This is a genomic window from Neobacillus sp. GCM10027624 (assembly GCF_042675345.1).
In the GTDB taxonomy this organism is placed as follows: Bacteria; Bacillota; Bacilli; order Bacillales; family Cytobacillaceae; genus Neobacillus; species Neobacillus cucumis_D.
On sequence record NZ_JBHTHD010000003.1, the window covers coordinates 288358 to 346028 of the forward strand.

The 57671-nt window shown below is 39.4% G+C and carries 55 protein-coding genes (2 of these 55 only partly in view); 54 read left to right on the forward strand and 1 reads right to left on the reverse strand.

The window, feature by feature from the left end; genetic code table 11:
* From rsmB to spoVM, 8 genes are all read left to right on the forward strand, one after another.
* On the forward strand, positions 1 to 1098 hold the 3' portion of the coding sequence (gene rsmB, locus ACFQZ9_RS06390) for a 16S rRNA (cytosine(967)-C(5))-methyltransferase RsmB (protein WP_498942790.1). It extends 252 nt beyond the left edge of the window; only the last 1098 of its 1350 coding nucleotides appear in the window; the start codon falls outside the window, past its left edge; the stop codon is at positions 1096 to 1098.
* Between the two features lie 3 nt (positions 1099 to 1101).
* Positions 1102 to 2193: a 23S rRNA (adenine(2503)-C(2))-methyltransferase RlmN gene (rlmN, locus tag ACFQZ9_RS06395; protein ID WP_498942791.1), complete on the forward strand. Its 1092-nt coding sequence runs from the start codon at positions 1102 to 1104 to the stop codon at positions 2191 to 2193.
* 6 nt (positions 2194 to 2199) lie between these two features.
* A complete protein-coding gene (locus ACFQZ9_RS06400; protein WP_498942792.1) occupies positions 2200 to 2949 on the forward strand; it encodes a protein phosphatase 2C domain-containing protein in 750 nt (249 codons plus the stop codon).
* A gap of 6 nt (positions 2950 to 2955) precedes the next feature.
* Positions 2956 to 4929 carry a Stk1 family PASTA domain-containing Ser/Thr kinase gene (gene pknB / locus ACFQZ9_RS06405; RefSeq protein WP_498942793.1) on the forward strand — a complete coding sequence of 658 codons (1974 nt, stop codon included), beginning with the start codon at positions 2956 to 2958 and terminating at the stop codon, positions 4927 to 4929.
* A gap of 76 nt (positions 4930 to 5005) precedes the next feature.
* Positions 5006 to 5887, forward strand: coding sequence for a ribosome small subunit-dependent GTPase A (gene rsgA / locus ACFQZ9_RS06410; RefSeq protein ID WP_498942794.1), 882 nt, complete (start codon positions 5006 to 5008; stop codon positions 5885 to 5887).
* Between the two features lie 2 nt (positions 5888 to 5889).
* Positions 5890 to 6534 (forward strand): ribulose-phosphate 3-epimerase, encoded by a 645-nt coding sequence (rpe, locus tag ACFQZ9_RS06415; RefSeq protein WP_198311185.1) that lies wholly within the window; start codon positions 5890 to 5892, stop codon positions 6532 to 6534.
* 56 nt (positions 6535 to 6590) lie between these two features.
* On the forward strand, positions 6591 to 7238 hold the full coding sequence (locus tag ACFQZ9_RS06420; protein ID WP_198311186.1) for a thiamine diphosphokinase: 648 nt from the start codon (positions 6591 to 6593) through the stop codon (positions 7236 to 7238).
* Positions 7239 to 7321: 83 nt separating this feature from the next.
* Positions 7322 to 7405, forward strand: a complete 84-nt coding sequence (gene spoVM / locus ACFQZ9_RS06425; RefSeq protein WP_035424179.1) for a stage V sporulation protein SpoVM — start codon at positions 7322 to 7324, stop codon at positions 7403 to 7405.
* Between the two features lie 110 nt (positions 7406 to 7515).
* Here spoVM and rpmB read toward each other — a convergent pair whose 3' ends face one another.
* The gene (gene rpmB, locus ACFQZ9_RS06430; protein WP_007087786.1) at positions 7516 to 7704 is read right to left on the reverse strand and encodes a 50S ribosomal protein L28; all 189 of its coding nucleotides are present in this window, start codon (positions 7702 to 7704) and stop codon (positions 7516 to 7518) included.
* Positions 7705 to 7993: 289 nt separating this feature from the next.
* Between rpmB and ACFQZ9_RS06435 the strand changes: the two genes are divergently transcribed.
* The 46 genes from ACFQZ9_RS06435 to infB form a co-directional block, all read left to right on the forward strand.
* Entirely contained in the window at positions 7994 to 8356 is a 363-nt protein-coding gene (locus ACFQZ9_RS06435; protein WP_198311187.1) for an Asp23/Gls24 family envelope stress response protein, read from the forward strand.
* Positions 8357 to 8391: 35 nt separating this feature from the next.
* Positions 8392 to 10074: a DAK2 domain-containing protein gene (locus ACFQZ9_RS06440; protein ID WP_498942795.1), complete on the forward strand. Its 1683-nt coding sequence runs from the start codon at positions 8392 to 8394 to the stop codon at positions 10072 to 10074.
* Between the two features lie 126 nt (positions 10075 to 10200).
* Complete coding sequence (sdaAB, locus tag ACFQZ9_RS06445; RefSeq protein ID WP_133332470.1) at positions 10201 to 10863, forward strand: L-serine ammonia-lyase, iron-sulfur-dependent subunit beta; 663 nt, start codon at positions 10201 to 10203, stop codon at positions 10861 to 10863.
* Between the two features lie 80 nt (positions 10864 to 10943).
* On the forward strand, positions 10944 to 11828 hold the full coding sequence (sdaAA, locus tag ACFQZ9_RS06450) for a serine dehydratase alpha family protein (RefSeq protein ID WP_498942796.1): 885 nt from the start codon (positions 10944 to 10946) through the stop codon (positions 11826 to 11828).
* A complete protein-coding gene (recG, locus tag ACFQZ9_RS06455) occupies positions 11825 to 13873 on the forward strand; it encodes an ATP-dependent DNA helicase RecG (RefSeq protein WP_498942797.1) in 2049 nt (682 codons plus the stop codon). The genes sdaAA and recG overlap by 4 nt, the downstream gene beginning before the upstream one ends.
* Positions 13874 to 14002: 129 nt before the next feature.
* A complete protein-coding gene (fapR, locus tag ACFQZ9_RS06460; protein ID WP_498942798.1) occupies positions 14003 to 14569 on the forward strand; it encodes a transcription factor FapR in 567 nt (188 codons plus the stop codon).
* Positions 14570 to 14583: 14 nt separating this feature from the next.
* A complete protein-coding gene (plsX, locus tag ACFQZ9_RS06465) occupies positions 14584 to 15588 on the forward strand; it encodes a phosphate acyltransferase PlsX (protein WP_498942799.1) in 1005 nt (334 codons plus the stop codon).
* Between the two features lie 14 nt (positions 15589 to 15602).
* A complete protein-coding gene (gene fabD / locus ACFQZ9_RS06470) occupies positions 15603 to 16550 on the forward strand; it encodes an ACP S-malonyltransferase (RefSeq protein ID WP_498942800.1) in 948 nt (315 codons plus the stop codon).
* A complete protein-coding gene (gene fabG / locus ACFQZ9_RS06475) occupies positions 16547 to 17290 on the forward strand; it encodes a 3-oxoacyl-[acyl-carrier-protein] reductase (protein WP_498942801.1) in 744 nt (247 codons plus the stop codon). The genes fabD and fabG overlap by 4 nt, the downstream gene beginning before the upstream one ends.
* A gap of 69 nt (positions 17291 to 17359) precedes the next feature.
* Positions 17360 to 17593 (forward strand): acyl carrier protein, encoded by a 234-nt coding sequence (locus ACFQZ9_RS06480; protein ID WP_118922655.1) that lies wholly within the window; start codon positions 17360 to 17362, stop codon positions 17591 to 17593.
* Positions 17594 to 17751: 158 nt separating this feature from the next.
* Positions 17752 to 18495 (forward strand): ribonuclease III family protein, encoded by a 744-nt coding sequence (gene rnc, locus ACFQZ9_RS06485; RefSeq protein WP_498942802.1) that lies wholly within the window; start codon positions 17752 to 17754, stop codon positions 18493 to 18495.
* 34 nt (positions 18496 to 18529) lie between these two features.
* Positions 18530 to 22096: a chromosome segregation protein SMC gene (smc, locus tag ACFQZ9_RS06490; RefSeq protein ID WP_498942803.1), complete on the forward strand. Its 3567-nt coding sequence runs from the start codon at positions 18530 to 18532 to the stop codon at positions 22094 to 22096.
* Positions 22097 to 22113: 17 nt separating this feature from the next.
* On the forward strand, positions 22114 to 23103 hold the full coding sequence (ftsY, locus tag ACFQZ9_RS06495) for a signal recognition particle-docking protein FtsY (protein WP_198311196.1): 990 nt from the start codon (positions 22114 to 22116) through the stop codon (positions 23101 to 23103).
* A 207-nt stretch (positions 23104 to 23310) separates the two neighbouring features.
* Complete coding sequence (locus ACFQZ9_RS06500; protein WP_198311197.1) at positions 23311 to 23643, forward strand: putative DNA-binding protein; 333 nt, start codon at positions 23311 to 23313, stop codon at positions 23641 to 23643.
* A 12-nt stretch (positions 23644 to 23655) separates the two neighbouring features.
* A complete protein-coding gene (gene ffh, locus ACFQZ9_RS06505; RefSeq protein WP_198311198.1) occupies positions 23656 to 25008 on the forward strand; it encodes a signal recognition particle protein in 1353 nt (450 codons plus the stop codon).
* Positions 25009 to 25096: 88 nt separating this feature from the next.
* Positions 25097 to 25369, forward strand: a complete 273-nt coding sequence (rpsP, locus tag ACFQZ9_RS06510) for a 30S ribosomal protein S16 (RefSeq protein WP_198311199.1) — start codon at positions 25097 to 25099, stop codon at positions 25367 to 25369.
* A 10-nt stretch (positions 25370 to 25379) separates the two neighbouring features.
* A complete protein-coding gene (locus ACFQZ9_RS06515; RefSeq protein WP_198311200.1) occupies positions 25380 to 25610 on the forward strand; it encodes a KH domain-containing protein in 231 nt (76 codons plus the stop codon).
* Between the two features lie 93 nt (positions 25611 to 25703).
* Positions 25704 to 26090, forward strand: coding sequence for a YlqD family protein (locus ACFQZ9_RS06520; RefSeq protein ID WP_498942804.1), 387 nt, complete (start codon positions 25704 to 25706; stop codon positions 26088 to 26090).
* 14 nt (positions 26091 to 26104) lie between these two features.
* Positions 26105 to 26623 carry a ribosome maturation factor RimM gene (rimM, locus tag ACFQZ9_RS06525; protein WP_198311202.1) on the forward strand — a complete coding sequence of 173 codons (519 nt, stop codon included), beginning with the start codon at positions 26105 to 26107 and terminating at the stop codon, positions 26621 to 26623.
* Complete coding sequence (gene trmD, locus ACFQZ9_RS06530; protein ID WP_232490103.1) at positions 26620 to 27363, forward strand: tRNA (guanosine(37)-N1)-methyltransferase TrmD; 744 nt, start codon at positions 26620 to 26622, stop codon at positions 27361 to 27363. Before rimM ends, trmD begins: the two co-directional genes overlap by 4 nt.
* 143 nt (positions 27364 to 27506) lie before the next feature.
* Positions 27507 to 27851, forward strand: a complete 345-nt coding sequence (gene rplS / locus ACFQZ9_RS06535; protein WP_026574863.1) for a 50S ribosomal protein L19 — start codon at positions 27507 to 27509, stop codon at positions 27849 to 27851.
* A gap of 180 nt (positions 27852 to 28031) precedes the next feature.
* On the forward strand, positions 28032 to 28592 hold the full coding sequence (gene lepB / locus ACFQZ9_RS06540) for a signal peptidase I (RefSeq protein ID WP_198311203.1): 561 nt from the start codon (positions 28032 to 28034) through the stop codon (positions 28590 to 28592).
* A gap of 23 nt (positions 28593 to 28615) precedes the next feature.
* Complete coding sequence (gene ylqF / locus ACFQZ9_RS06545) at positions 28616 to 29488, forward strand: YlqF/YawG family GTPase (RefSeq protein ID WP_498942805.1); 873 nt, start codon at positions 28616 to 28618, stop codon at positions 29486 to 29488.
* A gap of 53 nt (positions 29489 to 29541) precedes the next feature.
* Positions 29542 to 30318 carry a ribonuclease HII gene (gene rnhB, locus ACFQZ9_RS06550; protein ID WP_198311352.1) on the forward strand — a complete coding sequence of 259 codons (777 nt, stop codon included), beginning with the start codon at positions 29542 to 29544 and terminating at the stop codon, positions 30316 to 30318.
* Between the two features lie 253 nt (positions 30319 to 30571).
* Complete coding sequence (sucC, locus tag ACFQZ9_RS06555; RefSeq protein ID WP_198311205.1) at positions 30572 to 31732, forward strand: ADP-forming succinate--CoA ligase subunit beta; 1161 nt, start codon at positions 30572 to 30574, stop codon at positions 31730 to 31732.
* Positions 31733 to 31755: 23 nt separating this feature from the next.
* Entirely contained in the window at positions 31756 to 32658 is a 903-nt protein-coding gene (sucD, locus tag ACFQZ9_RS06560; protein ID WP_026574868.1) for a succinate--CoA ligase subunit alpha, read from the forward strand.
* Between the two features lie 86 nt (positions 32659 to 32744).
* Positions 32745 to 33635 (forward strand): DNA-processing protein DprA, encoded by an 891-nt coding sequence (gene dprA / locus ACFQZ9_RS06565; RefSeq protein WP_498942806.1) that lies wholly within the window; start codon positions 32745 to 32747, stop codon positions 33633 to 33635.
* Positions 33636 to 34097: 462 nt separating this feature from the next.
* The gene (gene topA / locus ACFQZ9_RS06570) at positions 34098 to 36176 is read left to right on the forward strand and encodes a type I DNA topoisomerase (protein WP_498942807.1); all 2079 of its coding nucleotides are present in this window, start codon (positions 34098 to 34100) and stop codon (positions 36174 to 36176) included.
* 168 nt (positions 36177 to 36344) lie between these two features.
* Positions 36345 to 37652 (forward strand): methylenetetrahydrofolate--tRNA-(uracil(54)-C(5))-methyltransferase (FADH(2)-oxidizing) TrmFO, encoded by a 1308-nt coding sequence (gene trmFO / locus ACFQZ9_RS06575; RefSeq protein ID WP_498942808.1) that lies wholly within the window; start codon positions 36345 to 36347, stop codon positions 37650 to 37652.
* Between the two features lie 260 nt (positions 37653 to 37912).
* Entirely contained in the window at positions 37913 to 38455 is a 543-nt protein-coding gene (gene hslV, locus ACFQZ9_RS06580) for an ATP-dependent protease subunit HslV (protein ID WP_198311209.1), read from the forward strand.
* 20 nt (positions 38456 to 38475) lie between these two features.
* The gene (hslU, locus tag ACFQZ9_RS06585) at positions 38476 to 39882 is read left to right on the forward strand and encodes an ATP-dependent protease ATPase subunit HslU (RefSeq protein ID WP_198311210.1); all 1407 of its coding nucleotides are present in this window, start codon (positions 38476 to 38478) and stop codon (positions 39880 to 39882) included.
* Positions 39883 to 39997: 115 nt separating this feature from the next.
* A complete protein-coding gene (gene codY, locus ACFQZ9_RS06590; protein WP_198311211.1) occupies positions 39998 to 40777 on the forward strand; it encodes a GTP-sensing pleiotropic transcriptional regulator CodY in 780 nt (259 codons plus the stop codon).
* Positions 40778 to 40995: 218 nt separating this feature from the next.
* Positions 40996 to 41700 (forward strand): 30S ribosomal protein S2, encoded by a 705-nt coding sequence (rpsB, locus tag ACFQZ9_RS06595; RefSeq protein WP_133332448.1) that lies wholly within the window; start codon positions 40996 to 40998, stop codon positions 41698 to 41700.
* A gap of 187 nt (positions 41701 to 41887) precedes the next feature.
* The gene (gene tsf / locus ACFQZ9_RS06600) at positions 41888 to 42772 is read left to right on the forward strand and encodes a translation elongation factor Ts (protein ID WP_498942809.1); all 885 of its coding nucleotides are present in this window, start codon (positions 41888 to 41890) and stop codon (positions 42770 to 42772) included.
* An 86-nt stretch (positions 42773 to 42858) separates the two neighbouring features.
* Positions 42859 to 43584, forward strand: a complete 726-nt coding sequence (gene pyrH, locus ACFQZ9_RS06605; RefSeq protein ID WP_198311213.1) for a UMP kinase — start codon at positions 42859 to 42861, stop codon at positions 43582 to 43584.
* Entirely contained in the window at positions 43584 to 44141 is a 558-nt protein-coding gene (gene frr, locus ACFQZ9_RS06610) for a ribosome-recycling factor (RefSeq protein WP_498942810.1), read from the forward strand. Before pyrH ends, frr begins: the two co-directional genes overlap by 1 nt.
* Before the next feature lie 272 nt (positions 44142 to 44413).
* Positions 44414 to 45190, forward strand: coding sequence for an undecaprenyl diphosphate synthase family protein (gene uppS, locus ACFQZ9_RS06615; protein WP_498942811.1), 777 nt, complete (start codon positions 44414 to 44416; stop codon positions 45188 to 45190).
* Between the two features lie 24 nt (positions 45191 to 45214).
* The gene (locus tag ACFQZ9_RS06620) at positions 45215 to 46012 is read left to right on the forward strand and encodes a phosphatidate cytidylyltransferase (protein ID WP_198311216.1); all 798 of its coding nucleotides are present in this window, start codon (positions 45215 to 45217) and stop codon (positions 46010 to 46012) included.
* 29 nt (positions 46013 to 46041) lie between these two features.
* Entirely contained in the window at positions 46042 to 47184 is a 1143-nt protein-coding gene (gene dxr / locus ACFQZ9_RS06625) for a 1-deoxy-D-xylulose-5-phosphate reductoisomerase (RefSeq protein WP_498942812.1), read from the forward strand.
* A gap of 89 nt (positions 47185 to 47273) precedes the next feature.
* On the forward strand, positions 47274 to 48533 hold the full coding sequence (gene rseP / locus ACFQZ9_RS06630; protein WP_498942813.1) for a M50 family metallopeptidase: 1260 nt from the start codon (positions 47274 to 47276) through the stop codon (positions 48531 to 48533).
* Between the two features lie 156 nt (positions 48534 to 48689).
* Positions 48690 to 53015: a PolC-type DNA polymerase III gene (locus tag ACFQZ9_RS06635; RefSeq protein ID WP_498942814.1), complete on the forward strand. Its 4326-nt coding sequence runs from the start codon at positions 48690 to 48692 to the stop codon at positions 53013 to 53015.
* A gap of 173 nt (positions 53016 to 53188) precedes the next feature.
* Positions 53189 to 53659, forward strand: coding sequence for a ribosome maturation factor RimP (rimP, locus tag ACFQZ9_RS06640; RefSeq protein WP_498942815.1), 471 nt, complete (start codon positions 53189 to 53191; stop codon positions 53657 to 53659).
* Positions 53660 to 53697: 38 nt separating this feature from the next.
* The gene (gene nusA / locus ACFQZ9_RS06645; protein ID WP_498942816.1) at positions 53698 to 54822 is read left to right on the forward strand and encodes a transcription termination/antitermination protein NusA; all 1125 of its coding nucleotides are present in this window, start codon (positions 53698 to 53700) and stop codon (positions 54820 to 54822) included.
* 19 nt (positions 54823 to 54841) lie between these two features.
* Positions 54842 to 55126: an RNase P modulator RnpM gene (gene rnpM, locus ACFQZ9_RS06650; protein ID WP_026574886.1), complete on the forward strand. Its 285-nt coding sequence runs from the start codon at positions 54842 to 54844 to the stop codon at positions 55124 to 55126.
* Positions 55123 to 55425, forward strand: a complete 303-nt coding sequence (locus ACFQZ9_RS06655) for a YlxQ family RNA-binding protein (RefSeq protein ID WP_026574887.1) — start codon at positions 55123 to 55125, stop codon at positions 55423 to 55425. The genes rnpM and ACFQZ9_RS06655 overlap by 4 nt, the downstream gene beginning before the upstream one ends.
* A gap of 19 nt (positions 55426 to 55444) precedes the next feature.
* Positions 55445 to 57671: the 5' portion of a translation initiation factor IF-2 gene (gene infB / locus ACFQZ9_RS06660; RefSeq protein ID WP_498942817.1), read on the forward strand. The gene runs 47 nt beyond the window's last position; 2227 of the gene's 2274 nt are visible here — the first part of the coding sequence; it begins with the start codon at positions 55445 to 55447; its stop codon lies beyond the right edge, outside the window.

The following is a 57671-nucleotide window of genomic DNA, read 5'->3' on the forward strand; positions in this document are numbered from 1 at the left end:
TTAACGCTATACCAAATGGTTTATCTTGATAAAATTCCGGATCGGGCAGCGATTCATGAAGCTGTTGAAATTGCTAAAAGGCGCGGCCACAAAGGGATCGCCGGTTTGGTAAATGGTGTACTTCGCAGCATCCAACGCGAAGGACTTCCAGCCCTCGACGAGATTAATGATCCAATAGAGCGGCTTTCTATCGAGACAAGTCATCCTGAATGGCTTGTTTCAAGATGGGTGGACCAATTTGGCTATGAAAAAACAAGAGAAATGTGTGAAATGAACATCTTGGCTCCATTACAAACTGCAAGAGTTAACCTGACAAAAACCACCGTTAGAGAATGTATCGAGGAACTTGATGAGGAAGGATTCCTAATTGAAAGGAGTCCGATTATTCCGGAAGCGATTCACTCATTGAAGGGAAACTTAGCCTCATCAAAAGCCTTTAAGACGGGGAAGCTTACGATTCAAGATGAAAGCTCAATGCTTGCTGCCTATGCGTTAGGTGCTAAAGAAAATGAGAAAATTTTAGATGCCTGTGCAGCCCCAGGTGGGAAAAGTACACACATCGCTGAAAAAATGCAAAGTACAGGCGTTATATATTCGATTGATTTGCATGAACATAAGGTGAAATTAATTCAAGACAATGCTAAGCGTTTACGTTTGGGTAATATTAAAACAATAGTAATGGATTCAAGGGGTGTTGGAGAAGAATATCCTGCAGAATCATTTGATCGGGTTTTACTGGATGCACCATGCTCAGGTCTAGGTGTAATCAGAAGAAAACCTGATATGAAATATACGAAAAAAGAAGAAGATATCCTACATTTAAGTAAGATTCAACAAACATTATTAAATGCTGTTTCACCTTTAGTGAAAAAGGGTGGAATCCTTGTCTATAGTACCTGTACCGTTGATAAAGAGGAAAATGAGAAGACATTAAAAACGTTTTTACAGGATCATCCCGATTTTGCGGGAGATATGACCTTTAAAGACCGTATGCCCGAAGCTATTCAACCTTTGATTACTGGTTTCGATGTACAAATTTTCCCTCAGGATTTCGGATCGGATGGCTTTTATATTGCAGTTTTAAGAAAGAAGGGGTAACAGTTGGAACAACTAAAAACAACAGAGACTCAAACAACATTGGACAACAAAAAACCATCTATTTATTCTTTGCAGCTCCATGAATTAAAGGAATGGTTGTCAGAAAATGGAGAAAAACCATTTCGGGCAGAGCAAATCTTTGATTGGTTATATAAAAAACGAATTACCTCCTTTGACGAGATGAGTAATTTATCTAAAGACCTGCGGGATAAACTCGAACTTCATTTTGTAGTCACCACATTAAAAACCGTTATTCAACAAACGTCATCGGATGGCACGATTAAATTTTTATTTGAATTGCATGATGGCTATTCCATCGAAACAGTGCTCATGCGGCATGACTACGGGAACTCAGTTTGTGTTACCACACAGGTAGGATGCCGAATCGGCTGCACCTTTTGTGCATCGACGCTTGGCGGGTTAAAAAGACATCTAGAAGCAGGAGAAATCGTTGCGCAGGTTGTCAATGTGCAGCAGGCACTTGATGAAACAGATGAAAGAGTAAGTTCGGTTGTGATTATGGGGATTGGAGAACCGTTTGATAATTATGATAACATGCTATCCTTCCTTAAAATCATTAATCATGATAAAGCTTTGAATATTGGTGCACGTCACATTACCGTTTCCACTAGCGGCATTATTCCAAAAATTTATCAATTTGCTGATGAAGATATGCAGATTAATTTTGCTATTTCCCTGCATGCCCCAAATACTGAATTAAGATCGAGATTAATGCCAATCAATAAAGCATATAAACTTGATGACTTAATGAAAGCGGTACGGTATTATATCGATAAGACGGGCAGACGAATCAGCTTTGAATACGGACTTTTTGGCAGTGTCAATGATTCTGTAGAACATGCTGAGGAACTTGCCGCATTGTTAAAAGGGATCAAATGCCATGTAAATCTTATCCCTGTTAACTATGTTCCGGAACGTGATTATGTCCGTACTCCAAAAAATCAAATTTTTGCCTTTGAAAAAACGCTTAAAAATCGTGGAATAAATGTTACAATTCGCCGAGAGCACGGCCATGATATTGATGCAGCATGTGGACAACTTCGTGCAAAGGAGCGGAAAGAGGAGACGAGGTGAAGATAAGTGAAAGCTGTTTTTAAGACGGATCAAGGAAAAGTTCGTCAAAATAATGAAGATAATGGCGGCGTTTTCCAAAATAAGGATGGGCATTTTCTTGCGATTGTAGCAGATGGGATGGGCGGTCACTTGGCTGGTGATATTGCCAGTGAAATGACCGTTCAACACTTAAAGGATTTATGGGAGCAAGCAGAAGGATTACAAACAGCGGACCAGGCCGAAGAGTGGCTTAAAACGCATATCAATCAAGTGAATAAGCTGTTGTTTGAGCATTCAAAAAGTCATCCGGAGTGTGAGGGGATGGGAACGACCATCGAGGCAATTATTGCGACAGATCGTTTTACATCCGTTGCACACGTCGGAGACAGCAGGTCGTATATTTTAAATGAGAGCGGATTTCAACAGTTGACAGAGGATCATACACTAGTAAATGAATTGGTCCGCTCTGGCCAGATTTCAAAAGAGGATGCGGAACATCACCCAAGAAAGAACGTAATCCTTAGGGCTTTAGGAACAGAACAGGAGATAAAAATTGATTTCAAAACAATTATGTTTGAGGAAGGCGATTTCCTTCTTTTATGCTCAGATGGTCTGTCGAATAAAGTAAAAGAACTGGAAATGGTTCAAATTCTCCAAAACGAAGAGATTCTAGAGGAGAAAGCGGAAACACTGATTAAAATAGCCAATGATAATGGCGGCGAAGATAATATCACCCTAATCATAGTAGCGTTCGATGATGAGAATGAAAGAGGGTGAAAATAAATGATTATTGGGAAAAGAATAAGCGGCCGCTATAAAATCCTTGAAATGATCGGCGGAGGTGGAATGGCAAATGTTTATTTAGCGCATGACATGATTTTAGATCGCGATGTTGCAGTTAAAATCTTGCGTCTTGATTTTGCCAATGATGAGGAATTTATTCGCCGATTTCATCGAGAAGCCCAATCCGCAACCAGTCTAGTCCATCCCAATATCGTTAGTATTTACGATGTAGGTGAAGAAGATTCCATTTATTATATAGTCATGGAATATGTAGATGGCCAAACATTAAAGCAATACATACAGGGACGGTCAGCACTTCATGTGGAAGAGGCAATTGATATCATGAAACAATTGACCTCGGCAATCTCCCATGCCCATCAAAATCATATTATTCACCGGGATATTAAACCACATAATATTTTAATTGATCGAAATGGGAATGTAAAAATCACAGATTTTGGGATTGCGATGGCGTTAAGTGCAACCAGTATTACACAAACAAACTCCGTTTTAGGTTCTGTCCATTATTTATCACCGGAACAGGCTAGAGGCGGCATGGCGAATAGGAAATCAGATATTTATTCACTGGGTATTGTGATGTTTGAATTATTAACTGGAAGACTTCCATTTTCGGGTGAGTCGGCTGTTTCAATTGCTTTGAAGCATCTTCAATCGGAAACTCCCTCCGTTCGCAGATGGAATCCAAACATCCCGCAAAGTGTTGAAAACATTGTTTTAAAAGCAACAGCAAAGGATCCTTTCCACCGCTATAACAGTGTTGACGAAATGGAGGAGGATCTAAGAACAGCCTTAAACCCTGAAAGAATGGATGAGCGAAAGTTTGTTGTCCCAATTGATGAAGAAGCAACGAAGGCAATACCAGTCATCACAAATGATCGACCTTATCAAAATCTTGATGAAACATTAGTCCATAATACCGATAAAAATATCATTCAACCGAATGAACCTGTAAAAAATGGAAATGGCAAAAAGAAACGTAAAAAATGGCCGATTATTTTAATTTCTACTTTTATTATACTTGCACTTCTCGGACTTTTTTCTTTTTTAGTTTTACCAGGCCTATTATCTTCAAAAGATATAAAAATTCCGGATGTTAGCGGAATGAATGTTAATGATGCAGTTTCAAAGCTGAAGTTAGAAGGTCTTCAAGCAGGCGAAAAAATAGAAATAACTGATGAAAAAGTAGTGGAAGGGCATGTTATAAAAACAGACCCGGAGGCAGGAAATACGGTTAAAGAAGATCAAAAAGTTACGATTTATATTAGTTCAGGAAAAGAAAAATACGAACTGTCAGATTATACTGGGCGCCAATATAATGATGTCGTTCAATTATTAGAAAGTAAAAACTTTAAAGATATCATTAAAACCGAAGTGTTCGCGGATAGCGACCCTGGGACCATTATCAGCCAAAATCCCGTTAGTGGAGAAAATATTGTACCTGAGGATACCGCTTTGCAGTTCGAGGTAAGTAAGGGACCAGAGAGAATTACTTTAAAAGACTTGACGCAATATACAAAAAAAGCGGCAGAGGATTATGCGGATGAGTCGGGATTTGTCATTGATGCCTCAGAAGAACAATATGATGATAAGATTCCGAAAGGTATGGTTATTTCCCAATCACCTGCGCCGGGCGCACAATTAAAAAAGGGTGATCAAATTTCAGTCGTTATCTCTAAAGGGAAAGAGGAAAAACCGCCTAAGAATGTTTCAATTGAATTGAGCATCCCTTATGAACCGGCAACACCGGGGACACCGCAGGAGGTTCGAATCTTTATTGAAGATATGAATCATAGTATGACAGAACCGGCTGAAAGTTTTGCCATTACTCAGGATACCAAAAAAATGATTGAACTAATAATTCCTTATGGCAAAAAAGCAGGGTATAAGGTAATCCGAGATAACGAAGTAATTATTGATGAAAATAGGAAATACTCTGATGAAGAGGAACAATAAGCCTAGCGGCATGAATGAGGCTTGATTATAAAATCATCAATATGGAACAAGTAAGGAACAGGCAAGGAGTGTTGCTATGCCAGAAGGCAAAATTGTCAAAGCATTAAGTGGATTTTATTATGTTCTTCACAATGAAGAACTAATTCAATGCCGCGGAAGAGGGGTTTTTCGCAAAAATAAGATTACCCCTCTGGTTGGTGATGAAGTCATTTTTCAAGCCGAAAATGATCAAGAAGGATATATCCTTGAGGTAAAGCAAAGGAAAAATGAGTTAATTCGTCCGCCCATTGCTAATGTAGATCAGGCTATTCTTGTTTTTTCAGCAGTTGAACCAGACTTTAGCACAGTTTTATTAGACCGTTTTCTTGTCTTGGTTGAATTTAATCATATTCAGCCGCTTATTTGTATTTCAAAAATGGACCTTACAACAAAGGAAGAATTACAAACCATTTCGGAATATGCGGAGCAGTATCGAAAGGCCGGCTATGAGGTCATCCTTACTTCATCGGAAACAGAAACGGGGATTGAACGGCTAAACCCGCATGTTGAGAATAAAATATCTGTTTTCGCCGGCCAATCAGGTGTTGGAAAATCATCCCTATTAAATGTCCTGCGGCCAGACCTCGAATTGAAAACCAATGATATATCAACGCATCTTGGCAGGGGGAAGCACACAACAAGGCATGTTGAGTTAATTAAAATTGGCAATGGGCTGATAGCTGATACTCCTGGTTTCAGTTCATTGGAGTTTACCAATATAGCGGCTGAGGATTTGACTTTTTGTTTTCCCGAAATAGCAAAGGCCAGTGAAAATTGTAAATTTCGCGGCTGCCTACATGTAAGTGAACCAAAGTGCGGGGTGAAAGCCGGGGTAGATTTAGGAGAAATTCCAACCTATCGTTATGAACATTATTTGGATTTTCTAAAGGAAATTAAAGAGAGAAAGCCGAGGTACTAACCATGGTAAAAATTGCACCTTCAATCCTTTCAGCGGATTTTTCTAAATTGGGAGAAGAAATTTTGGCGGTAGAAAAAGCTGGAGCGGATTATATTCATGTTGATGTCATGGACGGACATTTCGTGCCAAATATCACGATTGGTCCTTTAATTGTTGAAGCAATTCGTCCTGTTACAAAACTGCCGCTTGATGTCCATTTAATGATTGAAAATCCCGACCAATATATCGAAACATTTGTAAAGGCGGGGGCAGATATTATTACCGTGCATGTTGAAGCATGCCGTCATCTCCATCGTACCATCCATCATATCAAATCTTTAGGGATTAAAGCTGGGGTTGTTTTAAATCCAGCGACTCCTGTGGAGACGATACAGCATATTATTGCAGATGTTGATATGGTATTATTAATGTCGGTTAACCCTGGTTTTGGGGGGCAAAAATTTATTCCTGAAGTTCTGCCTAAAATAAAAAAGGTAAAAGAACTCGCGGAGCAAAAGGGCCGGAAACTTGAAATTGAAATTGATGGCGGAGTAAATCCTGAAACTGCTAAACTTTGCATTGAAGCAGGAGCTAATGTCCTTGTTGCAGGGTCAGCAGTTTATAATGAAGATGACTATGCAAGAGCAATATCGACAATTAGAGGTTAGTAAGGAGAGAAGCCGGCGAGAGCTGGCTTTTTGCTTCTGGAAAGAAGGTTGTTTATATGATTATCAATATCCTGGCTGGAGGCCCTGAAGAGGACCTCCCTGAATTAGCCCTTTTTTCAGAATCAGATGTGGTATGGGTTGGAGTGGATCGGGGAGTTTATCAACTTTTAAAACGAAACATTACTCCTGAAATTGCTTTTGGCGATTTTGATTCGGTTACACCCGAAGAACTGGCTTTTATTGAAAGTAAGGTCAATCATCTAAATCGGTTCCATCCGGAAAAAAATGAAACGGATATGGAGCTGGCTTTGGAGTGGGCTTTAAAACAAAACCCAGATAAAATCCGACTATTTGGGGCAACCGGGGGCAGACTTGATCATTTATTTGCCAATGTCCAATTATTACTCCACTCATTATTACAGCAAAATCAGACATCTGTTTACATAATTGATCGACTCAATGAGGTTTGGGTGAAGGGGCCGGGGAGCTTTCAAATTGCAAAAAGATCCGATAAAAAATACATTTCGTTTATTCCTGTTACTCCAAACGTTGAAAACCTTACCCTTGAAGGCTTTAAATATCCATTAAAAAATCGTCATATTTCCCTCGGATCCACACTATGTATTAGTAATGAACTTATTAGTGAATATGGTACTTTTTCATTTACAGAAGGCATATTAATAGTCATAAGAAGTCATGATTAAGATGGTACTGATTTCATTCGATTGAATAATATGGTAAGGGCTTTTGAAAAAAAGAGATGTGGATGACGTTGAGGAGGGACAATATGAAATTCTATACCATTAAACTGCCGAAATTTTTAGGTGGACTTGTCCGAGCCATGATAGGGGCTTTTAACAAAAAAGAATAGAGATATTTATAAGTTTCAAGCGCCCGTTTACGGGTGCTTTTTGTTTTAAGAAGGGATGAAGATTTTTTAAAAGAAAGGGCATCCTATATGGATGCCCAATCAAAACATTATTAAACGCGTTCTACTTTACCAGATCTTAACGCTCTTGCAGAAACCCAAACACGCTTAGGCTTTCCGTCAACAAGGATACGTACTTTTTGTAGGTTAGCACCCCATGTACGCTTGTTTGCGTTCATAGCGTGAGAACGTGCGTTACCAGTCGTGGTTTTCTTTCCAGTTACAACACATTTACGTGGCATAATGATTTCCCTCCTTAACACCAAAAGCTTTATACAGCATTTACATTTTCAGATGCTTCCATCTGGATATAGAAAAATGGACGTGCCATATTTTCTAGCCTAAAGATACCTTAATAATTTATCATACAACCTGTACGATTGCAATACTTGTTAGAAAAGGTTTCAAGAAAAATTCCTTGACATCCATTGTTATTAAAAGCTCATAATATGAGGAATGGCTTTTATTATTGTAGCGACTATAGTAAAATGACTGTAGTCAAGGAGCAATTTCCAAAAGGGGGAACGATTCATGTCCATTGAATTAAAAACAAAGTTCGGACAAATTGATATTTCAAATGAAGTAATCGCTACCATCGCTGGAGGAGCAGCAATCGATTGTTATGGAATCGTCGGTATGGCTTCAAAACATCAAATTAAAGACGGTCTTACGGAAATATTAAGAAAAGAGAATTTTACACGTGGAGTTATTGTTCGCCAAGATAATGAGGAAGTACATATTGATATGTATATAATTGTCAGCTATGGAACGAAAATTTCCGAGGTTGCCCACAACGTGCAATCAAAGGTTAAATACACCCTCGATAAAACTGTTGGACTTGCCGTTGACTCGGTAAATATTTACGTTCAGGGAGTTCGAGTGACGAACCCATAAGTTCGTGTTACGAACCTCTGTAAGGAGGAAGGTTTGTGTCAATAACAGCTTTAGATGGAAAACGTTTTGCAGAAATGGTGATACAAGGAGCAAATCATCTTTCTGCAAATGCAAAAATGGTTGATGCGTTGAACGTTTTTCCCGTGCCCGATGGTGATACCGGTACAAATATGAACTTATCCATGACCTCAGGGGCAAAGGAAGTTAGAAATAATGTTCAGGAACATATTGGAAAGGTAGGCGTGGCCCTCTCAAAGGGACTACTAATGGGTGCCCGCGGGAACTCGGGAGTTATTCTTTCTCAATTATTCCGCGGTTTTGCCAAGGCGGTTGAAAATAAACCCTACATTTCGGGCAAGGATTTTGCGCAGGCATTAGAATCCGGAGTTGAAACAGCTTATAAAGCAGTTATGAAACCAGTTGAGGGGACAATTCTAACAGTTGCAAAGGATTCCGCAAAAAAGGGAGTACAGGCCGCTCAAAAAACTGATGATGTAATCACAATCATGGAGGAGGTTTTAAAGGAGGCGAAAGCTTCTTTAAAACGGACACCTGATTTACTTCCTGTATTGAAGGAAGTCGGAGTGGTTGATAGTGGTGGTCAAGGGTTAGTATTTGTCTATGAAGGTTTCTTAGCAGAATTAAAAGGAGAAAAGCTTCCGGATTCACCTGCCGCTCTTCCTTCTATGGATGAGATGGTGAGTGCCGAACATCATAAGAGTGTACAAGGTCATATCAATACAGAAGATATCGTATTTGGCTACTGTACCGAATTCATGGTGAAATTTGAAAGTGATAAGGCAGTGAAACACCCCTTTAAAGAAGAAGTGTTTCGGAATGATCTTAGCAAATTAGGAGATTCTTTACTCGTCATTGCGGATGAAGAACTAGTTAAAGTGCATATCCACTCAGAAAAGCCGGGAGAAGTTTTAAATTATGGGCAGCGTTATGGCAGCCTTATCAATATGAAGATTGAAAACATGCGGCAGCAGCATTCCAATATTGTAGGTGAAACACATACCCCACTGGTTTCTGATAAACAAAACATCCAAAAAGAAAAAGCAGAATTTGGAATTGTTACTGTTTCAATGGGTTCCGGTATTGCAGAATTATTCAAGAGTATCGGAGCAAATGCAGTAATTGAGGGCGGCCAGACAATGAACCCGAGTACCGAGGATATTGTGAAAGCTGTTAAGGAAGTAAATGCAAAAAAGGTCTATATTTTACCAAACAATAAAAATATTATTATGGCTGCACAGCAGGCTGCAGATGTTGCAGAGGAAGATATCTATGTGATTCCGTCTAAAACGGTCCCTCAAGGATTAGCAGCATTATTAGCTTTTAATCCTTCCACGGATGCGGAAGCGAATAATACGGCAATGAAGGATGCATTGCAGCATGTGAAAACGGGACAAATTACCTTTGCCGTCCGTGATACACAAATTGACGGTTTGGAAATTGAAAAAGGTGATTTCATGGGAATCGCCGAAGGGAAAATTATTGTAAAAAACAAGGGAAAAATTAAAGCGGCTGAAGAATTACTTGTCAAAATGCTCGATGATGATTCAGAAATCCTGACGATTCTTTACGGTGAAGATGTTACCGAAGAGGAAGTAAAAATGCTTGCGGAATATGTGGAAGGACAGTATCCAGACGTGGAAATTGAGGTTCACAACGGTGCTCAGCCATTATATTCTTTTATCTTTTCAATTGAATAAGGAACAGATACAATAGAAGGGGGAGACCCCTTCTTTTTATGTGCAAAAAAGGTGCTCGTCCTTCTAAAAATTTTCCTAAAATAATTTTGACCTATAGATAGATTAAACATAAGGGAGAGAACTCATTTGAAATATAGAAGTGTGTTTGACATTATTGGACCTGTTATGATAGGGCCATCAAGTTCACATACGGCGGGAGCGGCGCGAATCGGCAGGGTGGCAAGAAGTTTGTTTGGAAGAGAGCCGAAATGGGCGAACATTTCCTTATATGGCTCTTTTGCGAAAACCTATAAAGGGCATGGGACAGATGTTGCCATTGTTGGTGGATTATTAGATTTTGATACGGATGATGTTCGGATTATTCATGCAATTGATATTGCGAAAGAAAAAGGAATGAAGCTTCGCTTTATTGAGGAAGATGCGGTAACCGATCATCCAAACACAGCACGAATCATTCTGGGTGATCATAATGGGGAACTTGAACTTGTGGGTATCTCTATTGGCGGGGGTAAAATTGAAATAACCGAGTTAAATGGTTTCGAACTAAAGCTATCTGGCAATCATCCAGCCATTTTAGTGGTTCATAATGACAAATTTGGAACGATTGCAAGCGTTGCCAATACACTTGCCAAATATCAAATCAATATCGGACATATGGAGGTTTCTCGAAAAGAGGTGGGGAAATTGGCCCTTATGACGATTGAAGTAGACCAAAATATAGATGATAAGCTAATTAACGAATTAGAACAGCTTCCGAATATACTGAAAGCAACTAAAATTGTAGATTAAACGAAAAGCTTAAGCGCCTGGGCGCTTAGCTGGACAATAGAAAAAAGCGGGAATGGACACATCAAAGAGGAGGAAGGCTTGTGTTTCGAAATGTAGCTGAACTAGTAGAGCTTGCAAATAGTCAAAATAAAAAAATCTCAGAAATTATGATCGAACAGGAAATCACTGTTACCGGCCGATCCAGAGAAGAGGTCATTGCCTTTATGGACCGTAATTTGCGGGTCATGGAGGAAGCGGTAGAACGTGGAATCAAAGGAGTAAAATCTCACTCAGGGTTAACTGGTGGGGATGCCGTGCTTCTCCAAGCATATATTCAAAAAGGAAATTTTTTAACAGGAGAAACGGTACTAGATGCGGTAAGCAAAGCGGTTGCCACCAATGAAGTAAATGCTGCAATGGGGACGATATGTGCAACGCCTACTGCCGGGTCAGCAGGTGTGGTTCCAGGAACATTATTTGCTTTGAAAAATAAATTGAACCCAACACGTGAACAAATGGTATCGTTTCTATTTACTGCCGGTGCCTTTGGTTTTGTTGTTGCAAATAACGCTTCGATTTCCGGAGCCGCTGGGGGATGCCAAGCGGAGGTAGGTTCAGCCGCAGGAATGGCTGCGGCAGCCATTGTTGAAATGGCCGGGGGAACTCCAGATCAATGTGCTCAGGCAATGGCCATTACATTGAAAAATATGCTTGGCCTTGTCTGCGATCCTGTAGCTGGATTAGTTGAGGTACCCTGTGTAAAAAGAAACGCAATGGGTGCTGCGAATGCTATGGTCGCAGCCGATATGGCTTTAGCGGGGGTTACCAGCCGAATCCCTTGTGACGAAGTCATCGACGCGATGTATAAAATCGGTCAGAATATGCCGACTGCATTAAAAGAAACTGCTCAGGGAGGTTTGGCGGCAACACCGACAGGTCGCAAACTAGAAGCGAAGATTTTCGGTATTCCGCTAGAAGAACAGTGAATCCAGAATTAAACCAATCCGTTACTGTTTTAAAAGGAATTGGTGGGGAAACGGCTGAAACCTTGGCAGAAATGAAAATCTATACGATTCATGATTTATTGGAGTATTTTCCTTATCGTTACCAAGACTATCGACTCCGTGACTTAACGGAGGTTCAGCATGACGAGAAAATTACGGTAGAAGGGAAGGTTCATAGTGAGCCTTCTCTTGCCTATTATGGGAGAAAGAAATCAAAGATTACCATTCGGCTTTTTGTGGAACGATATCTGATTAAGGTGGTTTTTTTTAACCAACCCTATTTAAAAAATAAATTCGTACTCAATGAAACCATTACCGTCACAGGAAAATGGGATGCACACCGGCAAACGATTACGGCTAATGAAATGCAGGTCGGCCCGAATGCAAAAGGGCATGATTTTGAACCTGTATACGCTTTAAGAGGAAAAATGACGACAAAAGGTATGCGGAAGTTTATTAGCCTTGCCTATCAGCAATATGGAAATAAGATTGAAGAAAATTTACCGCTATCACTTTTAAATAAATATCGGCTGCTCGGCCGCCGTGATGCACTACGGGCCATGCATTTTCCTAATACCTCGGATGATGTCAAGCAGGCAAGACGTCGTTTTGTTTATGAAGAATTTCTTTTGTTCCAACTTAAAATGCAGGCCTTAAGAAAATTTGAAAGAGAACAATCACCGGGAATATCTCAAAATTATTCGCAGCCAAAATTAAAAACTTTTATTGATGCATTACCTTTTCCGTTAACCAATGCTCAAAAACGAGTCGTGAATGAAATTTTAGCAGACTTGAAGTCAGGCTTTCGCATGAACCGTTTGTTACAAGGGGATGTCGGTTCAGGAAAAACAGTCGTTGCTGCAATTGGTTTATATGCAAGCGTAACGGCAGGCTTTCAAGGAGCGTTAATGGTACCAACCGAAATATTAGCAGAACAACATGCCGAATCACTTAATAGCTTATTAGACCCTTTTGCAATTCGCTGTGAGCTGTTAACTAGTTCCGTAAAAGGGAAACGCAGACGTGAAGTTCTACAGGACTTAGCTGAAGGAAAGGTGGATATTCTGATTGGTACCCATGCGCTCATTCAGGAGGAGGTAACCTTTAAAAAACTTGGTTTTGTGATTACGGATGAGCAGCATCGTTTTGGGGTCGAACAGCGAAGGATATTAAGGGAAAAAGGTGAAAATCCCGACGTATTGTTTATGACTGCAACTCCGATTCCCCGTACATTGGCTATAACTGTCTTTGGTGAGATGGATGTATCGATCATTGATGAAATGCCAGCAGGCAGGAAAAGGATTGAAACGTATTGGGCAAAACCTGAAATGCTAGATCGAGTCCTCGGATTTGTGGAAAAAGAACTGGGCAAAGGCCATCAAGCCTATGTTATTTGTCCGTTAATCGAAGAATCGGACAAGCTTGATGTTCAAAATGCTATCGATGTTCATACAACCCTTATCCATTACTTTCAAAACCGTTATAAGGTTGGTCTAATGCATGGCCGTTTAAGCTCGGATGACAAGGATACCGTTATGAAGGCTTTCAGTGCAAATGATGTTCAGATACTTGTTTCTACAACCGTCGTTGAAGTGGGCGTAAATGTTCCCAATGCGACAATGATGGTGATTTACGATGCTGAAAGGTTTGGTCTGTCACAGCTACATCAACTCAGAGGGCGGGTAGGAAGAGGCAGCGATCAATCCTATTGTGTCTTGCTAGCGGCCCCAAAATCCGAAGTCGGTCAGGAAAGAATGAAAATTATGACTGAAACAAACGATGGCTTTGTTCTTAGCGAAAAAGATTTAGAGCTGCGTGGACCAGGGGATTTCTTTGGAAAAAAACAAAGCGGGATCCCAGAATTTAAAGTAGCAGATATGGTCCATGACTATCGGGCACTAGAAACCGCCAGGAATGATGCAGCATTGATGATTCAATCAAAAGCGTTTTGGTCTTCCGCAGAATATATATTTTTACGGAATGAGCTTGAGTGGTCAGGTGTTCTAGAAGGAGAAAAACTAGACTAATTCTAACGAATTTAATGAATAATAACTAGGAAGCAGATGGCAAGTATGAAAGTATTTCTTGCAATCTGCTTTTTCTACTTTTATACTACTATTAGTACCTAGTCATAAGAGCTCGGACGGTGTAAAATCATGAGAAGAAATAAAAAAGAACGGCAGCAATTGCTAACCTCTACCATAAAAGAAAATCCATTTACGACGGATGAAGAGCTTGCGGAAAAATTTCAAGTCAGTGTTCAAACCATTCGTCTCGATCGATTAGAGTTATCGATACCGGAACTTAGGGAACGAATTAAAAATGTAGCTGAAAAGCGATTTTCCAATGAGGTCCGTTCATTGCCACTTGATGAAATCATTGGTGAAATTATTGATATAGATTTAGATCATAGTGCAATATCCATTTTGGATATCAAAGAAGAGCATGTTTTTAAACGAAATAAGATTGCCCGCGGCCATCATTTATTTGCGCAGGCAAATTCTTTGGCCGTTGCTGTCATCAATGATGAACTAGCCTTAACAGCGAAAGCAAATATTCAATTTAAACGATCTGTAAAGCAAAATGAACGGGTAATTGCAAAGGCTAAGGTGTTAAAAATTGATGACGAACTCGGGAGAACCTTTGTTGAAGTCAATAGTTTTGTAAATAATGAGCTTGTTTTTACCGGAGAATTTGAAATGTACCGTTCGAAAAATCATTAAGGGATGAGACAAAAATGAAACTTGCAATTGATGCAATGGGCGGCGACCATGCCCCTAAAGAAATAGTCCTTGGTGCAATAAAGGCTGTTCAAGAATTTTCTGATATACATATTACCCTTGTTGGGGACGAAAGTAAAATTAAGGAATATTTAACTGGGCATGAGAGAATTTCAATCCTTCATACAACTGAGGTAATCCTTGGAACGGATGAACCGGTACGGGCAGTCCGCCGTAAGAAAGATGCCTCAATGGTTTTAGCTGCAAAGCAGGTATCAGAAGGCAATGCCGATGCATGTATCTCCGCCGGTAATACGGGTGCATTGATGGCGGCAGGACTGTTTGTGGTAGGCAGGATTGACGGCATTGACCGCCCGGCGCTCTCCCCCACCTTACCAACTATCGGTGGAGAAGGTTTTTTACTATTAGATGTTGGAGCGAATGCAGATGCGAAGCCGGAACATTTAGTGCAATATGCCATCATGGGATCTATTTATAGTGAAAAAGTAAGAGGAATTGCAAAACCACGAGTTGGATTGTTAAATATTGGTTCAGAGGAAAAAAAAGGTAATGAATTAACGAAAGCATCCTTTGAACTATTAAAAAAGACCAACATCCATTTTATTGGTAATGTGGAAGCTCGGGATTTGCTTGAAGGCGCAGCCGATGTGGTCGTTACGGATGGCTTTACAGGAAACATGGTATTAAAAACAATCGAAGGTACGGCTCTTTCCATGATGAAAATGTTAAAAACAGCTTTAATGAGCAGTTTAACAAGCAAACTGGCGGCTGCTGTTCTAAAACCAAATTTGTATTCGTTAAAAAGCAAGCTGGATTACTCCGAATATGGAGGAGCTGCACTTTTTGGTTTAAAAGCACCAGTGATTAAAGCACATGGTTCCTCGAATGCACAGGCCGTCTTTAGTGCCATTCGCCAAACAAGAGAAATGGCAGGAAACGATGTCGTTGGTTTAATAAAAAATGCTGTTGAAGAAACAAATGTTTCGAAAATAGAACAGTAAGAAGGAGTGCGAAAATGGGTAAAATTGCATTTGTTTTTCCGGGGCAGGGTTCCCAAACAGTTGGTATGGGAAAAGAAGCTGCTGAACAGAATTCTGAAATGATGAGCTATTTTACAAAAGCAGATGAAACACTTAATAGTTCTTTAAGTAAAATTATCTTTGAAGGCCCCCAAGAGGAGCTGACGTTAACCGTGAATGCGCAGCCTGCCTTGTTAACAACGAGTATTGCATTGTTATCCTTGTTTGAAAAATCGGGGATTCAAGCAGACTTTCTTGCCGGCCATAGCCTTGGTGAGTACACGGCATTAGTTGCTTCCGGTGCCTTAACCTTTGAAGAAGGCGTATATGCCGTCAGAAAAAGAGGCGAGTTCATGGAAGTGGCCGTTCCGAATGGAGAAGGCACAATGGCAGCAATCTTAGGTCTTGACCGTGTAAAGCTTGCATCTGCATGTAATGAAGTGAGTGAATCAGGCTTTCCGGTTTCATTGGCTAATTTAAATTGTCCGGGGCAAATTGTTATTTCCGGTTCGCGAAAAGGAGTAGAGCTTGCAGGTGAAAAGGCGAAGGAAGCAGGGGCTAAGCGCGTAATTCCACTTGAAGTTAGCGGACCTTTCCATTCTTCGCTAATGAAACCGGCCGCTGCTGAATTAAAGGGTGTATTAGATGGATTGAATATGCAGGATGCGAAGATTCCTGTCATCGCCAATGTTTCAGCGGAACCAATGGAGAAGGCTGAAGAAATCAAGGAAAAGTTAATCGAACAGCTCTTTTCACCTGTATTATGGGAAGATTCAGTTCAGAAGATGATTGACCTTGGTGTAGATACCTTTATTGAAATTGGACCTGGGAAAGTTTTATCAGGATTAATTAAGAAAATTGACCGTTCCGTTAAAACTTATTCTGTATCGGACGCATCAAGCTGCAAGGATGTAATTGAAGCATTAAAGGAGGGGCAATTATGAGTTTAGCAGGAAAAGCAGTACTTGTAACAGGGGCATCAAGAGGGATCGGTCGTGAAATTGCTCTTGAGTTAGCACGGCAGGGAGCAAATGTTGCTGTGAATTTTGCCGGTAGTGAGGCAAAAGCGAATGAAGTAGTGGATGAAATTAAAGCGCTAGGAAGAGATGCTTTTACGGTAAAGTGTGATGTTTCCAATTCTGAAGAAGTAGCATCTATGGTTAAAGAGACAGTTGACCGCTTTGGAAGACTGGATATTCTTGTTAATAATGCAGGGATTACAAAGGATAACTTATTGATGAGAATGAAAGAAGAAGAGTGGGACGATGTTATCAGTATTAATTTAAAAGGGGTTTTCCTTTGTACGAAGGCTGTCACAAGACAAATGATGAAGCAACGCTATGGAAGAATTATTAATATTGCTTCTATTGTTGGTGTCAGCGGTAATCCAGGACAGGCTAACTATGTTGCGGCAAAAGCGGGAGTGATTGGATTAACGAAAACAACCGCGAAAGAACTTGCTGCCCGAAATATTACAGTCAATGCGATCGCACCGGGTTTTATCACAACGGATATGACAGACAAATTAACAGAGGATATCAAAACGGAAATGCTCAAACAGATTCCATTAGCCCGTTTTGGAGAACCTAAAGATATTGCAAAAGTAACAGCATTCCTTGCTTCTGATGACAGTTCCTACATGACAGGACAGACACTTCACATCGACGGCGGTATGGTTATGTAATTTTTTATAATTTAACATTTATTATTTTGGACAAATACTCTATAATAGCTTGAGGGGAGGTGAACAAGCATGGCAGAGGTATTAGAACGAGTAACAAAGATCATCGTGGACCGTTTAGGTGTAGACGAGTCTCAAGTTACGCTTGAAGCTTCTTTTAAGGACGATCTTGGCGCTGATTCCCTTGACGTAGTTGAACTAGTAATGGAATTGGAAGATGAGTTTGATATGGAAATTTCTGACGATGATGCTGAAAAAATCGGCACAGTTGGTGATGCTGTTAATTACATAAATAGCAAAAAATAATCGTTGGATTTCTAAAAGTTGGCTCCGTTTTCAAACGGGGCTTTTCTTCAACTTGGCAGTTCAAACGTACTGCCAAGTTTCTTTGCGTTTTTAACAGAACTTTTTTAAACTATTACTAGTGAATGTATGTGAATACTAATTGCAAGGTGGAGACTTTCATGCGCAAAAATGGCAAGGAAAAAGAAACAAGCAGTCGCGCAAAAGAAAATCAATTCAAAGATTTTCAACAGAATATTGGAATTCATTTTGATAATGAGAAATTATTAAAACAAGCTTTTACCCATTCATCCTATGTGAATGAGCATCGCAGGAAGCCTTATGAAGATAATGAAAGGCTTGAATTTTTAGGAGATGCCGTACTTGAACTTACTGTTTCACAATTCCTTTATAAAAAATATCCAATGATGAGTGAAGGAGAACTAACAAAACTCCGGGCCGCTATTGTCTGTGAGCCATCACTTGTTTCTTTCGCAAATGAACTTTCCTTTGGAAAATATATTTTATTAGGAAAAGGAGAAGAAATGACAGGAGGCAGAGAGCGTCCTGCATTACTTGCAGATGTATTTGAAGCCTTCATTGGGGCGCTTTATTTAGAAAAAGGAATTGGTACAGTGATTGAATTTCTTGAAAAAGTGGTTTTTCCTAAGGTTAATGCGGGTGCTTTTTCTCATGTGATGGATTTTAAAAGCCAGCTTCAGGAACTTATTCAACGCGATGGGACAGGCGTGATTGAATATCGAGTTCTCCAGGAAATCGGACCTGCACATAACAAAGAATTTGTTTCAAGGGTCTCATTAAATGGTGAAGAATTAGGGACTGGTACCGGTAAATCCAAAAAAGAAGCAGAACAGCATGCAGCCCAGATGGCGCTTGAAATTTTAAAAGGGAAAACAACCATGTAATACATCTTAACGCGCTTTAAGGGAGGATTTTCAAATGTTTTTAAGGCGGTTGGACATCATTGGGTTTAAATCATTCGCTGACCGTATCGGAGTGGATTTTGTCCCTGGCGTAACGGCTGTGGTTGGGCCAAATGGCAGTGGAAAAAGTAATATTACGGATGCAATTCGCTGGGTATTGGGAGAACAATCAGCAAAATCATTAAGAGGGGCAAAAATGGAAGACATTATTTTTGCCGGGAGTGATTCGAGAAAACCACTTAATATTGCTGAAGTAACTCTAACTTTAGATAATCAGGACCAGGGGTTATCGATTGATTATAATGAAGTTAGTGTAACAAGAAGAGTATCCCGTTCTGGTGATAGTGACTATTTTATTAATAAACAGCCGTGCAGACTTAAGGATATTGTAGATCTTTTTATGGATTCCGGATTAGGAAGGGAAGCCTTTTCCATTATCAGTCAAGGAAAGGTTGAAGAAATCTTAAATAGTAAACCGGAAGACCGAAGAACAATTTTTGAAGAAGCTGCCGGAGTATTAAAATATAAAAATCGTAAGAAAAAAGCTGAAGGGAAGCTGTCGGAAGCACAAGAGAATTTGAATCGAGTGACAGATATTCTTTACGAGCTTGAAAGCCAGGTAGAACCGCTTAAAATTCAAGCATCGATGGCAAAAGACTTTTTAGAGAAGAAAGAAGAGCTTGAAAAAATTGAAGTAGCATTAACGGTTTATGAAATTGAAGAACTCCATCAAAAGTGGGAAAAGCTAACTCATCTGCTAGAAGAGCATCAACAAGAAGAATTAAAGCTCTCAACCCAGCTGCAAAAGAAAGAGGCTCAAATTGCTGAAACAAGGGATCATGTAACAGCCATAGATGAGTCGGTTTCTGATTTACAAAATGTTCTCCTTTATGCAAGTGAAGAACTTGAAAAATTGGAGGGCAGGAAGCAGGTTTTAAAGGAACGAAAGAAAAATGCTGCTCAGAATAAAGACCAATTAATCAAAAATATTTCTGAACTAACGGAGAAGGTGGACCTGCTTAAAAAGAATCGCGATATGCAAGCAGAGTCGGTTCGATTTTTAAGTGAGCAGGCACAATCACTAAAAGCCCGGTTAAAGGAAAAGCAGGAGAAGCTCCAATTATTCACAGAAAACATGGATGAAAAAATTGAATCATTAAAAAGTGAATATATTGAATTACTGAATGATCAGGCCGGAGCTAAAAATGAATTAAGGATGATTGTCCAGCAGCTTGAGCAGCAAGAGAAGAAGAACTTACGGCTTGACGAGGAAAATAGCAGATTTATTGAGGAACGCCAAATTGCTGCAGGGAAAAAGTTATCCATTCAAAACGGATTAGCAGAAATCCAGAAAAAGCTGGGCGATCATGTTGTATTATTCCGCGAGCAGCAAAAGAAGCTGGAGTCCGCTAAAAACAATTACCAAAAGCAAGAAAAAACCTTGTATCAAGCTTATCAAATACTGCAACAGGCTAAATCAAGAAAAGAAATGCTTGAGGAAATGGAAGAGGACTTTTCGGGCTTTTTCCAAGGCGTTAAAGAGGTTTTAAAGGCACGTGGGAAAAAGTTATCCGGAATTGAAGGTGCAGTTGCTGAACTTGTAACGGTGCCAAAACAATATGAGACCGCCCTTGAAACAGCCCTTGGAGGTGCATTGCAACATATCGTTGTTGATACAGAGGTAAATGCACGAATGGCCATTCAATTTTTAAAACAAAATTCGTTTGGACGCGCGACCTTTTTACCGCTTAGCGTCATAAAAGGACGGACATTGTCATCTTCCCAACTGTCTTCCATCGAAAATCATCCTTCCTTCATTGGAACTGCAGTAAGTCTAGTCCAGTTCGACCAAAAATACACAGAAGTAATGAATAATCTTCTTGGCAATGTGGTGATCACAAAAGACTTAAAGGGTGCCAATGAATTGGCAAAAATCCTTCAATATCGCTGCCGCTTCGTAACGATTGACGGCGATATTGTAAACCCTGGCGGTTCCATGACAGGCGGTGCCCTTAAGCAAAAGAATTCCTCGCTGTTAACACGAAAAGGTGAGCTAGAAGATTTGAAAACAAAGCTCACGGTAATGGAGGAAAAAACCTCTGGATTAGAGAAAACGGTGAAAGCACTAAAAGAAGAGGTTCAAACAAATGAAGGTCTTCTTGAAGAAATTCGTAAAACCGGTGAGGAATTAAGGGTAAACGAGCAATCACTAAAAGGGGATTTACATGGCGCTGAGCTTGAGGAAAAGAATATAAATGAGCGTTTAAGCATCTATGACTTAGAAAAAGGCCAATTTTTCGAGGAACGAGATCGTTTAACAGAGAGAAAAGGTGAATTATCCGATGATCTTGAAACCTATCAAGAGAAGATTGCCGGCCTGGATGAGCTTATTGCAAAGCTAACCGAGCAAAAGACCAATGATTTATCTTCAAAAGAAACCTTAACAAATGAAATGAATGAATTAAAGGTTGAATTTGCTTCTAAAAATGAGCAGTTGACGAGTGCAAAAGAACGTTTTTCGATTACAAAGGAAGATTTAGCTGAAAGCGAAGAAAAATTAGCGATTTTATCGGACGACTTGCAGCTGCTTTCGTCAGAAATGACTAGCAGCTCTTCAGGAGAGGAACGATTGGAAGAACAAGTAGTCAGGAAGCAACAGGATAAACAAGAAACGATAGAGCTTATCTCATCAAGAAGAAAAGAACGCTTGGAACTGCAAACAGTTCTAGAGGATTTAGAGCTCGAAGCAAAGGAGCTTAAGCGTCTTCACCGTGGAATGACTGAAGTGTTAAAGGATGAAGAAGTCAAAATTAATCGTTTGGATGTAGAACTTGAAAACCGTCTGAGCCACCTCAGGGAAGAATATTTATTATCTTTTGAAGGGGCGAAAGAACAGTTCCCGTTAATGGTTCCAATTGAGGAAGCCCGCAAAAGGGTAAAGTTAATTAAATTGGCAATCGAAGAGCTTGGCAATGTGAATCTTGGGGCGATTGAAGAATATGAACGAGTCTCAGAGAGATATGAATTTTTAAATGAACAAAAAAACGATCTCCAAGAAGCAAAAGAAACACTTTTTCAAGTGATTGAAGAAATGGATCTGGAAATGAAAAAGCGGTTTGAACAGACGTTTGAGGGAATCCGAAATCATTTTGAACCGGTATTTCGTGCCTTGTTTGGCGGCGGCCGCGCCGATTTAAGACTTACAGAACCAGAGGATTTATTAAATACTGGCGTAGAAATTGTTGCCCAGCCTCCGGGGAAGAAACTGCAGAACCTGGGACTTCTATCCGGAGGAGAAAGGGCGTTAACCGCCATAGCCTTGCTTTTTTCAATTTTAAAGGTTAGGCCGGTGCCGTTTTGTATTCTTGATGAGGTCGAGGCAGCCCTTGATGAGGCAAATGTTCACCGCTTTAGTCAATATTTAAAACGATACAGCTTAGAAACCCAGTTTATTGTCATTACTCATCGAAAAGGGACGATGGAAGAGGCAGATGTTCTTTATGGAGTAACAATGCAGGAATCAGGTGTTTCAAAGCTTGTATCGGTTCGGCTAGAGGAAACGAAGGAGCTTGTTGAATCTTAAGATAGGGAAGTGAAATCATGAGCTTTTTTAAAAAATTAAAAGAGAAAATCACGAAACAAGCGGATTCTGTTACGGAAAAGTTTAAGGAAGGTCTTACAAAAACACGGGATAGTTTTTCCGGTAAGGTAAACGACCTTGTTGCCAGATACCGTAAAGTCGATGAGGACTTTTTTGAAGAATTGGAAGAAATCCTCATTCAGGCGGATGTGGGCTTTGAAACAGTAATGGAATTAATTGATGAACTGAAAATGGAAGTAAAACGCCGCAACATTCAAGATCCGAAAGAAGTTCAAAGTGTGATTTCCGAAAAGTTGGTGGATATTTATAATGCGGGTGAAGAGCTATCTTCGGAGTTAAATATTCAACCAGAGGGACTTACCGTTATTTTATTTGTAGGTGTCAACGGGGTTGGGAAAACAACAACGATTGGAAAGTTGGGACATAAGTTCAAAAGTGAAGGGAAAAAGGTCCTGATGGCCGCCGGGGATACTTTCCGTGCCGGTGCAATTGAACAGCTTGAAGTATGGGGCTCGAGAGTAGGTGTTGAAGTAATCAAGCAAGCGGAGGGTTCTGACCCGGCAGCGGTTATGTATGATGCAATTCAAGCAGCCAAAGCCCGTAAAGCAGATATTCTATTATGTGATACAGCGGGACGATTGCAAAATAAAGTGAATTTAATGAAGGAACTCGAGAAGGTCAAACGGGTAATCGAACGGGAAATTCCCGGCGCGCCACATGAAGTTCTCCTTGTTCTTGATGCAACTACAGGTCAAAATGCGCTTATCCAGGCGAAAACTTTTAAAGAAGTAACGAATGTAAGCGGGATCGTATTATCAAAGTTAGACGGAACAGCAAAGGGCGGAATTGTCCTTGCCATCCGCAACGAATTAAAAATCCCAGTAAAATTCGTTGGCCTAGGTGAAAAAATGGATGACCTGCAAGAATTTAATGCGGAACAATATGTATACGGATTATTTGCCGACGAAGTAGAAAAGACAGAAGAATGATTTCTTTAGAAAGCAGTATTTTCAAAGTACTGCTTTCCTTTTTTAAAAAGTCTATCTAAATCAACAGACTAATTTAAGATAGCTTAAAAGGAAATCTGTAAAAATATGAATCACGTAACGTTGGAAAGGCCTTATCTTGACAGGGACAGGTCCACTGTGTAAACTACATTTGTAAAGGCTTTTCACTTAACAACAGGAGGGATGAGCATGCTTGAGAAAACAACACGGATGAATTATCTCTATGATTTTTACTATTCGTTGTTAACTCCAAAGCAGCAAAGCTATATGTCTCTCTATTACTTAGATGATTACTCACTAGGAGAAATTGCGGAAGAGTATAATGTCAGCCGTCAAGCCGTTTATGACAATATTAAACGGACGGAAGCAATGCTTGAGGAGTATGAGGAAAAGCTGCTGCTGTTTCAGAAATTTCAAGAGCGCAGCAATCTATTAAAGCATGTAAGAGAATTGCTTAACGCAGAACACCCTTCAAAGCAGGCGATGCTTGAAGCAGTAGCTGAGCTTGAAAAACTGGATTAGGAGGCGGCATGAATGGCGTTTGAAGGATTAGCCGACCGACTGCAGAGTACTATTCAAAAAATCCGCGGTAAAGGGAAAGTCTCTGAAGCGGATGTAAAAGAAATGATGAGAGAAGTTCGTCTAGCTTTATTAGAAGCCGACGTAAACTTCAAGGTTGTCAAAGAATTTGTCAAAAAAGTCAGTGAACGGGCAGTAGGACAGGAAGTCCTAAAAAGCCTAACTCCGGGACAGCAAATCATTAAAATCGTCAATGAAGAGTTGACAGAATTAATGGGTGGAGAGCAAAGTAAAATTGCAGTTTCGAATCGCCCTCCGACTGTGATTATGATGGTTGGTTTGCAAGGGGCAGGTAAAACAACAACTACTGGAAAGCTTTCGCTCCTACTTCGGAAAAAGTATAACCGCAAACCATTGCTTGTTGCAGCCGATATTTATCGTCCAGCCGCAATAAAACAGCTGGAAACGCTTGGTAAACAATTAGACGTGCCGGTTTTCTCACTTGGTGACCAAGTAAGTCCGGTAGAAATTGCGAAGCAAGCCATTGAAAAGGCAAAGGAAGAGCATCATGATTATGTCTTAATTGATACGGCCGGACGACTTCACATTGATGAAACTTTAATGGACGAGTTGAAGGACATTAAGGAACTTACAAAACCTGATGAAATCTTTCTTGTTGTCGATGCAATGACGGGTCAAGATGCTGTCAATGTTGCCCAAAGCTTTAATGAAACTCTTGGGTTAACTGGCGTAGTGTTAACCAAGCTTGATGGTGACACCCGTGGTGGTGCTGCCCTTTCGATTCGCGCCGTTACCCAAACCCCGATTAAATTCGTCGGTTTAGGTGAAAAAATGGATGCGCTTGAACCGTTTCATCCAGAACGGATGGCTTCGCGAATTCTAGGCATGGGGGATGTACTGACGCTTATTGAAAAAGCTCAGGCAAATGTCGATGAGGAAAAGGCAAAAGAACTCGAACAAAAAATGAGAACTGCATCCTTCACCCTCGATGACTTTTTGGAACAATTAGGTCAGGTTCGTAATCTCGGACCGCTTGATGAATTATTAAAAATGATGCCGGGGGCCAACAAGATTAAAGGTTTGAATAATCTTCAAATTGATGAAAAGCAAATTGCTCATGTTGAGGCGATTATACGCTCGATGACCAAAGAAGAAAAAATCCATCCGGAAATCATGAACTCAGGACGCAAAAGAAGGATTGCCAAAGGAAGCGGTAGAACAGTCCCTGAAGTCAATCGCTTGCTCAAGCAATTTGAAGACATGAAAAAAATGATGAAACAAATGTCAGGGATGCAGCAAAAGGGAAAGAAAAAAGGCGGATTTAAGTTTCCGTTTAAGCCTTTCTAAACGCGTAAAGAGAAAAACCTTTACAAGCTAATTTCTTTCTGTTAATATTATTTCTTGTGTGAAACATATTCGGAGGTGCTTATATAAAATGGCAGTTAAAATTCGTTTAAAACGTATGGGAGCTAAAAAAACTCCTTTCTATCGTATCGTAGTAGCAGATTCTCGTTCACCACGTGATGGACGTTACATTGAAGTCGTTGGAACTTACAATCCAGTTGCACAACCAGCTCAAATTCAAATCAACGAAGAATTAGCTCTTAAATGGTTACAAGATGGTGCAAAACCGTCTGATACAGTTCGTAACCTTTTCTCTAACCAAGGCATCATGGAAAAATTCCATAATGCAAAATTAAGCAAGTAAGGATTCGCAAATGAAACAATTGATTGAAACAATTGTTAAGCCTTTGGTTGATTTTCCGGAAGACGTTCGCGTCGATGTTAAGGAAGAGGATCAGCGAATCACGTATCATCTTTCCGTCAACAAGACGGATATTGGTAAGGTGATTGGAAAGCAGGGGCGCGTTGCAAAGGCCATTAGAACTGTTGTCTATGCAGCAGGATCATCACAACAGAAGAAAATATTTCTAGAAATTGGTGAATAGCTTTTTGCATCTAGATTAAAGGGAGGAATATAAATCCTCCCTTTTTTGCTAACTTTTTTTAAGCTTAAATAAGCTGAGTATAGGAGGCAGATCATGCAAATTATTCAATCTGTTGTGGTTAAGCAGGTATTAACGGAAAAGAGCAAGGAAAACCTGTTTGAAAAATTTCAAGCTCAAAAACTGCAGCTTCAAAAGGAACGGGATCAGCTTCTCTTTGAATTAAAACGTTTAGAAAAATCAAAGAATTTTTCACCGAGTGCATTGAAAAAACATTTTGAAAAAGAAATCCAGATGCGTCAGGAAAAGGAGAAGCTTCTTGATTTTCAAATTGAACAATTACATATTCTGCCTATAGGCAGTGAACTAAAGGAAAAAGAAGTACAAGCCCTGATCGAGATAAAGGTTGGAGACATATGGGATGAGAAATTCGGACAACCTACGATTATTATCCGAGACGGGATTATTAATGAAATACGATAGAGGTGACTAGCGGCATGGAAAAATGGTTTAATGTCGGGAAGATTGTCAATACACATGGCATCAGAGGGGAAGTTAGAGTAATATCGAAAACCGATTTCCCTGAAGAACGATACAAAATTGGAAATGTTCTTTACTTATTTTTACCGAAAGCAAAAGACCCGATTGAATTAAAGGTTAAAAGCCACCGCTCCCATAAAAATTTTGATTTGCTGACATTTGAAGGTTTGGAAAATATTAATGAAGTAGAAAAATTTAGGGATGGAATTTTAAAGGTCCCGGAATCCTATCTTGGTCAATTGGATGAAGATGAATTTTACTTTCACGAAATTATCGGCTGCTTGGTTGCGACAACCAAAGGTGAGGAAATTGGTAAAGTCACTGAAATCTTAACCCCTGGTGCTAACGATGTTTGGGTCGTAAAAGGTAAGGGTGGTAAGGAGACATTAATTCCCTATATCCATGATGTGGTAAAGAAAGTAGATGTAAAAGAGAAGGTCATTTTAATCGAACCGATGGAAGGGTTACTTTCATGATGAAAATTGACATCCTTACTCTTTTTCCGGAGATGTTTACAGGAGTATTGGGCCAATCCATTTTAAACAAAGCAGCAGAAAAATCTGCGGTGGAATATAATGTGGTGAACTTCCGTGAATATGCCGATAACAAACATAATACTGTTGATGACTATCCGTATGGCGGAGGGGCAGGGATGGTGCTTAAACCGCAGCCGATTTTTGATGCTGTGGCGGACCTAAAAGAAAAAGCATCCAGTCCGAATACGAGAGTCATTTTACTCTGCCCGCAGGGGACACGGTATGACCAGAGAAAAGCGGAAGAATTGGCTCGCGAGGACCATTTAATTTTCATTTGCGGCCATTATGAAGGGTACGATGAAAGAATACGCGAAAAAATTGTCACAGATGAAATTTCGATCGGTGATTATGTTTTAACAGGCGGGGAACTCGGTGCAATGGTTGTGATTGATAGTGTTGTCCGACTATTACCGGAAGTGCTGGGAAATGAAGAGTCTCATATGAAAGACTCGTTTAGCACCGGACTTTTGGAACATCCTCATTATACACGTCCGGCTGATTTTCGCGGTTTAAAGGTTCCGGAGGTTTTATTGTCCGGAAATCATAAATTAATAGAGGAATGGCGAAATAAAGAAGCTTTAAGACGAACGTTGTTACGAAGGCCGGATTTATTAGAAAAGATAGATTTGACCGATGAACAGGAAAAATGGCTGCAAGAAGTAAAAAAAGAATCCAAGTAGTTATTGCACAGTGTTGCTGTTTATGTTATGATACTATTTGTGACTTGGGCTGTTGTTTATCAGTTTGGTCTTATAACGATGTTCCGCTGCAGGTAATAGGTAAATAGATATGCAAGAGCATCTGTTGGAAGGAGTTGAATACGATGCATAAATTAATCGAAGAAATCACAAAAGAACAACTTCGCTCTGATCTTCCTGCGTTCCGTCCTGGGGATACTGTACGTGTACACGTAAAAGTTATCGAGGGTACTCGTGAGCGTATTCAGTTATTTGAAGGTGTTGTGATTAAGCGTCGTGGTGGTGGAATTAGCGAAACTTTTACAGTTCGTAAAGTTTCTTACGGAGTAGGCGTTGAGCGTACTTTCCCAGTACACACACCAAAAATTGCGAAGCTAGAAGTTATTCGTCGCGGTAAAGTTCGCCGTGCTAAGCTTTATTACTTACGTAAACTTCGCGGTAAAAAAGCAAGAATTAAAGAAATTCGCTAATATGAAAAAAAAAGAGCTTGCTCTGCAAGCTCTTTTTTCTATCGATTTATGATTAGGCACTTCCGCGTTTAAATATTAAAGTTTCATTAAAAAACTTTGTCCCATCGTGTTAAATCTCTTGAAGTTATGTAAAATATGCTTTATAAACTTATTTTTTTGCAAAAGATTGGTGGGAATTTAATGACAAAAAAGAAAAATGAACTATGGGAATGGACAAAAGCGCTTCTAATAGCTGTTATCTTAGCGGCAGTAATTCGTTATTTTTTATTTGCCCCGATTGTAGTGGATGGATTGTCGATGATGCCGACACTGAAAGATCAGGACAGAATGATTGTAAATAAGTATAGCTATAAAATTGGGGAGCCGCATCGGTTTGATATCATTGTCTTTCATGCTCCTGAGCATAAAGATTACATAAAACGCGTAATTGGACTTCCGGGCGACCGGATTGAATATAAAAATGATACCCTATATGTGAATGGGAAAGCGTATAAAGAACCGTATTTAGATAAATATAAAAAACAAGTTACGGATGGACCATTAACAGAGTCATTTAAACTCGAAGAAACGGCTGTAGGTCAAAAGACCGTTCCAAAGGGCGAATTGTTTGTAATGGGAGATAATCGGCGGTTCAGTAAGGACAGCCGCCATATTGGTGCAGTCCCTCTAAGTAAAGTAATCGGCAAGACAAGCATTGTTTACTGGCCGTTAAAAGATGCACATATTATTAAAGTAAAATAGAAACCTGAGAGGTGGTGGCTAATTTGACGATCCAATGGTTTCCCGGCCATATGGCCAAGGCTCGCAGAGAGGTCACGGAGAAATTAAAGCTGGTCGATATCATTTTTGAATTAGTGGATGCGAGAATCCCTTATTCTTCCAGGAATCCAATGATCGACGAAATTATTCAGCATAAACCAAGACTTGTTTTATTGAATAAAGCAGATATGGCGGATAAAGAAGCAACAAGGGAATGGATTGCCTTTTTTGCTGAAAAGGGAATCCGTGCACTTGCCATTAATTCACAGGCAGGAGTAGGAATGAGGGAAATTGCCCAGGCGGCCCAAGAAATCCTAAAAGAGAAGTTTGCACGCTTAAAAGCAAAGGGTGTAAAACCCAGGGCGATTCGGGCGATGATCGTCGGTATCCCAAATGCAGGGAAATCTACACTAATTAATAGGCTGGCAAAAAAAAATATTGCGAAAACCGGCAATACACCGGGTGTAACAAAATCCCAGCAATGGATAAAAGTCGGTAAAGAAATGGAATTACTGGATACACCGGGGATATTATGGCCTAAATTCGAAGACCAAGAAGTCGGAAGGAAGCTAGCGATTACAGGAGCGATTAAGGATACCCTCTTAAACCTGCAGGAGCTGACAATCTATTCGATTAGGTTTTTGGAAAAAGCCTACCCTGACCGCTTAAAAGAGCGGTATCAGCTTGATGAGGTCCCTGCTGATGTGGTGGAGTTGTTTGACCATATCGGGAAATTAAGAGGTTGTTTAATGGGCGGAGGCTTAGTTGATTACGATAAAGTAGCTGAGCTCGTAATCCGTGAGATCAGATCAGAAAAATTTGGACCGCTGACGTTTGAACGGCCAAAGGATTTCTTCGTTGAGGAAGAATCTAACTAAATCAGGCTCTCCCTAGGGGGAGCTTTATTTTTGGGGAAAAACAGGTGAACAATATGAAAAGACTATCCATTGCTGAAATTGAAGCGCATTTAATGACCATGGAAGATGACTCAAATCCATTCCTTCTTGAGCTTAAAAGTGATGAACGTAAAGGAGTCCAAACCGCTATTGAGCGATGGAAAAAAAGACGGGAACAAGAGCAAGTTCTTCAAGCTAAATTTTTTGAAATGAATCATTATGAACGAAAATGCCGGGCGGAAGGTTTTCAGCTTATTGCTGGTGTGGATGAAGTCGGAAGGGGGCCGCTGGCTGGCCCGGTCGCGTGTGCAGCTGTAATATTACCGGAAGACTTTTACTTGCCGGGTATTGATGATTCCAAGAAACTAACCGAAAAAAAGCGGGAGGAATATGACGCTATTATTCGGAAAGAAGCTATTGCTCTAAGTATCGCTATGGTACATGCTGATGAGATTGATAAAATAAATATTTATGAGGCAACAAAAAAAGCGATGAAATCTGCCATTGTTTCTTTAGGGCCTAAACCGGACTTCTTGTTAATTGATGCGATGAAACTCGACACTCCTTTTCCTGCCGAGTCAATTATCAAAGGAGATGCCAAAAGTGTCTCCATTGCGGCTGCCTCCATCATTGCAAAGGTGGCTAGAGACAAGATGATGAAAGAATTATCGAATGAATATCCGGAATATGGTTTTCAACATAACATGGGCTATGGGACAAAAGAGCATCTTTTAGCTATAGAAAAATATGGGATAACCCCTTACCACCGAAAAAGTTTTGCGCCAATTAAAGATTCTATTGCAAAATATTGATGGCAATACATAAAAAGGTATAAAGGGTATATGCTATTAAACAGGCTAAGGCCTGTTTTTTATTATGGTAAAAAAATAATTGTCTGCCATATATGGAAGGATTTATATGATGAAATTGGCTAAATAAGTAATTGTTTTACTTGTATTTTTAAGATGAATATAATTTTTATGTATTATGGTGGACAAGGTATGTGACATTATATACAATGTAAACGGAGTCAATTTTTTGAAGAGTTTGATAGGAGGATGGGAAATGAATATCCATGAGTATCAGGGGAAAGAAATCCTCAGAAAATATGGGGTAGCAGTTCCAAATGGTAAAGTGGCATTCACAGTTGAAGAAGCGGTGGAAGCTGCAAAAGAACTAGGCACACAAGTATGTGTGGTAAAAGCGCAAATCCATGCTGGCGGACGGGGTAAAGCTGGCGGTGTTAAAGTGGCAAAAAACCTTGATGAAGTTCGTACATATGCAAACGAAATTCTTGGTAAAACCTTAGTTACACACCAAACAGGCCCAGAAGGTAAGGAAGTAAAACGCTTGCTTATCGAAGAAGGCTGCGATATTAAAAAAGAATACTATGTTGGTTTAGTATTAGACCGTGCAACTTCCCGTGTTGTCTTAATGGCATCTGAAGAAGGCGGAACAGAAATTGAAGAGGTTGCAGAAAAAACTCCTGAGAAAATTTTTAAAGAAGTGATCGACCCGGTTCTTGGATTAATGCCTTTCCAAGCACGCCGTATTGCATTCAATATCAATATTCCAAAAGAATTAGTCAATCAAGCTGTAAAGTTTATGACAGGTCTTTACAGTGCTTTTGTTGAAAAGGATTGCTCAATTGCTGAAATCAATCCGTTAGTCGTAACAGGTGACGGAAAAGTTATGGCGCTAGATGCTAAATTAAACTTCGACTCTAATGCACTATACCGCCAGAAAGATGTTTTAGAATATCGTGACCTTGAAGAGGAAGATACAAAAGAAATCGAAGCTTCTAAATACGATTTAAGCTATATTGCACTTGATGGAAACATCGGCTGTATGGTTAACGGTGCCGGTCTTGCAATGGCAACAATGGATATCGTTAAGCATTATGGCGGAGATCCTGCTAACTTCCTTGATGTTGGCGGCGGTGCAACTGCTGAAAAGGTAACGGAAGCATTCAAAATTATCCTTTCTGATCCAAACGTAAAAGGTATTTTTGTTAATATCTTTGGTGGAATCATGAAGTGTGATGTTATTGCCGAGGGTGTTGTCGAGGCAGCTAAACAAGTTGGACTTTCTATTCCGCTAGTTGTTCGTTTAGAAGGAACAAATGTTGAGTTAGGTAAGAAAATCCTTGCTGAGTCTGGCCTTAACATTACTGCTGCTGAATCCATGGCAGATGGAGCACAAAAAATCGTTTCATTAGTGAAATAGGATCTTAAGAAAGGGGAATTAACGTGAGCGTTTTTATTAATAAAGATACCAAAGTAATTGTTCAAGGGATTACAGGTGGAACTGCCCGCTTCCACACAAAACAAATGCTTGAATATGGTACAAAAATCGTTGGGGGTACCTCTCCTGGTAAAGGTGGACAAGAGGTAGAAGGCGTACCTGTTTTTAATACAGTAAAAGAAGCTGTTGAAGCTACTGGTGCTACTGCTTCAGTAATTTACGTTCCTGCACCATTTGCAGCGGATTCCATTATTGAGGCTGTTGATGCCGAATTGGATCTTGCTATTTGTATTACTGAACATATTCCAGTACTGGATATGGTAAAAGTTAAACGTTATATGGAAGGCAAGAAAACTCGCTTAGTTGGACCTAACTGTCCTGGTGTTATTACGGCTGATGAGTGTAAAATTGGAATCATGCCTGGATACATTCACACAAAAGGCCATGTTGGTGTTGTTTCCCGTTCCGGAACATTAACATACGAAGCAGTTCATCAATTAACACAAGCAGGTATCGGTCAAACAACAGCTGTTGGTATTGGTGGAGACCCTGTAAATGGAACAAACTTTATCGACGTATTAAAAGCGTTTAATGAAGACCCTGAAACTTATGCTGTAATCATGATTGGTGAAATCGGCGGTACAGCAGAAGAAGAAGCGGCTCAATGGGTAAAAGCTAACATGACAAAACCAGTTGTCGGCTTCATCGGCGGCCGTACTGCACCTCCAGGAAAGCGTATGGGCCATGCTGGCGCCATCATTTCAGGTGGTAAAGGTACTGCTGATGAAAAAATCCGTGTCATGAACGAATGCGGCATCAAAGTTGCTGATACTCCTTCCGTAATGGGAGAAACATTAATCGAAGCATTAAAAGAACAAGGCTTATACGAAAAGTGTAAAACTCACTAAGAATTCATCTTAGACCAACAGATAGTCCCTCATATCTTGAGGGGCTATTTCTACTGTTTTAAAAATTTTATAGGGAGGGTCCTATTTTGGACGATTTTAAAGAAAAATTAATCCACTTGCTCCATTACCCCAATATTTCCTGGAATGCCGTGTATCAAATGTTGAAAAAAGATCCCACACTTCATTCACTTTATCACCTGCATCCACAATTACCTCAACAAAAATCTTCTTTTTCATCTTTAAATACCTTTCAAGATACGGGTCAGACTTCCATTCTAACTTTCCAATCAGAGATTATTCATGAACAAATCCGCCAATATAAAACAAATGAAATTATTGTTATTTCGATTTTTGACAAAGAATACCCAGCTGTATTAAAGGAAATTTATCAGCCTCCTTGGGCATTATTTGCTAAAGGAGATATATCGTTATTGGATAAAGAACCAAAGCTTGCTGTGGTGGGTTCTAGGCAGGCAACACTCTACGGAAAAAATGCAATCAGGCTTATATTTCCAAAATTAATCGATGACGGGGTACTCATTGTCAGTGGTCTTGCTAAAGGAATAGATGCACTTGCCCATGATACTGCCATTAAAAATGGTGGAAAGACGATTGGTGTAATTGCTGGTGGTATATATCATATCTATCCTAAGGAAAATATGAACCTTGCATTAGAAATGATGAAAAACCAATTGATTATTTCAGAATATCCACCGGATACGAAGCCGCTCAAATGGCATTTTCCGGCACGGAATCGAATCATCAGCGGTCTGTCAAAAGGCACCTTTATAATAGAAGCTAAACGTAAAAGCGGGTCGCTTATTACGGCAAATTACGCAGTAAATGAGGGGCGGGAGGTATTTTCACTTCCGGGAAGCATATTTAATCCCTTTTCAATTGGGACGAACGATTTAATCCAGCAAGGGGCAAAGCTAGTGACAAGTGCAGAGGATATATTAGAAGAACTGAAATCATGAATCATATTTTACAAAAATTAAGCAAAAAATGAATAAAAAATTTAATTCATAGAAGGTTTTTTCACATTTTTTGGAGAAATAAGCTTAAATAACTTGAAATTATTTCTATTCTGTTATACATTTTCCAACAGATGAATCGATGGAAAAAGAGGCCGTTTCAGGTGAAAACGGTTTCTTTAAATGACATGTTCATTGACAAGAATAAGGAATATGTTCAATAATAATGGATATTTTGATATTTAATTTTCATTATAAGCATAATTTGAATATCAAGGAATAATATTGTCGATAAATCGAAAACTTTGGGATAAGTCATTTTTGTAAAGTATTTTTCCAGTCCATATTTTTTAATATTGGAATAAAAGGAAAGCTTGTCAAATTGTAAGCATCTTAGAAACAGGCTAAAGCCCGCTTCAAGTCGCTTCCACAGTTCTTCTATCCCTCTTAAGGAGGATTACCTGAATGTCTGATTATCTTGTAATCGTAGAATCGCCAGCAAAAGCGAAAACGATTGAACGTTATCTAGGAAATAAATATAAAGTAAAAGCATCAATGGGGCATGTCCGCGACCTTCCAAGGAGCCAAATGGGTGTAGAAGTTGAAAAAAGCTTTGAACCGAAATATATTACAATTCGGGGAAAAGGGCCTGTTCTTAAAGAATTAAAAACAGCTGCTAAAAAAGCAAAAAAAATCTTTCTGGCGGCTGACCCGGATCGTGAAGGGGAAGCCATTGCCTGGCATCTTGCCCATAGCTTGGACGTTGATATTAATTCTGACTGCCGCGTTGTCTTCAATGAAATTACAAAGGATGCTATAAAGGATTCCTTTAAGCATCCGCGTCCAATCAATATGGATCTAGTTGATGCCCAGCAGGCGAGAAGAATTCTTGATCGTTTAGTTGGTTATAATATCAGCCCGTTACTTTGGAAAAAAATCAAAAAAGGATTAAGCGCAGGTCGGGTTCAGTCGGTTGCCGTGAGTCTGATTATTGATCGGGAAAAAGAAATTCAAGCTTTCATTCCGGAAGAATACTGGACCATAGAAGGAGAAGTAGTAAAGGGAAAAAGCCAATTTCGAGCATCGTTCCAATCTATCTTGGGTAAAGAAAAAATCGAATTACATTCGGAAGATGATGTTCAAAATGTCTTGAAACAAATGGAGGGCAATCAATTTACGGTAACGGCTGTTACCAAGAAAGAACGGAAAAGAAATCCTGCCCCGCCTTTTATCACTTCGACCCTTCAGCAGGAGGCTGCACGGAAGCTTAATTTTCGGGCAAAGAAAACTATGATGTTAGCCCAGCAGCTATATGAAGGAATTGAGCTTGGAAAAGAAGGCACCGTTGGTTTGATTACATATATGAGAACCGACTCAACCCGCATTTCTGATGTTGCCCAAGCAGAGGCGGCTAAATATATTCAAGACGAATATGGTGAACAATACCTTAAAGAAGAACAAAGAAAAGAGAAAAAACAAGCAGGTGCACAGGATGCTCACGAGGCAATTCGCCCAACTAGTACGTATAAAGATCCCAACAGTTTAAAGGAATTTTTATCAAGGGACCAATTGCGTCTATATAAATTAATTTGGGAACGGTTTCTAGCAAGCCAAATGGCTCAGGCTGTTATGGACACGATGAGTGTAGATTTACTAAATGGAAATGTTATTTTCCGTGCAACGGGTTCAAAGATAAAATTTCCCGGGTTTATGAAGGTGTATGTTGAGGGAAGTGACGATCAAGTAGAAGAAAGGGATAATATGCTTCCTGATTTAAAGGAAGGAGATGAAGTGTTTCAAAAGGATATTGAGCCGAAGCAACACTTCACACAGCCCCCACCGAGATATACGGAAGCAAGACTCGTTAAAACGCTTGAGGAATTGGGGATTGGCCGTCCTTCAACCTATGCACCAACATTGGATACGATTCAAAAAAGAGGATACGTTGCCCTTGACAATAAACGGTTCATTCCAACTGAACTGGGGGAAATTATTAATGAATCGATTCAGGAATTTTTCCCTGATATTCTGGACGTTGAATTTACAGCTAGGATGGAGAAGGGATTAGATTATATTGAAGACGGCAAGGTCCGCTGGGTGGAAATCATCGATGAATTCTACAAGGACTTTAAAGTTGATTTAGAGAAGGCAGAAAAGGAAATGGAATCGGTTGAAATAAAAGATGAGCCTGCAGGTGAGGATTGCGAAAACTGTGGAAGCCCAATGGTATTTAAAATGGGACGATACGGTAAATTTATGGCCTGCAGTAATTTCCCAGATTGCCGTAATACAAAACCCATTGTGAAAGAAATCGGGGTTACCTGCCCGAATTGTAAAGAAGGCAATATCATTGAGAGAAAAAGTAAGAAAAAACGCCTTTTCTACGGATGCGACCGCTTCCCTGAATGTGATTTCATTTCATGGGATAAACCATTGCCAAGAAACTGTCCGAAATGCGATTCGTATCTGGTTGAAAAGAAATTAAAAAAAGGCGTTCAAGTACAGTGTCCGAAATGCGATTACAAGGAAGAGCAGCAAAGCTAAGAGTAGGCGGATGCCTGCTCTTTTTTTCTTCACATTAAAAATATTTTAAACCAAAAAACTTTTTTGTTTTTGAAACGTATAGTAAAATGCAAGATGGACTAAATTGAGGGAAAAGTATAGTATAGATGTTTGGTTACATAATTAAGAAAGTGGTCTAGGAGGACATTCATGAAAGAAATGACAGTTAATGTTATTGGAGCAGGACTTGCCGGCAGTGAAGCAGCCTGGCAAATTGCGAAACGAGGAATTAAAGTTCACCTTTATGAAATGCGGCCTGTTAAGCAAACTCCTGCTCATCATACAGATAAATTTGCAGAATTGGTCTGCAGTAATTCCTTGAGGGCAAACACCTTAACAAATGCTGTTGGTGTGTTAAAGGAAGAAATGCGAAAGCTTGATTCCGTCATAATCGCGGCAGCGGATGCCTGCTCAGTTCCTGCTGGTGGTGCTTTGGCAGTTGATCGGCATGAATTCGCGGCAAAAGTAACAAACTTGGTTAAAAATCATGAAAATGTTACGGTCATTAATGAGGAAGTAACTAAAATTCCTGAAGGACCGACAGTAATTGCAACAGGACCGCTGACAAGTCCTGAACTTTCAGCGCAGTTAAAGAATTTAACAGGTGAAGAATATCTTTATTTCTATGATGCTGCAGCACCAATTATTGAAAAAGAAAGCATTGACATGGATAAGGTATATTTAAAATCTCGTTACGATAAGGGAGAAGCAGCGTATTTAAATTGTCCGATGACAGAGGAAGAATTTAACCGATTCTATGAAGCATTAATTTCTGCTGAAACCGTACCATTAAAAGAATTTGAAAAGGAAATTTTTTTCGAAGGCTGTATGCCAATTGAAGTAATGGCGGCTAGGGGAAAGAAAACGATGCTCTTTGGCCCTTTAAAGCCAGTTGGTTTAGAAGACCCGAAAACAGGGAAAAGACCTTTTGCAGTTATTCAGCTAAGGCAGGATGATGCTGCAGGAACATTATTTAATATTGTTGGATTTCAAACTCACTTAAAATGGGGTGCACAAAAAGAGGTGCTCAGCCTTATACCGGGGCTTGAAAATGCTGAAATTATTCGTTATGGAGTTATGCACCGGAATACATTTATTAATTCCCCTAAGGTTTTGAGAGCCACCTATCAATTCCGTGAGCGGGAGGATTTATTTTTTGCAGGGCAAATGACCGGGGTGGAAGGATATGTTGAATCAGCAGCTAGCGGATTAATTGCTGGAATCAACGCATCCCGCTTAGTTGAAGGGAAAGAAACGTTGGAGTTTCCTGATGAAACCGCAATTGGAAGTATGGCACACTATATTACCACCACTAATGCGAAAAATTTCCAACCGATGAATGCAAATTTTGGACTTTTTCCTGAATTACCTGTCAAAATTAAGGGGAAACAAGAGAGAAATTTACAGCATGCAAATAGAGCGCTAGAAACAATTCAGAACTTTATGAAAGTTTTGTAAAATTCCTTGCAAGGGCTATGGAAGTATGTTACGATTTAGTAGGCCTTGCTTGCTGGAAGCATGATAAATGTGAATGTTTTATTAACATTCTATCTCGATTATTTACAAATAGAGAAGAATTACTCAAAATATAGAATTGAACATTTTCAACATGATTTTAGTACATTTATTGTTCACGTTTGAACAAGGAGTTCACTATGCTTTTTCATTGTTGGGTTAATCGGAAAATAGAAAACTCCAAAAGAGGAGGGTTTTAATTAATGGAGCAATTTCATGCTACTACGATTTTTGCGGTTCACCATAAAGGTGAATGTTCGATGTCAGGTGATGGGCAAGTCACATTTGGAAATGCGGTTGTAATGAAGCACACAGCAAGAAAAGTGAGAAAGATTTTTAATGGCAGAGTATTGGCCGGTTTTGCTGGATCTGTTGCGGATGCTTTTACATTGTTTGAGTTATTTGAAGGTAAACTTGAAGAATATAATGGAAACCTTCAAAGAGCGGCAGTTGAACTTGCTAAGGAATGGCGCAGCGATAAAATGCTGCGAAAGCTCGAAGCGATGCTGATTGTTATGAATCGAGAAAGCTTGCTGCTTGTTTCCGGAACAGGAGAAGTCATTGAGCCAGATGATGGTATACTAGCGATTGGTTCCGGCGGCAATTATGCCTTAGCTGCGGGGCGCTCTTTAAAGAAATACTCAGGGGATCATTTATCTGCTAAAGAAATTGCTAAAGCTTCTTTAGAAATAGCTGCTGAAATATGTGTGTATACGAATCACAATATTATTGTGGAAGAGCTATAACGGGAAGGGAGTCCTAATCAATGGGAAAAACAACAAATTTAACCCCGCGCCAAATCGTAGAGAGACTTGACCAATATATTATTGGGCAGAAGGATGCGAAGAAAGCTGTAGCTGTTGCACTTAGGAATCGATATAGAAGAGGCTTGTTAACCGAAAAATTACGGGATGAAATTATTCCGAAAAATATTTTAATGATTGGACCTACTGGTGTTGGTAAAACAGAAATAGCTCGCAGGATTGCTAAGCTAGTCGGGGCTCCTTTTATTAAGGTTGAGGCAACCAAATTCACTGAGGTGGGCTATGTTGGCCGTGATGTAGAATCTATGGTCCGTGATTTAGTGGAAACTTCTGTTCGGTTGGTGAAAGAAGAAAGAATGCTTAACGTTAAGGAACGGGCAGAGGAAAATGCAAACAGCAGACTTGTAGACCTGCTTGTACCGTCAGCAAAGAAGACAGCCGGTTATAAAAATCCGCTTGAAATGTTATTTGGCGGTGGAAACTCCCAAAGTGAACAAGAATCACCGCAAACGGATGATTATTCGATTAACGAAAAGCGAAAAATTGTTAAGGAAAAGCTGGCATTAGGTCAACTAGAGGATGAAATTGTTTCTGTTGAAGTGGAAGAGCAGGCCCCATCCATGTTTGATATGCTTCAAGGCTCTGGGATTGAACAAATGGGAATGAATATGCAGGATGCCTTGAGCAGTTTTATGCCAAAGAAACGGAAAAAAAGAAAATTAACTGTCCGTGAAGCTAGAAAAGTATTAACGAGTGAAGAAGCCCAAAAGTTAATTGATATGGATGAAGTAACCTCAGAGGCGGTTTACAGAGCAGAACAAAATGGCATCATTTTTATTGATGAAATCGATAAAATTGCAAGTAAGAATTCTGGTGGATCATCAGCAGATGTTTCTCGTGAAGGGGTTCAAAGAGATATTTTACCTGTTGTCGAGGGGTCAACGGTGGTAACCAAATATGGTTCGGTTAAAACGGATCATGTCTTGTTTATTGCAGCAGGGGCCTTCCATATGGCAAAGCCTTCTGATTTAATTCCGGAATTGCAAGGCCGTTTCCCGATTCGGGTAGAATTAACAAAATTAAATGTAGAGGATTTCTTCAGGATTCTTATTGAGCCTGATAATGCCCTTATCAAGCAATATCAAGCATTATTGGAAACAGAAGGTATACAAATTGAATTTTCTGACGATGCTATTCGTAGAATCGCTGAAGTAGCTTTTGAAGTAAATCAAAATACAGATAATATTGGTGCAAGACGACTCCACACCATATTAGAGAAGCTTTTGGAGGATTTATCCTTCGAAGCCCCTGATATTACAATGGAGAAAATTACGATTACGCCGCAATATGTCGACGATAAACTCGGAGCTATCTCAAAAAATAAGGACTTAAGTCAATTCATTCTTTAAAAGAGGGTGTTACCAGCTCTTTCTTATGGGGAAACATTATAAACACCTAATATTCAAAAGATGATTGTCACATAAAATTTAATATTGGTTGCAGATCATTAGGAGGAAGAATCACATGGATTTACTAACAAAAACTAGAAAAATTAATGCGTTATTACAAAAGGCTGCAGGAAAGCCGGTAAACTTTAAAGAAATGGCTGAAACACTAAGTGAAGTAATTGAGTCAAATATTTATGTTGTTAGCCGTCGGGGTAAATTATTAGGTTTTGCGGTTAATCAGCATTTTGAAAATGAACGCATGTCAAAAATGTTGGAAGAGCGTCAATTCCCTGAGGAATATACGAAAGGTTTATTCAATATTCAAGAAACATCTCCAAACCTTGATGTTAATAGTGAATATACTGCATTTCCAGTTGAAAACAAAGAGCTTTTCCCTGAAGGCTTAACGACTGTTGTTCCGATTATCGGCGGCGGTGAGCGATTAGGAACATTAATCCTTGCAAGAGTACAGGAACAATTCCTTGACGATGATTTAATTCTTGCAGAGTACGGAGCTACCGTAGTAGGTATGGAAATCCTACGGGAAAAAGCAGAGGAAATTGAAGAAGAAGCTAGAAGTAAAGCAGTTGTACAAATGGCAATTAGTTCGCTGTCTTATAGTGAACTTGAAGCAATTGAACATATTTTTGAAGAATTAAACGGTCATGAAGGCTTATTAGTTGCATCAAAAATTGCCGATCGTGTTGGGATTACCCGCTCTGTTATTGTCAATGCATTAAGAAAGCTTGAAAGCGCAGGCGTAATCGAGTCCCGTTCCCTTGGAATGAAAGGAACGTATATTAAAGTCCTAAATGATAAGTTCTTAGTCGAGCTTGATAAATTAAGATCTAATTAAAAAAAAATAAACTTAAAAAGATAAGTCCCCTATTTCAAAAAATAGGGGATTCTATTTTTTGAAACTAGTTCTTGATTTGTGTTCTATATTTATGCTATATTATTTCATGGTGTTAATACACACGCTTATTGATTTAAACAGACGGTGCTGTTAAACAAAACAGTTTCTGTTTAAAAATGAGATAAGCGGAGGAAAACAAACCATTAGGAGGAAAAAACATGTCAGTCATTTCTATGAAGCAATTGCTTGAAGCTGGTGTACATTTCGGACACCAAACTCGCCGTTGGAACCCAAAAATGAAGAAATATATCTTCACTGAGCGTAACGGTATCTATATCATCGACCTTCAAAAAACAGTTAAGAAGGTAGAAGAAGCTTATAACTGGGTAAAAGAACTTGCTGGTAACGGCGGAACAGTTCTTTTCGTTGGTACTAAAAAACAAGCTCAAGATTCTGTTAAAGAAGAAGCAGCTCGTTCTGGTCAGTACTATGTGAACCAACGCTGGTTAGGTGGTACATTAACAAACTTTGAAACAATCCAAAAGCGTATTGGCCGCTTAAAAGATATTGAAAGAATGTCAGAAGACGGCACTTTCGATGTTTTACCTAAAAAAGAAGTTGTTCAATTAAAGAAAGAACAAGAACGTCTTGAAAAATTCCTAGGCGGAATCAAAGATATGAAACAGCTTCCAGATGCATTATTCATCATTGACCCTCGTAAAGAGCGTATCGCAGTTGCAGAAGCTAAGAAATTAAACATCCCTATCGTAGGAATTGTTGATACAAACTGTGATCCAGATGAAATCGATGTAGTTATTCCTGCTAACGATGATGCAATCCGTGCAGTTAAATTATTAACTGGTAAAATGGCGGACGCAATCCTTGAAGCTAAACAAGGTGAAGAAGTAGCAGTAGAAGCTTAATTCTATAGTGCTAACGAACAAAAAGGTGATAAGAGGGAGACCCTTTATCACCTTTTTTTAAAGAAAATTCAAGTCTAAACTAGCCTCTTGGAGAACAAACAAAGGTGTAGTTTAAAAAGCAAGAAGGTTTATCTTGGGTTTGATTGGCTAAGATATGAATACATAGTATATAAGGAGGAAATACATTATGGCAGTAACGGCTCAAATGGTTAAAGAACTTCGTGAAAAAACAGGCGCAGGTATGATGGATTGTAAAAAAGCATTAACAGAAACAAATGGTGACATGGACAAAGCCATTGATTACCTACGTGAAAAAGGAATTGCAAAGGCTGCAAAGAAAGCAGATCGTATTGCTGCTGAAGGAACAACTTACATTTTAACAGAAGGAAACGAAGCAGTTATCCTTGAAGTAAACTCAGAAACTGACTTCGTTGCAAAAAATGAAGGTTTCCAAACACTTGTTAAGGAACTTTCTGAACACCTTCTAAAAAATAAACCAGCAACAGTAGAAGAAGCTGCTGAACAAAAAATGGAAAATGGTGCAACCGTTTCTGAACATATCAATGCTGCAATTGCTAAAATTGGTGAAAAGCTTTCCCTTCGCCGCTTTGTAATTGTATCTAAATCTGATAATGATGCATTCGGTGCATACCTTCACATGGGTGGTCGTATCGGTGTATTATCTGTACTTGAAGGCACTACTGATGCAAGTGCAGCAAAAGATGTTTCCATGCATATCGCTGCGTTAAATCCAAAATATGTTTCTCGTGACCAAGTATCACAAGAAGAAGTTGAGCGTGAGCGCGAAATCTTAACGCAGCAAGCTCTAAACGAAGGTAAGCCGGAAAATATCGTTGCAAAAATGGTTGAAGGCCGCCTAGGAAAATATTTTGAAGATGTATGTGTTCTTGACCAAGCATTCGTTAAAAACCCTGACCAAAAAGTACGTCAATTCGTTGAATCAAAAGGTGCTACCGTTCGTGAATTCATTCGTTATGAAGTAGGCGAAGGCATCGAAAAACGTGAAGATAACTTTGCAGAAGAAGTTATGAACCAAGTAAATAAAAAATAATTTGAATAGGGAGCACATTGTGTTCCCTATTTTTGAAGAATGAAGAAATTAAATGGTAATACATAAACAAAAATTCGGAGGTTTATATGGAAAGTCCTAAGTACAAACGCGTCGTTTTAAAATTAAGCGGGGAAGCACTTGCGGGAGAGTCGAGCTTTGGAATTAAACCTTCTGTGATTAAATCCATTGCTGCTCAAGTAAAAGAGATTGCTGAACTTGGAGTTGAAGTAGCTGTTGTTGTTGGCGGCGGCAATATTTGGCGCGGGAAAATCGGCAGTGAGATGGGCATGGACCGGGCAACGGCTGATTATATGGGAATGTTGGCGACGGTAATGAATTCCTTAGCACTTCAAGATAGCTTAGAGCATTTAGGGATTGAATCACGTGTGCAAACTTCAATTGAAATGCGGCAGGTTGCAGAACCCTATATAAGACGTCGTGCAATAAGACATCTAGAAAAGAAACGTGTAGTAATTTTTGCAGCAGGTACTGGAAATCCATATTTTTCAACGGATACAACTGCAGCACTAAGGGCAGCAGAAATTGATGCAGAAGTAATTTTAATGGCAAAAAATAATGTAGATGGGGTATATTCTGCAGACCCTCGTATAGATAAAAATGCAACTAAATATGAGGAGCTTTCTTATCTTGATGTAATCAAAGAAGGATTGGCCGTAATGGATTCCACTGCTTCTTCTCTATGTATGGATAATGACATTCCGCTTATTGTTTTCTCAATTATGGAACAAGGGAATATTAAACGCGCCGTAATGGGTGAAAAAATTGGAACAATTGTTAGGGGGAAAAACTAATGCCAAAACAAGTCATCTCCACCGCTAAAGATAAAATGTCAAAAGGGATTCAAGCATTTACACGTGAGCTTGCAAGCATTCGTGCCGGAAGAGCAAGTGCATCCCTATTAGACCGGATTACAGTTGATTATTACGGAGCACCAACTCCAGTAAACCAGGTTGCCGGAATTACAACTCCTGAGGCAAGACTTCTTGTCATTCAGCCGTATGACAAATCCATTCTTGGTGATATCGAGAAAGCGATTCTAAAATCCGACTTAGGTTTGAATCCATCAAATGACGGTATGCTCATCCGGATTGCGATTCCACAACTAACAGAAGAACGCCGTAAAGAACTAGTTAAATTAGTGAAAAAAGAATCAGAAGAAGCGAAAGTAGCGATTCGAAATGTGCGTCGTGATGCAAATGAAGACTTGAAAAAGTTAGAGAAAAAAGGCGAAATTACTGAAGACGATCTTCGTGGTTATTCTGATGATATTCAAAAATTGACAGATGAAAATATCAATAAAATTGATAAAATTACAAAAGACAAAGAGAAAGAAATTATGGAAGTATAAACAATTTATTTGGCAGAGCGACCCTCTATTTTAGGGGGTCTTTTCACTATTTGAGCTAAGATTATTTTTGAAGATTTATCAAAAGAAGTTTTCTGAATATTATTCTTAATTCCTTATATTTTACATAAGTTAGTTATTAGAAGATATCTTCATGTTTTTTTGGTATGATAAAAACATGCTAAAATGATAATTCATAGGATTTATTACTGGTTCGATTAGAGAAAAATCTATTATCGGAGTATATGATTAACTTAATTTGGAGGAGCATTGTCATGTTTAATAAAATAAGGCTTTGGAAGAATCAAAATAACTCTTCCACACTCCGAGAAAAAATAGAACAGATTAAAAAATTACCGATTCCTGAGCATGTTGCCATTATTATGGACGGGAATGGACGCTGGGCAAAAAAAAGGGCTTTACCACGAATAGCAGGACACCATGAAGGGATGAAGGTAGTTCGTAAAACTACACGTCTTGCTAATCAGCTTGGAATTAAAACCTTAACCTTATATGCTTTTTCAACTGAAAATTGGAAACGTCCTAAAAACGAAGTGGAATATATCATGAAATTGCCTGAGGAATTTCTAGGTACGTTCCTTCCTGAATTAATTGAAGAAAATGTTCAAGTGAAAATGATGGGATATAAAGATAAACTCCCTGTACATACATTACACGCGATTGAAAAAGCTATTGAAGAAACAAAAAATAATAATGGACTAGTCTTAAACTTTGCGCTGAATTACGGAAGCAGGGCTGAAATCATGGATGCAGTCAAACAAGTCGTAAGTGATTGCAGAAGTGATATAATGAATGAAAATGATTTAAATGAAGAGGTTTTTTCCTCGTATTTGATGACAGCAAACATGACGGACCCTGATTTATTAATTCGAACAAGTGGTGAAATTCGCCTAAGCAATTTCATGCTTTGGCAATTGGCTTACACAGAATTCTGGTTTACTGAGGTTTTATGGCCGGACTTTGGTGAGGAGCATCTGCTTGAGGCGATTGAAACATTTCAAAATCGTCAGCGCCGATTTGGAGGAATATAGTCCATAAAGGTGTGAAACTAATAGATGAAGCAAAGAATCATAACAGCAGTCGTGGCCGCCGCACTTTTTGTTCCGATTGTGTTTTATGGAGGACTGCCATTCGTCCTATTATCGTATTTCTTGGCAACTATTGGCTTGTACGAGCTTTTAAAAATGAAAAATCTTTCTATTTTTACCGTACATGGCTTTTTGGCAACATTGTTTCTTTGGGTGATTTTATTCCCAAAACAATATGACCACGTCATGAATACTTTTTATTATACAAAAACAGAATTGGCCATTGCTTTTGTGTTGTTGCTGTTGGCCTATACAGTTATAACGAAAAACCGATTTACTTTTGAAGATGGAGCTTTTTCCGTTCTGTCTGCCGTTTATGTTGGAATGGGGTTTTATTTTTTCATGGAAGCCCGTGATGCCGGCCTTGTTTATATTTTTTATTCCTTGTTTATCATGTGGGCAACCGATTCTGGTGCTTATTTCATCGGAAAAGCTGCCGGTAAGAACAAATTATGGCCGGAAATAAGTCCAAATAAAACCATAGAAGGTTCCCTTGGCGGTGTAGTATGTGCTCTTATTGTCGGTGTTTTATTTGCTTTATTTTCCGATTTTAATGCATCATTAATTGAAATATTAGGGATTACCGTAGTGTTATCTATTTTTGGACAAATCGGTGATTTGGTTGAATCGGCATTTAAACGTCATTTTAATGTAAAGGATTCGGGAAAAATTTTACCTGGACATGGTGGAATTCTTGACCGATTTGACAGCTTATTGTTTGTCTGGCCATTGTTGCATTTCTTCCACCTTTGGTCCAATTTATAAGTGGTTTATTTTTTGGGAGTTGAATATAGTTGAAAATAATTAGCCTACTGGGTGCCACAGGGTCCATTGGCACCCAGACTCTAGATATTATTCGCGAGCATCCTGATACCTTTCAGCTAGGTGCAATGTCTGTTGGAAAGAATATTGACTTGGCAAGAAAGTTCATCCATGAGTTCAAGCCCCAGCTTGTTTCAGTACAGGATTATCAAGACTGCGCAACCTTAAATACTGAGTTTCCAAATACAAAATTTACATTTGGGCACGAAGGATTAATTGAGGTTGCTATCTATGAAAAAGCAGACATTCTTGTAAATGCGGTGCTCGGGAGTGTTGGACTAAACCCGACATTACAGGCAATTGAAACCGGGAAGGTCATTGCAATTGCCAATAAGGAAACACTTGTTACAGCCGGACATCTTGTCATGGATGCTGTGAGAAAAAATAATGTTAGTCTACTTCCTGTCGATAGCGAACACTCTGCTATTTTTCAAGCACTACAAGGAGAAAAGCATAAAAATATAGAAAGATTAATATTAACGGCATCTGGTGGAAGTTTTCGTGATCGCTCGCGTGCGGAATTAGAAGATGTTACGGTTAAAGATGCTCTAAATCATCCAAACTGGTCAATGGGTGCAAAAATTACCATCGACTCGGCTACAATGATGAATAAAGGTTTAGAAGTAATTGAGGCACACTGGCTTTTTGATATGCCATATGAGAAAATCGATGTTTTGCTTCACAAAGAGAGTATTATTCATTCAATGGTTGAATTTCATGATAGCAGCATTATCGCCCAGTTGGGAACGCCGGATATGAGGGTGCCTATCCAATATGCTCTTACCTATCCCGAACGTGCTCAACTCCCGTCAGCAAAACGACTGAATTTAGCGCAAATTGGCAAACTGCATTTTCAGGAAATGGATCAAGATCGCTTCCGCTGTCTAAGGTTCGCCTATCATGCCGGAAAAGAGGGCGGAACAATGCCAACTGCTTTAAACGCTGCAAATGAAGTGGCTGTTGCAGCGTTTTTGGAAGGGAAAATTCGTTTCTTGCAAATTGAAGATTTGATTGAAAAAGCAATAAACGCTCATCAAACGATGGCACACCCAAGTTTAACTGATATTCAAGAGGTCGACAAAGAAACGAGACAATATGTACGTTCACTTCTATAAGGAAAGCTCCGAGCGCCAAGGGCGCTTTAGCTAGACAGTTATAGAAGTTAAAAGTTACTTCCTTATCCTGATAAAAGGTGGTTTTACTATTGACAACAGTTATAGCCTTTATTGTAATCTTTGGCGCACTTGTCTTTTTTCATGAATTGGGTCACTTAATTTTTGCAAAACGAGCAGGTATTCTTTGCCGTGAATTTGCAATTGGCTTCGGCCCAAAGGTTTTTTCACATAAAAAAGGAGAAACAACCTATACCATTCGCTTGCTTCCTATTGGAGGATTTGTTCGTATGGCAGGTGAGGATCCTGAAATGGTTGAAATCAAGCCTGGATACCGTATTGGCTTATTGTTTGATAAAGATGAAACAGTAAATAAAATTATTTTAAATAATAAAGAAAAGTATCCTGATTGCCGGATTATTGAAGTTGAATTTGCTGATATTGAAAAAGACCTTATCATCAAGGGGTATCCAGATGATGAGGATGACCAACTAAAGACTTTTGTGATTCATCCAAAAGCAATGATTGTAGAAAATGGAATCGAATCTCAAATTGCTCCACTTGATCGCCAATTTGGAGCAAAAACATTATGGCAAAGAACGATGGCTATTTTTGCAGGGCCAATGATGAATTTTGTTCTCGCTTTTATCATTTTTATTGTGATTGCCCTTTTGCAAGGGGTTCCTACTAATGATCCTAAATTAGGTGAAATTACTACTGATGGGGCTGCAAAAGCTGCAGGGCTTCACAAGGGGGATGTGGTCCAAAGTATTAATGGTGCCGAGGTTACCAGTTGGGCTGATGTGGTAGAAATCATTCGAAATAGCCCGAATAAAAAATTAGATTTTACAATTACCCGAGATGGGAAAGAAATGGATGTGCAAGTAACGCCAATTGAAAAAACGGTTGATGGAAAGAAAATGGGGTTAATCGGTGTATATAGCCCTGTTGAAAAATCACCAATTCAAGCCATTTCTTCCGGGTTTAAAGATACGTATACCTGGACAATGCAAATCATCACGATGCTGGGAAAATTGGTTACTGGTCAATTTTCAATTAATATGCTTTCTGGTCCGGTAGGTATTTATCAAGCTACCGATACGGTTGCGAAATCAGGTATCTATTACTTAATGAAATGGGCTGGAATCTTAAGTATAAATTTAGGCATAATGAATTTACTGCCAATACCGGCACTTGACGGTGGAAGATTAATGTTTTTTGCAGTCGAAGCACTTAGAGGGAAACCAATTGACCGTCAAAAAGAAGGGATGGTTCACTTTATTGGATTCGCCCTGTTAATGCTTTTAATGCTAGTTGTAACTTGGAATGATATCCAAAGATTTTTCTTATAAAATTTTTCTAGGTACCTTTAAAGGGGTACCTTCTTTTTTTGGCTGAAATTAGATGAAGTTTCCTGTCGAATAAAGACGAATCAACTTGGTTGATATGATATAATTATTATTTGAATAAACGAGACTAGAGATTAAAGATAGATGGGAGAGAGAATGATGAGCGAAAATGCCTTAGGCAATAAAGAGCGATTCTTACTCTTGCTCCAGCAGCTGCAAATGCAAGAAGATGCTGTGGTAGCACAATTTCCAAATGCACAAATTGAAAAACTAATCGTCGAAAAAAAAGCCCGTAAGTGGCATTTTCAATTTCTATTAGAAAAAATCCTTCCCTACAATGTATATATCCGCTTTACTACCCAATTGGAAAGAACATTTTCAAATATTGCCCGTATTTCGTATGAGATAAATGTAGCCGAGCAAACTTTTTCACCGGATCTATTATTAGAGTACTGGAACCATTGTATCCAGCAAATAGATGGTATTGCTCCGCCTTTATTAAAGCTATTAAATGAACAAATCCCGACGATTAACGGGAATAAAGTATCGGTTTCTGTACGAAATGAAACAGAGGGTCTTGCACTTTCACGAAAATATGGAGGTGTGATCAGCAAGATTTATCAATCCTTTGGCTTTCCAGTTCTAACAATTGAAACGAATGTCCAAAGTCTAGAAAAGAACGATGAATATGAAAAATTTTTAAAAGCTAAACAAAAGGAAGACCAGGAACGCGGGCTTCAAGCACTCGTAGAGCTTCAGAGGAAGGAAGCGGAAAAAGAGCAATCGAACGGTGATATTCCGCAAGGTCCGCTTACAATTGGTCTTACAATTAAGGATGATCAAGATTACCGCACGATGATTGATATTGTTGATGAGGAAAGAAGAGTAACTGTTCAAGGGTACATTTTTGATGCTGAAACGAGAGAACTTAGAAGCGGACGTACCCTGCTAACCTTTAAAGTTACAGATTATACAAGTTCAATCATGGTCAAAATGTTCTCGAGAGATAAAGAGGATGCAGCCCTATTTCAACTTGTTAAAAAAGGAATGTGGGTAAAGGTTAGAGGAAGTATCCAGAATGACACATTCGTCCGTGATCTTGTGATGATTGGAAATGATATAAATGAAATAAAACCAGCAGGCCGGAAAGACACTGCTCCAGAAGATGAGAAGCGTGTAGAACTCCATCTTCATACTCCGATGAGTCAAATGGATGCCGTTACACCTGTAAGCACCCTTATTGCTCAGGCGAAAAAATGGGGCCACAAAGCCATTGCGGTTACCGATCATGCAGTTGCTCAATCTTTTCCGGAGGCATTTGGTGCGGGTAAAAAGAATGACATTAAAATTTTATATGGAATTGAGGCCAATCTAATTGATGACGGCGTCCCGATTGCTTATAATGACGCACATCGGCTTTTGGCTGAAGATACCTACGTAGTTTTTGACGTAGAAACCACGGGGCTTTCAGCTGTATATGATACGATCATCGAGCTTGCTGCTGTAAAAATACATGATGGAGAAATTATTGACCGCTTTGAGTCATTTGCAAATCCACATCATCGTTTATCAGCAACAACGATTAATTTGACCGGTATTACGGATGATATGGTCGAAAATGCACCAGAGGTAGCGGAAGTCATCCGCAATTTCCATGACTGGGTTGGAGATGCTGTCCTTGTCGCTCATAATGCATCCTTTGATATGGGCTTTCTAAATGTCGGCTACAAAAATATTGGTCTGGAAAAAGCAAAAAATCCGGTAATCGATACGCTAGAACTCGGTCGTTTTCTATATCCTGAACTAAAAAATCACCGCCTAAATACGCTGGCGAAAAAGTTTGATATTGAATTAACCCAGCACCACCGTGCTATTTACGATGCGGAAGCAACAGGCTATTTATTGCTAAAAATGCTTAAGGATTCACTTGAAAAGGGTATTGAATACCATGATCAGTTCAATGACAACATGGGGAAAGGAAATGCCTATCAAAGAGCACGTCCATATCACTGCACCCTACTAGCACAAACTGAAGTAGGATTAAAAAATTTATTTAAATTAGTTTCTATTGCACATATTGAGTACTATTACAGGGTGCCTCGTATACCTCGCTCCGTTCTTCAAAAATATCGCGAAGGAATCCTTGTTGGTTCCGCCTGTAATAAAGGGGAAGTATTTGAAGGGATGATGCAAAAATCCCCTGAAGAGGTAGAAGCCTTTGCTCAGTTTTATGATTATCTTGAAGTAATGCCAAAACCTGTGTATGCGCCAATGATCGAAATGGAATTAATCCGAGATGAGAAGGCGCTTGAAGAAATTATTGGGAACATTGTTAAGCTTGGAGATAAGTTGGGTATCCCCGTTGTCGCAACGGGAAATGTTCATTATTTAAACGAAAACGATAAAATTTATCGAAAAATATTAATTAACTCTCAAGGCGGCGCGAATCCGCTCAACCGTCATCAGCTGCCAGATGTTCACTTCCGCTCGACGAATGAAATGCTTGATGAGTTTTCATTTTTAGGTGCGGAAAAGGCAAAGGAAATCGTTGTAACGAATACCAATAAAATTGCCGATATGATTGATGTTATTAAACCAATTAAAGATGATTTATACACGCCAAAAATTGAAGGCGCAGATGACGAAATGAGAGAAATGAGTTATGCCATGGCTCGTAAAATTTATGGCGATTCGCTTCCGGAAATAGTGGAAGCCCGTTTGGAAAAAGAATTAAAAAGTATCATTGGCCATGGGTTTGCCGTAATTTATTTGATTTCGCATAAACTTGTTAAAAAATCGCTTGATGATGGATACCTTGTTGGTTCACGTGGATCGGTCGGTTCCTCATTAGTTGCAACTATGACGGAGATTACCGAGGTAAACCCACTTCCACCACATTATATTTGTCCATCCTGTAAGCATTCTGAGTTTTTTAATGATGGTTCAGTTGGTTCTGGATTTGATTTACCTGATAAGGATTGTCCGCAATGCGGTGGAAAATATCGCAAGGATGGACATGATATCCCGTTCGAAACTTTCCTTGGATTTAAAGGGGATAAGGTTCCGGATATTGACTTGAACTTCTCCGGGGAATATCAGCCACGTGCCCATAACTATACAAAGGTTTTATTTGGTGAAGAGTATGTTTATCGTGCCGGTACAATCGGAACGGTTGCTGATAAGACAGCATTTGGCTATGTAAAAGCATATCAACAGGATAATAATCTCCAAATTCGGGGAGCAGAGGTAGAAAGATTAGCCTCCGGGTGCACAGGGGTCAAAAGAACAACAGGACAACACCCGGGGGGGATCATTGTTATCCCTGATTATATGGATGTGTATGATTTTTCACCGATACAATTTCCAGCGGATGATAAAAATTCTGAATGGAAAACGACCCATTTTGATTTCCACTCTATCCATGATAATGTGTTAAAGCTTGATATACTCGGACACGACGATCCAACCGTAATCAGGATGCTGCAAGACCTTAGCGGAATTGACCCAAAAACGATTCCGACTGATGATCCGGAAGTGATGAAGATTTTTAGCGGAACCGAATCACTCGGGGTAACCGAACAGCAAATCATGTGTAAAACCGGAACATTAGGTATCCCGGAATTTGGAACAAGATTCGTTCGGCAAATGCTTGAAGATACAAAACCGACAACCTTTTCTGAACTTGTTCAAATTTCCGGTCTATCCCACGGAACAGATGTATGGTTGGGAAATGCCCAAGAACTAATTCATAATCGAATTTGTACACTTAGTGAAGTTATCGGCTGTCGTGATGATATAATGGTCTATTTAATTTACCAAGGACTTGATCCGTCTTTTGCATTTAAAATTATGGAATCCGTTCGTAAAGGGAAAGGCCTAAGTGAAGAAATGGAAGCAGAAATGCGCAAAAATGAAGTGCCGGAATGGTACATTGATTCCTGCAAAAAAATCAAATATATGTTCCCGAAAGCCCATGCTGCTGCATATGTATTAATGGCCGTAAGGATTGCCTTTTTTAAAGTACATCTGCCGCTTCTTTATTACGCAGCCTACTTCACTGTCCGTGCTGAGGATTTCGATGTGGAAGCAATGGCACGCGGTTCAGAAGCTATTCGGGCAAGAATTGAGGAAATCAATGCGAAGGGACTTGAGGCGTCAAATAAAGAGAAAAACCTTTTGACTGTTCTTGAGTTAGCTTTGGAAATGACGGAAAGAGGATTTTCATTTAAGAAAATTGATTTATACAAATCTTCCGCCTCAGAGTTTATTATAGAGGGAGATTCATTAATTCCGCCGTTTAATTCCATCCCTGGTCTAGGAACAAACGTTGCATTAAGTATTGTAAAAGCAAGGGAAGAAGGCGAATTTTTATCGAAAGAAGACCTGCAGCAGCGCGGAAAAGTATCCAAGACCATTCTTGAATATTTGGACAAACAAGGCTGTCTTGAATCCCTGCCAGAACAAAATCAGCTGTCGCTTTTCTAATTTGCATATATAACTTGACTATGGTATAGTTTTAATGGAAATACTAAGAAATACTCTCGAATCAAGGAGTGGGGCAACCCACTCTTTCTTGTTTGTAAATAGGGTAAATTGATAAAACTTTCCGTGAACTACATATAATATGGGTGAAAAAAGTCGGTAAAAGGAGGTTAAGCATGAGCAAAGTAACTGAAGTAGTAGAAAAGCTGGCAGAACCAATCCTTGAAGAACTTGGTTTGGAGTTAGTCGAGATTGAGTATGTAAAAGAAGGAAAAAGCTGGTTTCTCCGCATATATATTGATAAAGATCTCGGAGTCGATATCGAAGACTGCGGAGTAGTGAGTGAACGTCTTAGTGAAAAACTCGATGAATTGGATCCGATTCCCCATAATTATTTCCTTGAAGTATCTTCACCCGGTGCTGAACGTCCTTTGAAAAAAAGTAAGGACTTTGAAAAAGCAATTGGAAAAAATGTATTCATAAAAACATATGAACCTATTGATGGTGAAAAAAGCTTTGAGGGTCTATTACAAGCGTTTGATGGGCAGACCGTCATCATAGAGGTAAAAATAAAAACTCGCAAAAAAAACATTGAAATTCCTTATGAAAAGATTGCAAATGCACGACTGGCTGTTACTTTTTCATAATCGAGAAATTTAAATAAAGGTTAGGGGGATACAAGAAAATGAGCAGCGAACTATTAGATGCTCTTACCATACTGGAAAGAGAAAAAGGAATTTCCAGAGATGTTTTAATCGAAGCGATTGAAGCGGCACTTATCTCAGCTTATCGCCGTAATTTTAATCAGGCACAAAATGTGAGAATTGATTTGAATTTACAATCAGGATCAATGAGGGTTTTTGCTAGAAAAGAGGTAGTGGATCAAGTATTTGACCCGCGCCTTGAAATTTCAATTGAAGATGCACGAAGAATTAATCCAAATTACCAAGTAGAAGATGTAGTTGAAATGGAAGTAACACCTAAAGATTTTGGGAGAATTGCAGCTCAAACAGCAAAGCAAGTCGTGACACAGCGTGTTAGAGAAGCTGAAAGAGGCATTATTTATTCTGAATTTATTGACCGTGAAGAAGATATCATGACCGGTATCGTTCAAAGACTGGATTCTAAGTTTATCTATGTAAGCCTTGGCAAAATTGAAGCATTGCTTCCAGTCAACGAACAAATGCCAAATGAACGCTATAAACCACATGATCGTATCAAGGTATTTATTACAAAGGTTGAAAAAACAACAAAAGGACCGCAAATCTTTGTATCTCGTACACATCCGGGATTGCTCAAGCGCTTGTTTGAAATCGAAGTACCTGAGATCTACGATGGAACGGTTGAAATTAAATCCGTTGCCCGCGAGGCAGGAGATCGTTCCAAAATTTCCGTTCATTCCGATAATTCTGAGGTTGATCCGGTGGGTTCTTGTGTCGGACCAAAAGGAACACGTGTTCAAGCAGTTGTGAATGAGTTAAAAGGTGAAAAAATTGATATTGTGAAATGGTCAGATGATCCTGTTGTCTTTGTTGCAAATTCCTTAAGTCCTTCTAAAGTTTTGGATGTAATGGTAAATGAAGCGGATAAAGCAACAACAGTAGTTGTCCCAGATTATCAACTTTCCCTTGCAATTGGTAAACGCGGTCAAAACGCAAGACTGGCAGCGAAGTTAACGGGATGGAAAATTGATATTAAATCAGAAACCGAAGCACGTGATTTAGGGATTTATCCACGTGAAGAAACAATCAGACTTTTTGATGATCAAGTCGAAGACGATCATTTCGAATTCGAAGATGAATTAGATTAATTGGTGGAGGTGAATGATCGTGAACACGCGTAAAAAAGTTCCAATGCGTAAATGTGTGGCAACTGGTGAAATGAAGCCCAAAAAAGAACTCGTTCGCATCGTTCGTTCACAGGAAGGAGATGTCTCCATCGACCTGACCGGGAAAAAATCAGGCAGGGGTGCATATCTTTCAAAGGACAAGGAAGCTGTCCTTCAAGCCAAGAAGAAAAACATCTTATCTAACCACCTACAGGTTTCTATAGAAGAATCATTGTATGAAGAACTACTAGAGCTGATAGAGAAGGAGAACAGACTATCCAAATGAACCAGCAACAATGGATGTCATTGCTTGGCTTAGCCAATCGAGCACGTAAGATCACATCGGGTGAGGAGCTTACCGTCAAACAGATTCAGAGCGGAGGCGCAAAGCTCATTTTATTATCAGCAGATGCATCTGGAAATACAACCAAAAAAATTTCAGACAAGTGTAAATCGTATGAAGTTCCATTGAAAATAGTGGAAAATCGTCATCTTCTTGGCCATGCAATTGGTAAAGAAGCCCGCGTAGTTGTAGCTGTTTTGGATGATGGATTTGCTAAAAAACTGGTAACGTTGCTCGATTAATTTTAGCGGGGGTGAAAAAATGAGTAAAATACGTGTTTATGAATATGCAAAGAAACATAATGTTTCAAGTAAAGATGTAATTACAAAATTAAAAGAAATGAATATAGAGGTTTCTAACCATATGGCAACAATTGAAGATGCAGATATAGTAAAACTAGACGTAACCTTTAATAAAAACACAAGCAATACACAACAGAAACAAACAAAACCACAACAGCAGAATCGTTCAAATCAAAGACCACAACAGCAGGGAGCGAAGCCACAGGTGCAGAGTAAAACAAGTCCAAAGGCTTTTGAAGATGATGACTCAAAAAACGCTGCTCCTAGTAAGGTGAAAGTTGTCTCTCCTCCAAAAACGGTTGAAGGTAAAAAGCAAAACCAAGAATTCCAATCAAAGGAAAACAAAGTTTTCAATTCAGGAAAAGGTAATAAAAAACCTTTTAATAATCATCAAAATCGCAATAATAATAATAACAATCGTAAAAAGAACCATACACCTGTTCAACAAGTACAGCCACAAAAGAAGAAAGAAAAAGAGCTACCGGCTAAAATTACCTTTAGCGAATCTTTGACTGTTGGCGAGCTAGCTAAAAAAATATATCGTGAGCCTTCTGAAATCATCAAGAAACTCTTTTTACTAGGCGTAATGGCGACAATCAACCAAGTATTAGATAAAGATGCCATTGAATTGATTGCAAGTGAATATGGGGTTGAGGTTGAAGAAGAAATCAAAATAGACACAACTGACTTAGAAGTCTATTTTACAGAGGATTCAGCTGATGAACTTATGGAAAGACCGGCAGTTGTTACCATCATGGGACACGTTGACCATGGGAAAACAACTTTACTCGACTCTATCCGGAATACAAAAGTAACCGAGGGAGAAGCAGGTGGAATCACTCAGCATATCGGTGCTTATCAAGTAGTAGAAAACGGTAAGAAAATTACCTTCTTAGATACACCGGGACACGCCGCTTTTACAACGATGCGTGCACGTGGTGCAAAAATTACCGATATTACCATCCTTGTTGTTGCAGCAGATGACGGTGTAATGCCGCAAACTGTTGAGGCTATTAACCATGCAAAGGCTGCTGAGGTTCCAATTATTGTAGCTGTTAATAAAATGGATAAGGAAGCAGCAAATGCCGATCGAGTAATGCAAGAATTAACAGAGCATGGATTGGTTTCAGAAGCATGGGGTGGGGATACTATCTTTGTACCACTTTCTGCAAAAACAGGTGATGGAATCGATAATTTATTAGAAATGATTCTCCTGGTTAGCGAAGTGGAAGAATACAAAGCAAATCCAAATCGTAAGGCTTTAGGTACTGTCATCGAAGCTCAATTGGATAAAGGACGCGGATCGGTTGCAACCTTACTGATTCAAAACGGCTCATTAAAGATCGGGGATCCGATTGTTGTAGGAAACACTTTTGGCCGTGTTCGTGCCATGGTAAATGATAAAGGACGACGTGTTAAAGAGGCTGGTCCATCAACACCGGTTGAAATTACAGGGCTAAACGATGTTCCACAAGCTGGAGATCGATTTGTTGTTTTTGACGATGAAAAAACAGCGCGTCAGGTTGGGGAAGCACGTGCACAGCAGGCGCTTGCCGCACATCGTGGAGAAAAATCCCGTGTTAGTTTAGAAAATTTATTTGAACAATTAAAACAGGGTGAAATGAAGGACTTGAATGTCATTATCAAAGCCGACGTTCAGGGATCAGCTGAAGCTGTTGCTGCCTCACTCATGAAAATCGATGTAGAAGGCGTCAATATCAAAATCATTCACAGCGGTGCCGGAGCGATTAACGAGTCTGATATTACGCTCGCTGCTGCTTCTAACGCGATTGTGATTGGTTTCAATGTTCGTCCAGATGCAAATGCTAAGCGTGCTGCTGAAGCAGAAGATGTTGATGTACGCCTTCACCGTATTATTTATAAAGTAATTGAAGAAATCGAAGCAGCCATGAAGGGAATGCTTGATCCAGAATTCGAAGAAAAGATTATTGGTCAAGCTGAGGTTCGCCAAACCTTCAAGGTTTCCAAAGTGGGAACGATTGCTGGTTCATATGTAACGGATGGTAAAATCACTCGCGACAGCGGCATTCGCTTAATTCGAAACGGCGTAGTCATCTTTGAAGGTCAAATTGATGCCTTGAAACGCTTTAAAGATGATGCAAAAGAAGTTGCACAAGGGTATGAATGTGGTATTACCATTAAAAACTTTAATGATGTTAAAGAGG

Bases quoted from the DNA above. Each gene is read 5' to 3' on its own strand.
- pknB (WP_498942793.1), top strand. From the start codon at position 2,956: ATGATTATTGGGAAAAGAATAAGCGGCCGCTATAAAATCCTTGAAATG.
- rsgA (WP_498942794.1), top strand. From the start codon at position 5,006: ATGCCAGAAGGCAAAATTGTCAAAGCATTAAGTGGATTTTATTATGTT.
- rpe (WP_198311185.1), top strand. From the start codon at position 5,890: ATGGTAAAAATTGCACCTTCAATCCTTTCAGCGGATTTTTCTAAATTG.
- ACFQZ9_RS06420 (WP_198311186.1), top strand. From the start codon at position 6,591: ATGATTATCAATATCCTGGCTGGAGGCCCTGAAGAGGACCTCCCTGAA.
- spoVM (WP_035424179.1), top strand. From the start codon at position 7,322: ATGAAATTCTATACCATTAAACTGCCGAAATTTTTAGGTGGACTTGTC.
- rpmB (WP_007087786.1), bottom strand. From the start codon at position 7,704: ATGCCACGTAAATGTGTTGTAACTGGAAAGAAAACCACGACTGGTAAC.
- ACFQZ9_RS06435 (WP_198311187.1), top strand. From the start codon at position 7,994: ATGTCCATTGAATTAAAAACAAAGTTCGGACAAATTGATATTTCAAAT.
- fapR (WP_498942798.1), top strand. From the start codon at position 14,003: ATGAGAAGAAATAAAAAAGAACGGCAGCAATTGCTAACCTCTACCATA.
- plsX (WP_498942799.1), top strand. From the start codon at position 14,584: ATGAAACTTGCAATTGATGCAATGGGCGGCGACCATGCCCCTAAAGAA.
- fabD (WP_498942800.1), top strand. From the start codon at position 15,603: ATGGGTAAAATTGCATTTGTTTTTCCGGGGCAGGGTTCCCAAACAGTT.
- fabG (WP_498942801.1), top strand. From the start codon at position 16,547: ATGAGTTTAGCAGGAAAAGCAGTACTTGTAACAGGGGCATCAAGAGGG.
- ACFQZ9_RS06480 (WP_118922655.1), top strand. From the start codon at position 17,360: ATGGCAGAGGTATTAGAACGAGTAACAAAGATCATCGTGGACCGTTTA.
- rnc (WP_498942802.1), top strand. From the start codon at position 17,752: ATGCGCAAAAATGGCAAGGAAAAAGAAACAAGCAGTCGCGCAAAAGAA.
- smc (WP_498942803.1), top strand. From the start codon at position 18,530: ATGTTTTTAAGGCGGTTGGACATCATTGGGTTTAAATCATTCGCTGAC.
- ftsY (WP_198311196.1), top strand. From the start codon at position 22,114: ATGAGCTTTTTTAAAAAATTAAAAGAGAAAATCACGAAACAAGCGGAT.
- ACFQZ9_RS06500 (WP_198311197.1), top strand. From the start codon at position 23,311: ATGCTTGAGAAAACAACACGGATGAATTATCTCTATGATTTTTACTAT.
- ffh (WP_198311198.1), top strand. From the start codon at position 23,656: ATGGCGTTTGAAGGATTAGCCGACCGACTGCAGAGTACTATTCAAAAA.
- rpsP (WP_198311199.1), top strand. From the start codon at position 25,097: ATGGCAGTTAAAATTCGTTTAAAACGTATGGGAGCTAAAAAAACTCCT.
- ACFQZ9_RS06515 (WP_198311200.1), top strand. From the start codon at position 25,380: ATGAAACAATTGATTGAAACAATTGTTAAGCCTTTGGTTGATTTTCCG.
- ACFQZ9_RS06520 (WP_498942804.1), top strand. From the start codon at position 25,704: ATGCAAATTATTCAATCTGTTGTGGTTAAGCAGGTATTAACGGAAAAG.
- rimM (WP_198311202.1), top strand. From the start codon at position 26,105: ATGGAAAAATGGTTTAATGTCGGGAAGATTGTCAATACACATGGCATC.
- trmD (WP_232490103.1), top strand. From the start codon at position 26,620: ATGATGAAAATTGACATCCTTACTCTTTTTCCGGAGATGTTTACAGGA.
- rplS (WP_026574863.1), top strand. From the start codon at position 27,507: ATGCATAAATTAATCGAAGAAATCACAAAAGAACAACTTCGCTCTGAT.
- lepB (WP_198311203.1), top strand. From the start codon at position 28,032: ATGACAAAAAAGAAAAATGAACTATGGGAATGGACAAAAGCGCTTCTA.
- rnhB (WP_198311352.1), top strand. From the start codon at position 29,542: ATGAAAAGACTATCCATTGCTGAAATTGAAGCGCATTTAATGACCATG.
- sucC (WP_198311205.1), top strand. From the start codon at position 30,572: ATGAATATCCATGAGTATCAGGGGAAAGAAATCCTCAGAAAATATGGG.
- topA (WP_498942807.1), top strand. From the start codon at position 34,098: ATGTCTGATTATCTTGTAATCGTAGAATCGCCAGCAAAAGCGAAAACG.
- trmFO (WP_498942808.1), top strand. From the start codon at position 36,345: ATGAAAGAAATGACAGTTAATGTTATTGGAGCAGGACTTGCCGGCAGT.
- hslV (WP_198311209.1), top strand. From the start codon at position 37,913: ATGGAGCAATTTCATGCTACTACGATTTTTGCGGTTCACCATAAAGGT.
- hslU (WP_198311210.1), top strand. From the start codon at position 38,476: ATGGGAAAAACAACAAATTTAACCCCGCGCCAAATCGTAGAGAGACTT.
- codY (WP_198311211.1), top strand. From the start codon at position 39,998: ATGGATTTACTAACAAAAACTAGAAAAATTAATGCGTTATTACAAAAG.
- rpsB (WP_133332448.1), top strand. From the start codon at position 40,996: ATGTCAGTCATTTCTATGAAGCAATTGCTTGAAGCTGGTGTACATTTC.
- tsf (WP_498942809.1), top strand. From the start codon at position 41,888: ATGGCAGTAACGGCTCAAATGGTTAAAGAACTTCGTGAAAAAACAGGC.
- pyrH (WP_198311213.1), top strand. From the start codon at position 42,859: ATGGAAAGTCCTAAGTACAAACGCGTCGTTTTAAAATTAAGCGGGGAA.
- frr (WP_498942810.1), top strand. From the start codon at position 43,584: ATGCCAAAACAAGTCATCTCCACCGCTAAAGATAAAATGTCAAAAGGG.
- uppS (WP_498942811.1), top strand. From the start codon at position 44,414: ATGTTTAATAAAATAAGGCTTTGGAAGAATCAAAATAACTCTTCCACA.
- ACFQZ9_RS06620 (WP_198311216.1), top strand. From the start codon at position 45,215: ATGAAGCAAAGAATCATAACAGCAGTCGTGGCCGCCGCACTTTTTGTT.
- ACFQZ9_RS06635 (WP_498942814.1), top strand. From the start codon at position 48,690: ATGAGCGAAAATGCCTTAGGCAATAAAGAGCGATTCTTACTCTTGCTC.
- rimP (WP_498942815.1), top strand. From the start codon at position 53,189: ATGAGCAAAGTAACTGAAGTAGTAGAAAAGCTGGCAGAACCAATCCTT.
- nusA (WP_498942816.1), top strand. From the start codon at position 53,698: ATGAGCAGCGAACTATTAGATGCTCTTACCATACTGGAAAGAGAAAAA.
- ACFQZ9_RS06655 (WP_026574887.1), top strand. From the start codon at position 55,123: ATGAACCAGCAACAATGGATGTCATTGCTTGGCTTAGCCAATCGAGCA.